Source organism: Paraburkholderia kirstenboschensis, from assembly GCF_904848585.1.
Lineage (GTDB): Bacteria > Pseudomonadota > Gammaproteobacteria > Burkholderiales > Burkholderiaceae > Paraburkholderia > Paraburkholderia kirstenboschensis.
Genome location: NZ_CAJHCR010000003.1, coordinates 1 through 56657 on the forward strand (window position 1 = coordinate 1; position 56657 = coordinate 56657).

Below are 56657 nucleotides of genomic sequence, written 5' to 3' on the forward strand. Positions count from 1 at the left end.
CCCCTTTCCTCCGTAGAGCGTATGCGGTATTAATCCGGCTTTCGCCGGGCTATCCCCCACTACAGGACACGTTCCGATGTATTACTCACCCGTTCGCCACTCGCCACCAGGATTGCTCCCGTGCTGCCGTTCGACTTGCATGTGTAAGGCATGCCGCCAGCGTTCAATCTGAGCCAGGATCAAACTCTTCAGTTCAAACCTGTTACTGTTTTCGGGCTCTTTCGAACCCGGTCGCTCACTCAACGTACTGACGAAGTGTTCAACCATCTTTCAACGGCCAAACCTTCCTTTCATTACTGTGTGAGACTTGATACTTTCGCTTTGCGTGAATCCGGAGATCCACTCGCGTCGCGCATCAAGCGCCCACACTTATCGGCTGTTAGTTTTTAAAGATCGGTCCGCTTCACCCTGCGCTGCCCTTACCACCACTACCCGGCACCGCTTCGTTCTGCGTCGCTGCATCAGCAGCAGAGAAACGAGATTATGAAGAACTCCGGCCGCGCCGTCAACAGGTTTTTGCTACTGCCTGAACCTGCTGCGACCGCTGGAAGCCTTGCCACTGCTGGCTCTCCCGCTTCCCGTGCCCCGGCGTCCGGAGCACGAAAGAGCGAGATTCTAGCGAGCCGGGCAGCGCCTTGCAAGCGTTATTTTGACACACGGAAATTGCGCAGGAAGTAGCGCGAAGGCAACGACGAGGACCGACTAAAACTACACCATCCTGGTCAGACAATCACGCTCTTACTCATCACGCGCTCTACCACATCGAGGTAGTGATCCAGACCGGGCGTTACGCGGTGTTCTTCTTTCGCGCGGTCGTCCCACTTGCGCAGCCGCAGCGCGTCCTGCGCGTACGGCTTCTGCAGAAACCTCTCCGCTTCCTCGCTGCTGAAGATGCCGCCTTGCAGATCCAGGCTCCGCACCGAATCGGCGGAAAGCTGATCGAAATACCCGTCGTCGATTGCGCAGAGGCAGCGCTTTGCATCGACGTGCAAACGGATCGGCTCCAACACCGCATCCGGCAAAACTGCCCGCAAGAACGGCAACGCAAAGTACTGGTGCAGATCGTCGATGCCCCGCTCCGTCGGCGTCGCGCCCTGGAGATTGAGCAGATGCCCGAGATCGTGCAAAAACGCCGCCGCGACGAGTTCGTCACCTGCGCCCGCTTCTTCGGCCAGCGCACCGCTCTGCAATGCGTGCTGGAGCTGCGTCACCGGTTCGCCGCTATAGGCGATGTCACCGTACTGCTCGAACAGCGAACAGATGTCCGTCACACTCAATGCCACGCTATTACTCCCACGGTAACGAAAAAGTCTTGAGGTTGGTGAAGCTCTTCATCGCTTCCTGAACGCCTTCCTTGTAGCCGAGCCCCGAGTCCTTGATGCCGCCAAACGGCGTCAGCTCTGTCCGATAACCCGGCACCTCCCACACGTTGACCGTCCCCACTCGCAGTTCGTTGATGAAGCGCGTGATCGCGTCCTGGCGGTTCGTGCATACACCCGAAGACAATCCGAAGCATGTGCCGTTGCTGATACGTATCGCGTCGTCGAGCGTGTCGAAGCTGATGATCGGCGACACAGGCCCAAAGGTTTCTTCGCGCACAAGGGTCATGCCCGGCTCCACGCCGTCGAGCACCGTAGGGGAATACAGCGCGCCATTGCGTCGATTGCCAATACGTAACCGCGCGCCGCCGGCAATCGCCTCATTCACCCGCGCCTCGAATAGCTGCGCCGCGGCGACGTCGATGACCGTGCCCATCTGGTTGGCCGCATCGAATGGATCGCCGAAAGTCCAGGCCCGCGTCTTCTCGACGACCAGATCGGTGAAGTCCGCCGCCACACGCTTTTGCACGAGCATCCGCTTGACCGCCGTGCAGCGCTGTCCGGAGTTCTTGTACGAGCCGTGCACCGCGAGCGTCGCTGCGCGCTCGAGATCGGCGTCCTCGAGCACGATCAGCGGATCGTTGCCGCCTAGCTCGAGCACAACGCGACGGTACGCCGCCTTTGCCGCGATGTACTTGCCGATCGCCACGCCGCCCGTGAACGTGACGAGTTCAGCCAACGGATGCGTGATCAGTTCATCGGCGATTTCGCGCGGGTCGCCTGTCAGCACTTGCAGCATCGGCGCGGGCAAGCCGGCTTCGTACAGAATGTCGGCGAGATAAAGCGCAGACAACGGCACTTTCTCGGACGGCTTCAGCACCACGCGATTATTCGTCGCGATTGCCGGCGCGACCTTATGCGCGACCTGGTTCATCGGATGGTTGAACGGGGTGATCGCGACGATCACGCCCGCAAGCGGCTCGCGCTGCGAAAACACGCGCCGCCGCTTGCCATGCGGCGTCAGATCGCACGAGAAACTCTGCCCGTCGTCGCGCAATGCTTCGATTGCCGCAAACTTGAACACATCAGCCACGCGGCCGATTTCATAGCGCGAGTCCTGCTTGGACAACCCCGATTCGAGCGAGATCATGTCCGACGCCTCTTCGGTCCTGTCACGCAACAACGTGGCCGCGCGTTCGAGAATCTGCGAGCGCTCATAACGCGTGAGCTTCGCCTGATAAGCGCCGGCGTATTCGAATGCGGCGCGCACATCGTCCACGCTCGCCAGCGCGACCGTGCCCACGCGCGTGCCCGTATACGGGTCGACTACATCGAGCGTGCGTGGCCGCGCAGCGCGTTCGCCTTTGAGCCGCAGCGCTTCCGTCCGGAACGCCGGATGGTCCCGCAGCGTCGCGTTCATGATGCCGACACGCGGTTCAACACGACGTCGAAGATATCGAAATTGCGCAGCCTCTTTCCGCTCTCCACGCCCGGCAATCCGTCGATACGCCGGTTGAAAAGGAGCGGCACTTCCTGCTCGGACAAGCCGCCATGCGAGCGCAACGGCACCGTGAGCCCCGACAGGTCATGTTCGTCGCGGCGAGTACCGAGCACCACATGCTTCGTACCGATCACGACGATATCGCCGACGCGGTCATTCGGCAGCTCGAAGCGCTCACACGCCGTGTGGTTATCGAGCGCGACTTCGACGCCCTGCAGCCCGCGAATCCGCTCGATCACCTGCGCGGCACCGACCTCGCGTGGCAAATAGACTGTCGCGAACGAACCGAGCGCGCCGTGATGCACCACATACGGATCCGTGATCGGCAAGATCACGCGCGCCCTGCGCGCGCCGAGCCATTCGTCGAGCACGTCTTGCAGATAGATCACGTTCGGCTCGCCGCTTTGCGGATCGTGCTTCGCGTTCATGCCGTGATCGGCGGTGAGCCCGATCACCCAGCCGAGCGCGTCGAGCTTCGCCAGATAGCCGTCCATCATCGCGTAGAACGCGTTCGCGCCTTCGGTGCCCGGCGCCCATTTGTGCTGTATGTAATCGGTCGTGGACAGATACATCAGGTCGAGCTTGCGCGTCTGCGCGAGCCGCACGCCGGCGGCGAACACGAACTCCGAAAGCCCCGCGCTGTACACGTCGGGCAGCGGCAAGCCGACCAGATCGAGTACTTCGTCGATGCCGTTTTCCTCGCGCGTCACGGTGTCCGCTTTTTCCGCGGAAAAGCAGATGCCGTTCAACTGCCAGCCCAACAGCCGGCGCAACTTGTCTTTAGCGGTGACGACCGCGACGCGCGCGCCCGCCTCTGCTGCCGCTGCCAGCAAAGTGCCGGCCCGCAGATAGGCTGGATCGTTCATCATCACTTCCGCGCCCGCGCCGCCGTTCGCGTCCGGGTCCCAGAAGTAATTCCCGCAGATGCCGTGCACCGACGGCGGCACGCCGCAGACGATCGACAGATTGTTCGGGTTGGTGAACGAAGGAATCACGCAATCGCCCTTGAAGGCCGCACCGCCCTTGAGCATCTTGCCGATGAACGGCGCAACGCCGGCCGCGACCGCGGCTTCCAGATAATCGAACTCGCAGCCGTCGACGCAGATCACAACCGTCGGCTCCAGAGGCAGCCGGTAGCCGCGGCCGTTGACTTCGATCGTGCGTTGTTTCGCGTTTTCGTTTGCGCTTGCCATCGTTCCCGTCCCTGCGTGCCACGCACGCGTGCTCAAGCCAATGCGTTACGACGACGCGATCGCTTCAGTCGTCCGAAGCCGGCGCACTGCGCGCCGTTCCCAACGGCCCAGCCGCCACGCCGCCTCCCTCGCACGCCGCATGCGCGCGCTGCAAGCCGCCGTTCACGTGCGCGTGCATCAGCGCCGCGGCATGCGCGGCGTCGCGCGAAGCCAGCGCGGTCAGAATCGCGCGATGTTCCGCAAGCGAGCGCTCCATCGCATCCGCGTGCACCACCAGCGCCGCACGCCGGAAAAGACTCAACTCGCTCACCAGCCTTCGATACGTCTCGTACAACTTCAGATTGCCCGCCGCCGCCACGATCGCGTCATGAAACGCGACGTTGGCCCGCGCGTACGCATCGTGATCTTGCGCATCCAGCGCCGCGCGCATGGCGTCGAGCCAATCGCGGAGCACCGCCAACTGACTCGCGTCGATGTTCGCGGCCAGCATCCGGCACGCCGCCTCTTCGAGCACCGCGCGCACCGCGTAAATCTCATCGGCTTCGGCGAGCGACACCGTACGCACGAACACGCCGCGATTCTTCTCGGTGCGCACGAGCCCGGCCTGCTCGAGCGCGCGGAACGCCTCGCGAACCGGCCCGCGCGACACCTGCAGGCGCGCCGCCCAGTCCGCTTCGTTGAGTTTGGCGCCCGGCGCCAGTTCGCCCTGGACGATGTGCCTTTCGATTTCGTCGCGAACCAGTGTCGTGAGCGAATGCCTGCGCACAACCTCAATCGGATCGACAGAAGCAGTTTGCATATATTCGGTCATTTTGACAAATTTCGCCACATCCAAAGTTTGCGGAATGTCTACGCGCCGCACGACGCGCAACCAGGGAAACGAGGAAACGCCGGTTCAGTCGATCCGACGACGCGGCACGCGGGCCGCAATCAGCAGCAGCGCGGCGAGCGAAACGAGCAGCAGAATCAGCGACAGCGCGGACGCCGGCAGGTAGTAACCGCGCTCGACCTGGCCGACCACGACGATCGGCACCGTCGCAAAACCGGGCGGATACACGGTGAGCGTCGCGCCCAGCTCGCCGAGCGACAACGCGAAGCCGAGCGCAAGACTCGCGCGGATCGCCGGCACGAGTTGCGGCAGCACGACGCGGCGCAGCACCATCGACGGAGGCGCGCCGAGGCTCGCGGCGGCTTCGCGCAGAATCGTCAGTTCAGGGCGCAACGCCGCCGCCGCGCACCGGTAGCAGAACGGCAGCACGAGCGCGAGCTGGACGAACACGACGATCGCCGCGGAACTCGACAGGTCCACCGGCCGCTTGTGATAGGCGATCAGTACCGCGAGCCCGAGCACCACGCTCGGCACGCCGTTGGGCATCATCGCAATGGTGTCGACGAACGCGCCGAGCCCGCGCCGGTCGCGTCCTTCGAGCGCGAGCGCAAGCCATAGCCCGAGAATCGTGCCGAGGACGGCGACGCCCATGCCGATCTCGAGGCTCGTCGTGAGCGCGTCGAAGTCGCTCGACCCGAGCCGCTCGAACCAACGGGTGCTGAAGCCGGCCGGCAGGATCGTGCCGGACCAGTGCGCAGCCACGCTCGACAAGCCGACCACGATCACCGGCAACACGAAAAGCCAGAAGCACAACAGCGCGGCAAAACCGAGAAACAGCCCGCCGAGCATCCGCACGACGAAACTCCGGCGCACCGGGCGCGCCTTCTTGTGCATGACCGGCAGCACGGTCGGGTCGAGTTCAACGGCCATGGCCCGCTCCTTTTACCTTGCGACGATTGACCTGGCGGTACAACGCGTACAGCGACAAGGACATGATCAGCATGACGACCGCGCCGGCTGCCGCCGTCGGCAGATCGAGGTCGACGGTGGCCGAACTGTAAATGGCGACGGGCAAGGTGATCAGATGCGCGCTGCCGAGCACGAGCAGAATGCCGAATTCGTTGAGCGTCAGCAGAAAGCACAGGATCGTGCCCGCAGCGATACCCGGCCACGCAAGCGGCACGATTACCTTGAACGCGACCATCCAGCCGCTTGCGCCAAGACTTCTGGCGGCTTCGATCAGACGCATGTCGAGCGTGGCGAACGAAGCCAGAGTGGGTCGCACGACGAACGGCGCGTAGAACACGACCTCGGCGAGAATCACGCCGCCCACGCCGAACAGAAAATCGAGCGGCGGAGCCTCTAAGTGAAAGAGCCTCTGCAAGCCGATGCTGACCGAGCCCTGCGAGCCGTACAGAAAAATCAGCGTGAAGGCGACCAGAAACGACGGGAACGCGACGAACAGTTCGAGAAAACGCGTGACCATCCGCGCGCCCGGAAATGGCTTGAAAAACAGTAACGACGCCAGTGCGACACCGAGCAGCGACGCGAGTCCGGCGCTGGCGAACAGAATCCACAGCGTCGTGCCGATCACGCCGCGCGTCTCCGGATTGCCGAAGAACGCCGCATACGCCTGTAGACCGATGCCATGGGGCCCGCTCAGGCTCAGCAGCACGAGGCGCACGAGCGGGTAGATGACAAGCGGTCCGAGCACGACCACCGCGATGAACAGCAGATGCCATTGCGCTGCGCGCTCGCGGCGCTTTACCGCGGCCCGATGCAAAGCGGCGCTCGCGCTGCGGCGGGCGTCGGCTGCCTCCGAGGCGGAAAGCGGATTGGACGCCTCAGGGGTGGATAAGGACGACATCGTCAGCCTCGTAACGCAAGGAAACGCGCGCGCCTTTCTCCGGCATCATGCCGTGGCCGCGCTGCATGGTGACGAGCAGCGGTTCGTTCGGCATCGCGTCGAGCGCGACCGACACCGACAACACTGAGCCGTACCATTCGACCGACGTTATCGCGCCATGCAACTGCCCTTCTCCGAGCGGCACGATGCGCAGCGCTTCCGGCCGCAGACAGGCGACACGCTCGCGTTCGTTGTAGCGCGCGTCGTCCATGCCGAAAGCGACCTGCGGCGGCAGCAGATTCGCCGTGCCGAGATAACGCGCGACAAACCCGTCGTTTGGCGCGTCGTACAACTGTTGCGGCGTGCCAAGCTGCGCGATGCGGCCGTCGCGCATCAGCAGCGTCCGGTCCGACAGCACCAGCGCGTCATCCTGGTCGTGCGTCACGCAGACAATCGTCAGATTCGGCAGGCGTTCATGCAGCGCCTTCAGTTCGGAGCGCACCGACGCGCGCAGATTGGCATCGAGCGCGGAAAGCGGCTCGTCGAGCAACAGCACGTCCGGCTCGATCACGAGCGCGCGCGCCAATGCCACGCGCTGCTGCATGCCGCCGGAAAGCTGCGCGGGCATCACGTGCCCTGCGTCGCCGAGTTGCACGAGCTTCAGCACCTCGGCCACGCGTCGCGCGATGTCCTTCGCCGATATGCGCCGCGCGCGCAAGCCGAACGCGACGTTTTCAAAGACCGACAGATGCGGAAACAGCGCGTAGCTCTGGAACAGCAGACCGAGGTTGCGCTTATGCGGCGGCACGTGCGTGAGATCGTGGCCCGCGACGGTGAGCGTGCCGGACAGCCCGTCTGCCTCGATGAACCCGGCGATGAACCGCAGCAGCGTAGTCTTGCCGCAGCCACTGCGGCCGAGCACGGTGAGCAGTTCGCCGCGCTGTATCGTCAGCGACAGATCGTCGAGCACGGTGCGCGAGCCGAAGCGCACCGTCAGATGGTCGATCTGCACGCCGCCAGGCGCGTCCGAACGCGCGGCGCCGAGCGCGTCCAGTGAGGCGTCGAGCGCGCCTCGCCGAGCAAGACTGGCCGTATTCACCGGATTCATCCTCCAACAAGATTGATGCTCAGGCAGCGCGCCGGCGATCCACACCGATCGCGAGAGCGCTGCGTGCTTCGACTGAGAAGCGAGACTGAAAAGCGGGACCGAAAAGCGGCTTACTTCGGCTTGACCACTTCGATCTGCTTGCCCGACGAGCCGATCACGTCGCTCTTCCAGCGGGCGGTCCAGTCGGCTTTCTTCGTCATTACGTGGTTCCAGTCCACCGGAATCAGCTTCACGCCCGCAATCGCCTGCTTGACCGTCTCGCCGTTCTTGCCGGCGAGCGGCACGTCGGTACGGCCCGGAATGCCGAAGATGTCCGGCACCTTGGCCTGCACTTCCGTCGACATCAGATAGTCAATCAGCTTCTTGCCTTGCGCCTGGTTCGGACCGTTCTTGATGAGGCCAATTGCATACGGCAACTGGAACGTGGTCGGTTGCTCGCCCGGTGCAGCCGCGAGGAACACAGGCTTGAGCGACAGGCCGCCGTTGGCCGCGTCGTCCAGATCCATCTGCAGATCGCCGTTCGCGAACGCGATTTCGTTGCGCGAGAGCAGAACGTCGAGGTAACCCGTGCCCTTGGTGTGGAACTTGGCGCTTTGTTCCAGCTTCTTCAGATAGTCGAATGCCTTGTCCTCACCCATCAGCGACGACGTCAGAATGATCACGGCCATGCCGTCGCCCGCCGTCGCCGGGTTCGAGTAGGCGATCTTGCCGCTGTAGTCCGGATGCAGCAAATCGGCAAAAGTTTTCGGCTGGTTTTTCGTGACTTCCGGGTTGATCGCGAACGAGAAATAGTTGTTCACGAAGGTCGCCCACGAGCCGTTCGGCGCTTTGGCGATCGCCGGCACGTTCTTGTAGTTCGCGCTCTGGTATGCCTGAAGCAGACCGCTCTGATCCGCCTGCTGAATGAACGGCGGCAGCGTGACGATCACGTCCGCCTTCGGCTGGTCTTTCTCGATGGTCGCGCGGTTCACGACTTCCCCACTGCCCGCCGTGACGACGTTGACTTTCACGCCCTCTTTCTTTTCGAAGGCCGGCAGCACGTCTTTATAAAGATTTTCCAGGCCGTCGGCGGTGTACAGCACCACCGCATCGGCAGCATGGGCCTGCACGGCCACGCCGCCGAACATCGCGGCGGCGACCAGCGCCGGCAGAAGTTTGCGTGCGAGGCCCGTGGCCTGAGGGGAGTTTGTCTTTGTCATGTCGCTTTCTCCGAAAGGCAAAAAACCGGACGGTAGGGAAAACCCGATACCTGTTGTGATTGAACGGCGCGTGGTGCGCGCCGTTTGCGCTTTATTGCTGCTTGCGTGCGTGTTGCTTACGTGATGCTTGCGTGACTTATTGCATGTTGCCGCAGCCGACCCCGGTGCGGCCAACCGATTGCAGATTGCCGACAACTGCGCGGCGTCTTCCCAAGCGAGACTTACAGCCTGTCCACCACGTTCGCGCTGCCTGCCATGCCTGTATGGGCACGGCAAGGATCACAGGTTTCGATGACAACGCAATGACTATTCTGTCGAATTCCAAAAATTGACACAATTCGCCAATAATAGCCAAGCCGAACGCGGTAGCGGAAGAGGTTGCATGAAGAGGTTGAGCGCAGCCGCCGATGCATGGCTGCTGACCGTGAATCGAATCACGCCGAACTGCGCTGTGCTGTGCTGGCAGCACGTGTGGCGCGACGCGTGTCGCTCCCCGTCGCCGTGCCGCACGCACTGGTCTTGCACGCCGACTCAAGCAATCACGATTTCCGGGCCATGGGCCGTAATCGCCTTGCCGATCGCGCGCTCGGGTGCCAGTTCGGTCACGAGATAACGCGCCGACTCGATGCCGTTGATCCGCACCGGCGTGACACGGCCGAACTTCGAATGGTCGGCGACGACCACTACCGTGTCGGCGGCGGCGATCATGCGGCTGCGCACCTCGGCGGCCATGCGGCTGTAGTCGGTGAGATAGCCGTCAGGCGAGATGCCGCCCGCGCCGATGAACGCGAAGTCCGCGTGATATTGCGTGAGCTGGTGGACCGTGTCGAGCCCGAACGTGGCGTCTTCGATATCGGACAGCTCGCCGCCCAATAGCGTGACGCGATTGTCGTTGCGCCGTCCGAGCAGCAACGCGATGCGCCAGTCGTTCGTATAGACCGACAGCCGGTGCCGGTCGAGCAAGGCTCGCGCGACCGCCTGAGTCGTGCTGCCGGAGTCGACGATCAGCGACGCGCCGTCGGGCACGAACTCGGCCGCACGCTCGCCGATCGCGCGCTTCGCGCCGGCATTTGCCGCTTCGCGCGTATCCAGGTCGGGCTCGCGCCGGTCGCTGGAGAGCGCGCCGCCGTGTGTGGTGACGAGCAGGCCGCGCCCGGCGAGCGCGTTGAGGTCACGGCGAATGGTCTCGCGCGACACGTTCAGTTCGCGTACCAGCTCGGCGACTGAGAGCGCGCCGGTTTTGGCGACTTGCGCCAGGATGTATTGGTGACGTTGTTCTGCGAGCATTGAGGGTTTTTCCTTCGTCATCCGCGATGAGGCTGTCACGCGGGCATTTCTTCGTCAAAGCCCTTTCCCATACGGCTTTATGTATTCACAAGCGGCATCTGCGGCAGTCTCCAGGTTGCCGTGCTCGGACACCGGCATGGATGTTCGCCTGCGCGTTGGTCTGCCAGCGACTGCATCAGCGTGCAATTCGAACGCGTTGCTTGGTCACCTGTCGACGGTCTCATGCCCCGACGCCAGTCGACAGAGCGAACAGGAATCTGCCACTGCCCCGCTAGCCGAGTGCCTTCAATGCGAGCGCGACGCGACGGTGGCGAAGACCCAGCTCTCACCCGCAGTGCATAGAACCGGCCCGCAATAGCTTTCGACGCCGGAATCATACACGGAGAGAAAATTGTGTGACGATTTCCTCACAGGCCGAATGGAACGCCTTTGATTCGCTGCGAGCGCCGCATCTGGCACGAGCAATGCGCGCAGTCAGACTGGTGTGCTTCGATGCAAACCAGCGCGTCCATGGACGAAGCTCGCGCTTTCATCGCAAAGCCAATGATGGTTCTCTTCTTTTCGGAGGTTGAAATGGCAACAGAAACTTACGCAGGCCGCACTCAGGACGATCGCGCCGCAGCGCGCAAGGGCGAACGCGTCCCCGCCCAGGAACAGCCGGGCGGCAAAATGGCTGTAGAAGGTACAAAGCCGGACGCGTCGCACAGCAGCGGAGAGTTGTCCGAGGAAGGTAAGCGCGCCTGGCAACAAGGCAACACCATCGGCGGAAAGCCTGAGGTTTGACTTGAGGCTTAACTGCGGCTGAGTTGGTCGTGACTCGCGTCCCGCACAGGCGGGACGTCGCGTTGCGTGCGGTCCGCAAGCACCGTTCCCTCGTCATGGGAATATTGGTCCATTGGCCCCGCGTCTATCTGAAATCTCGCTCACCTCTCCTCGCATACGGCTCATTGCCGATGCGATGAATGTGCAGTGCAGAGTAAAAACCGCCCGCGAACCGTTAAGGCTCTCGGGCAAGTGTGCTGCCCGGAGCACTGCGGTGGTATGGCTGTTCTATTAGCCGCTGAACAAACGGCCGCTCCATGTTTGCCGACGCGCAACGCCAGCGCGGCAGCACGCTAGACGGCGCGTTTGGCCATGTCCATCGAATAGCGGTTCAGCAACGTTCTGAATGCCCGGCGAGCAACTGCCGGTGGCGCGCTTCGGTTTCGTCATCGGCAGGGAACATGCATTCCAGGCGTATCTCCTGTGCGCTAACGTTCTGCGGTGCACCAACGGTCGTGACCATCGAGAAATATCGAAGGACCACGTCCCCACTGACGAAACCTATCGGAATGACGGGCATCGTGGGCACGGCGGACGGCGCATGATGCGTCTTCCAGTCGCGCGGCACATCGGGATAGGCGAGCAGTTCGTCGAGCAGACGCCTCGTGCCGGCATCGACGACGTGACCGATCGACTCCCGATACACCCGTTGCAGCAGGCTTCGCGAGACCGTGTCCCAATCGGCCACGAATGGACGCATGCCCTGCGGGTCGAAGATCAGATGCAGCATGTTGCGTGGAGTTTTTCGCGAGGCCATGTCGATGAAACAATCGAAGAAGCGCGGAGCCGCGTCGTTGGTCATGAGAATGTTCCAGTGGCGATCCATCACCATCGCCGGGAAGGGCTCATGCTGGCGAACCACGCGCTCCAGCGCGGCAATCACACCGTGCATCTCCTGTGCGTTCCAGGGCGCTTCCGAATACACCGGTGCATAGCCGGCCGCGAGCAATAGCGCATTGCGCTCGCGCAGCGGCACGTCGAGCGTCTGTGCAAGCGTCAGCAACGTGTCGCGGCCCGGGACACTGCGCCCGCTTTCGATAAAGCTGATCTGGCGCTGCGAGACGCCGGCCTCGAGCGACAGATCCAGTTGACTCACGCCACGCATGTCGCGCCAATAGCGCAGCAAGTCGCCAAGCTCACTCTGCGGCACTTTCGGATCGCGACTGCTCGCGTTCATCGGATTTCCCTAATCAAGGTGAAGAATAGAAAAAGACTCAGCGTGTAGGCGCATGCCAGACGAATTCCTCGAACTGCGCTTCGAGTTGAGGCTGCGTTACGCTGCCCGTGTAGTTCGTGATCGTCGATGCCGCAACCACCGCAATGACCTCGAGTATCTGCTCAGCGCTGAACCCCGCTTCCACGAAGCGTGTCTGGTCCGATTCTGTCAGGTGCCCGCGCTTCTCTATCAGCGTGCGCGCCAATGCGGACAGCGCGGCCACTTCGCGGTCATCAGGCAAGACGCCGTGGCGGATCGCGTCGACATCGGCGGCATGCACGCCTTCTTTCAACGCTAGCGCCGTGTGAAATGCAACGGCCCAAACGCTTGCATTCGTCACCGCGTTGGTCAGCAACAGCGTTTGAATCTGCGGCTCGGTCAAACTGCTCGCATGCACGCGCTCGAACAGGCCGATGAAACCGTTGATCAGCACCGGCGATTGAGCCATTCTGGCCGCGATGTTCGGAATCAGGCCGAACGCCTGTTGCAATTGCTGGAGCACGAGCTTTGATTCTGCTGGAGCGGATTCGATCGTGTACGTGGGATAGCGGGACATGGTATCTCCTTGGCGGTGAGTGCAACCGGAATGGAAGCGCGACAGACAAAGAGTAGAAGCGGTCGCTCATGGCGCCAATTACATCGCATGTAATCGCCGCGCGGCGAAGCCGGGACAGCGCGTGAATTTCGCAATCCGCTTTTATCTATCCAGTTCAGCCATAGAAAGCACCCAAATAAGTTTCCACCACTGGAATAAACCTGTTCGCCTTCTCGTTCATTCAGCGTTGTGACCTTTGGACGGAACAAGGAGTGCGGCCATGAAGTCTCTACTCGCAGCGTTCACCGTCGTAGCCTGCGGCGCGGCTATCGCGACACTCGTTTCATGCGGCGGCAGTTCCAACTCGAACAGTTCTGCGCCGCCTGCGCAGTCGTCGTTCACCGCAACGGCGCTCGTCTCGGATGGCGCCGTGTCAGCAGCGCACACCGACGTCAATCTGAAGAATGCCTGGGGCGTGGCCTTCAATCCAAAAGGCTTCGTCTGGGTCGCCGACAACGGAACCAACGTCGCGACACTCTATGACGGCAACGGCGTACCGCAATCGCTGGTCGTCACGATCCCGGATGGCAAGAATGGAACAGCGGCGCCAACAGGCATCGTATTCAACGGCACGCAAAGCTTCAACGTGACGCGAAACGGCAAGACTGGCCTCGCCGCATTTATCTTCGTGGGAGAAGGCGGCACCGTCACCGCATGGGCGCCCGCCGTCGGGCCGACCAATGCGTTTGTCATGTACGACGACGGCACCGGCGGCGCCGTGTACAAGGGCCTCGCGCTAGCGACGAATAACGGCAGCAACTTTCTCTACGCCACCGATTTCCATAACAGCAAGATCGACGTCTTCGACACCAACTTTGCCAAAGTCGCCATGCCCGGCGGCTTTACGGATCCCTCCATTCCTGCCGGCTTTGCGCCGTTCGGCATCCAGTTGATCGGATCGAACCTGTTCGTCACCTACGCGCAACAGGATTCCGACAAACATGACGACGTCGCCGGCGCAGGACTCGGTATGGTCGACGTATTCGATACGGCAGGCAATCTCAAGCAGCACTTTGCAACGGGCGGCGCGCTGAATGCGCCATGGGGTATCGCGCAAGCGCCGAGCAATTTCGGCTCATTGAGCGGCGCGGTGCTGATCGGCAATTTCGGCGACGGCAAGATCAACGCATTCAACGCATCGAGCGGTCAGTCGATGGGTGCCATCAAGAGTTCGAATGGCAGTGCGATAGTCGAGCCGGGCTTGTGGGGTATCGCGTTCGGCAACGGGCTCAACAATCAGCCGGCCACTACGCTCTTCTTCGCCGCGGGGCCCAATGACGAAGCGGACGGCGTCTATGGAAGAATCGACCTGAATCCGGCATCGACCTCGAGTTCCTCCACGGGATCGAGCACAGGCACGAGTTCGAGCGGCGGCTCGAGCATCGGCATGTAGGCCGGGGATGAGTACGGCCGCTCGGCCACAACGAGCGGCCGCATTCATTTGAACACCGCGAGCGACGGAGCCGTCGACACAACTTGCGAGACCATCACCGTTGCGTTCGACGCTGAGCCGACTCGTAGCAGGCGGAACCGATACTTGTGTAAGACGACGTCCTATGAACAGCCCAAGCACTGCAGGCAGCTAGCTGATCGGTTGCATCATAACCGCGGTCATCGAGGAAGCATTCGGTAAAGCCGATGTTCCGGTAGCGTCGCAACGAGTTGCCAACCAGTTAGTGGTTCAGACAGGCGCCGTTGAGGATCGAACACTGCGAGATAGACTTCAGTAAACCGGGTTTGCAAGTCCGGAAATCTGTCTTGCAAGTCCGCTGCCCAGGCGCGCAACATACCGTCGTTCGCCCGGAATGCTTTATCGCCGTTCTCGATATCGTCCTGGAACTTCCTCAATGGGGCGTTTTCTGCGCGGTAAAGCACCGGCTGCTGGCCGGCCTTCAGATAGAGATCCGGTACGAGGACCCGATCGAGCGTTGCAAGCGCAACGACCTTATCCAGATACGGGTTCCAGCGGTGCGGGGCGGTCCTTGGGGACGGGTACGTCGTATCCTGTTTGTATTGAAACAGGACAGAGCCCGATTTCAAGGACGCGAACGTAGAGCGGTACTCCTGAATGGCAGGCTTCGCCGCACGCCAATCGGCAGTTACCGTCGCAATGCGAAACAGGAAAACAATCGCAAGCGCGAGAGCGCCGGCACGTTGCAGACGCGGTGCCGACGCGCGCACATCCACCAATGCAGTCAGCAGGAATGCGAAGCTGAGCGCGCATCGCTCGACAACGCCATAAGAAGCAAATGCGGAGAACGGCGCGAATAGCGCTACCAGCGGAAGCGCAATTATCGTTATCCGGCACTCAGGCTTACACGTCCACCATCTCATTAGAAAGCCGACGGCTAATGTCAGGCCCAGGCTCGCCAGTACTGCGACGTCGGCCGGCGGATTGCCGATTGCGAAGACATCGAGCCAACGGCTGACTTTGGCGAATATATGAACGACGCCGAAGTCGACGGACCCACGAAGTCCCCCGGTACTGCTGTGCGCCAGCAATACCACGGGAAGTACCAACGGAACGAGACTTGCGCTTGCGTGCCTGAAGAGCGAGCGGCTTCGCAACCTCCCTTCCTGCACGAGACAGCCAAGCTCCCACGTTCCTATGACCAGTGCAAAAACGGCCAACGGAAAAAGGTGACAAAAGTAAATCACAAGCGCGCTGCACGACGACGCTATGATCCGCGCGACCGTGAACTGGCGAAGCGCCACATGCAAGGCTATGGCCCACAAACAAAGGCCGACCCCGAACAGAAAGTTGTCGTAACCGCGTATCAGGATCCAGTTGTAGAGAAGCAGGAAACTGACCAGCGGGAACCACGACCAGCGGCCATTTACGGCACGGCTGAGAATCAGGCAACCCGAGCTCAGCAACGAGAGCTCGACAACGATAAAGAGCCATGCAGCCCACTCCACCGGCATCACTTGCGCGATCCAGGGGACAGTGAGGTCCATCGCAAGATCGGGCAAGGGGTCCCACCGAACTATGAAGTTGCCGGCGTAGGAACCCGGATGCGCCAGAATGTCTACTCTGACGATGTTATAGAAGTGCTGTCCTAATGGCGGAATCGACGACACGAAGAGCGGCATTGAAGCCACAACAGTGGCAATCAGCCAGACACCCCACAAATACAACGGCCTGCCGCTATGCACCGTTCCGTTTCGAGCAGTCATCAAAGCCCCTTTCAGACTGTATAGACGTTTTGCCGCTTCGATATCCTTTGGAGAAAGGACGGCGCTCATCCCGCCTCTTCATTCGCGCAGCGAATTGCCCCCGTCCCTGCATGTTCCGGGAGAGATGAGAGACAAAAGGGTCAGCGTTCGCGTAACCGGTCCCGTTTTGAGCGTTCGGTCCACCGTATGAAAAACAAACGAATCAGACGACTTTGAGGACGGAAGTGGCGAAGGCTCTAAGTTCATCGAACTGGGTAACGAGCTCCAGGCACAGCACGAATCCCAGCATGGCCGATGGTCCGGGGTAGCGCTCGATCCAACGCAACATGTGCGTCGCGTAATGCGCTCTCACGGAATCGCGAGTCATGATGTAAGTAATGACAATGCCAATCGCGGCTCCTCCCAACAGGTCGGTCGGGTAATGGAAGCCGAGGTAGGCGCGCGGAGTGCAAATGAAAATTGCGACATAAAGAAGCGCAAGAATGCCAACGCGGCGAGAGACGATGAAGATGCCTACCGCAACCGACATCCACAACATTGCGTGATCGCTCGGAAACGAACTCCACGCTGACAACAGGCTTTCGCTTTGCGGGACGACTGGGAAATGAAGATGCAACTCGGGCGAAAACGCCGGGCGCGGGCGGAACGGTAAAAAATGCGCCAGAAGTCTTCCAACGAGAAGAGCCAATAGCCCGCTCACGGTAGTCGCAATGACGACTTCACGCCTCCATTGCCGACGCTCGGACGACTGAAACCATATCCACCACAAAACGGGGACCAGAACCAGACCTTTGAACGTGTACATGTCCGCGATGGCTTGCACCGCATGATTACACAGAACACATGAATTGAATCCGCTGAAAAAAGTCTCGATGCTCTTATCGAAGCTGTTCATTTTTCGCGTAGACAATAAGGTACGTAGTGGGACAGGACGGTAACCATCCGTCTTGCGGAGTAGGCCGGCCCAACGAGTCGCTTTGCTGCCTGCGGTACACCCAGATTATGTCATTTGCCACCGTGGGATGCCCCGAACCAGCTCTCGAATGTGCGCTTGCGCACGTTATATTCCAAGAATATTTCCGTTCTGGCCGCAAATGCCGAATGCTTTAAAGTTGTCTTCAACCTCTCTACTCGACGTGAGCCCGACGATCGCCGTCATGGGGCATCGTCTCCGAGCGCAACACATTGCGCGAAGTACTTGAGCGCAACACATTGCGCGAAGTACTTGTATGAGCGGGAAGGTCACGTCGAGAAGATGCGCGCTGCAGCGCTCGCACTTTGCAGGAAGGCACGGGCTTTCAACTTGCTCACGGGCCCTGCTCCAGCCCACAGGTATGGCAAGAGCACGCTGATGAGAAGAAGGAAGAACAATTGCATCTATTGAATGCTCAACGGTCAACTTGCCGCTACCACCGTCGCCACGCATAGGAACACTACGAGCAGACTTAGGCGGTTCTTGAAGGTGAACACGATTGGGTCATCGTGCATCTCGCCGCGAAAGGCCAACATCCATACACGGCTGATCCAGAAGAGCAGCAGTCCGAATAGCAACCAGAGTGCGTGGGGGTGTCGATAGAGCACCCGCACATCGGATGAATTCATATACAGCACGAGAACCAGTACTGCGACATAGCCAGACGCTGCGCCGAATGAACGCAGAATGCCCAGATCCTGCGTGACGTAGCCGCGCCCCGCTGCGCAGACTTTCGCTTCGCGCAACAGCGCGTCGAGTTCGGCATAGCGCTTGACCATGGCGAGGCTCAGAAAGATCAGAATCGAAAACATGATCAACCAGTCCGAAAGCAGGATGTCCCCCGCGGCGCCGCCGGCCACTACGCGCGCGGTGTAAAGAGCCGCGAGGACAAAGACATCGACAAGCATGAACCGTTTGAGCCTGAGTGAATAAGCAAGTGTGGCCACGAAGTAGCCGGCCAGTACCAACTGAAAGGTGGGAGGCAGCAGCAGAGCAAGACCCGCAGAGGCGATAAGAAGCGCACATCCGAGAAACATGCCGAAAGCTAGAGATAACTGTCCCGAGGCAAACGGCCGGTTGCGCTTGTGTACATGGCGGCGGTCCGCGTCGAGGTCCATCATGTCATTGAGCAGATAGACAGACGAAGCGCAGAAGCAGAAGGAAAAAAATGCAATGCCTTCGGCTTGCAGAGTGTCCCCTTCGGTAAAACGATGCGATGCGAGCAGCGGCACGAAAATCAGGAGATTCTTGACCCACTGATAAACGCGCATTTCTCTAACAGTAAGGCCGATTAGCGACCGCCGCTCCTCGAAGAAGAGCACCTTCTGATTGACCCTCTCGGCCGCTTCGGCGATCTGGCGTGTTCCCACGACGATCGCCCGTCTACACTGTTTCCAGACCGGCACGTCGCACAGCGCGTTGCCGCAATAGTCGAAACCGTGCGGACCAAATTCTTCGGACAACGCAGACGCCTTGTGAACACCCGACAGATTGAGTGCGTCATTGCTCGCCAGAATCCCCTTGAAGAAGCCGAAATACGAGGCTATCTCCTCGGCGAACTTGCGGTTTGCAGCGGTGCATAAATACAGGTCTCTGCCGGTTGAGCGTTCTTCCCGCAGAAACTCCACGAGGCGCGCGTTATAAGGGAGCAACGTCACATCGATGGCGGCGCGCTGCGCAATCTGCGCCTTCAGATGCGCTTTACCGCGCAACAGCCAGCCGATGCAAAAGAGCGCATACAGTGGATTTCGCTTTACCAGCACGAGGAACGATTCCACCAGAAGGTCGGTGCTCGTCAGCGTGCCATCCAGGTCGACACAAAGGGGTACGCTCGCTTCGGTCATCATTACCTCGTATGAGTGTGCCTGGCTGCTCGATACGTTCACGCAACGCGCGCTGCATACACTTCTCTCTTCGAGGATAGTGGTCTAGTTGTTCCATACTGTGCGTCAGGACACATTTGTCACTGCGCCGTTAAATAAACTGTCACAAAGGCTACAACGTACTTTTCCTAAGGTTTCCTTAAGTTCTTTGCCTTATCATCGCGGCGGATGTGCGTGCTCGCCCGCCGCCGCGCGAACTTGTTTCGCGAATTCTTCGTATGAAGACAACGTCCATGCGCAGCGCACGCGTGCCGTTCATGTGGGCCATGAGCGTGGCTAGTTCTTCCTTCGCATGCTCGATACCGAATCAATTAGCGCAAATGCCAGCATCGTATTGGACGATGGTCAGATGCTATGCGCTATATAGCGCATAGCACGACTGACACGTGCAGCACGTTGACTCGCTGGCAGAACCGGGCTGCCGGTTCGCAGATGCGCCGTGGGCGCGCATTCCTGATAATCTGATTGTCCTGGCCACGTGGCGCCCAGGTTTTGCGCGCCGCATTGCCGCCAATCGAACCGCCGATGCCCCCACTGTTTCGCCGCTTACTCCTGCTCTACCACGCACTGCGTTACGGCGCGCGTCTGATCTGGCTTGCCGCGCCGTCCAATCGCAAGCTGCACTGGATGATCGAGCTCGTCGGCCGCGTGCATTCGTCGACGCACAGCGCGCGCAGCGTTCACAGCCTGCTGCCCGCGCTCGGCCCCCTTGCCGGCCAGTTCGCGAAGACGCTGGTCGAGCGTCCCGAACTTGCAGCCTCGACATTGCACGACGCGATCGACGCGATCGATCATATGGAAACGCCGCTGCCGCCGCGTGAATCCGAGGAAGCCTTGACGCGAGCGTTCGGCCGGCCGCTCGCTACCCTCTTCAGCGCCGTCGACCTGATACCGGTGCGTAGCGGTTTCGCCGAACAGACGCATTTCGCGCGGTTGCTCACGCCGGTCAACGGTCATCGCGAAGTGGCGATCAAATTGCTGCGGGCCGGCCAGTTGCAACAGATCGGCGACGAGCTTGCGCTGTTGCGCTGGGTCGCGCGCTGGCTGGAGAAACTGTCGGGCACCGCGCGCCGCCTGCGGCTGCGGGCGCTGGCCCAAACCTTCGCGGACGAGATCGTGCGCCGCTTCGATCTGCGCGCCGAAGCCGCCAACCTGAGCCAGACCGGCCATCATTTCGACGGCGACACGCGCCTCGTCGTACCCAACGTGATCTGGGACCTGTGCACCAGTCACACGCTGACTATGCAGCGCATCGACACGCTGCCGGCAACCGACCTGACCGGTCTGCACGCGCATCGGATCAAGCTCGCGCCGCTCGCCGCGCATATTGTGGAAGTGGTGACCGAGCAGGCATTCGAACACGGCTTTTTTCACGCGACGCTCGACGCGCGACGGGTTCGCGTAAGCATCGAGCCCGATTCTTTGGGACGACTCGTGCTGGCCGAGTTTTCGATCATGTCGAGCCTGTCGACGGACGAGCGCGAGTTCTTCGTTCATGGCGCGACCGCGCTGTTCGAGCAGGACTACGGGCGGCTCGCCGAACTGCACCGCGATGCCGGACACGTGCCGCACGACACCCGCCCCGAAATGCTCGAAGCCGAATTGCGCACCCGAGCCGAAGCGCATTTTGCGGCGGCTGTGGATGACCGCTCGGCCGGGTCGCTCTTCCACCAACTGCTGCACGCGGTGGTTCCGTTCGATGGTGCTGTTTCCGGCCAGCTCGCCACCGCGCAACGCTCGTTCCATCAGGCGGAGATGCTGGCGCGCGCGCTGCATCCGGGCGCCGATACATGGAACATCGCGCGGCGCGTGCTCGCGGACATCGCGCGGCGCGACGTCGATCATCGCGGCTGGTTCCAGCGCATTTCACGCGAGCTGCCGCATCTCGCACACATGCTGCCACGCGTGCCGCAACTGGCCGTACGTTATCTGCAGCAGGAACACGACCGCGCCCGCTCGCCGCGGCACAACGCTCAGCTGCTGGCCGACATCGGCCGCGAATATCGGCGTACGCGTGCGCTGTTGTGGGCGTGCGCTTTGTGCGGCGGCATTCTTGGCGCAGGCACGATGTTGCTGATGCGTTGATGGCTGGGCCGTTGGCAGCGCTGACGCACTGGTGGTTTGGCGTTGGCGTTGGCGTTGGCGTTGGCGTTGGCGTTGGCTTGGCTTGGCTTGGCTTGGCTTGGCTTGGCGTTGGCTCGGCGTTGGCTCGGCGTTAGCTCAGCGTTGGCTGCGCTGATGCGCCGCGCAAGGCCGCGCATCAATCCGCCGTGTCTGCCGCCGCCGGCACCCTGGCGCGCGTTCTTGCGTCGGGCGCCGGCGCCCACGCGGGACGGTACTTGCGCGCGGAATCCACCACGACGATATAACGCCCCGCCCACGGCATGACCTGCCGATCGCTCTTCAACACCCACAGCGATTTGCCCGAGTCGACGAGCGCCGCATATTCCGCGTCGAGAATCCCGTAATGATCGAGAAAAGTATTCAGTGATGCAGGGATCCGCACACACCCCTTCGAGTGGCGCACCCCTAGCAGCGGCTCCAGCCGGTCGGGGTCGGTGGCGTGCATCTGGAATCGCATCTGCGAAATACCGCCCTTGCCCCAGCCGCGCTCCGCCTGCGCCCAGCCCAGATCGAAAATGCGCATGTCACGCTTGCCGTAGCCGCGAATATGGTTCTCGTTCTCCGTGCCTTCAGAGCGGAAATCCATGTTGGACGGCGTGTGTTCGAACACTCCGAGCGGCGTGACGAAGTGGTCGAACTCGCCCGGCCGCCCGGTGGAGACGGGCGACGCGCCGATCATCTGCCAGGCGTCGGCGGGCGCTGCGCGAAAATAGATCAGGAGCGCCTGCACGTTCGCATTGCGGTCGACCACCACGACGTATTCTCCCGACAGTTCGCCCAGCGTGTGCTCGCGCAGCGCCGCTTGCAGACGGGAGGCGTAGGCGCGCTGCTCGGAGGCCGGTACATTGAGCCGGCGTGTGACGTGGCGAGCGAACACATCACGCAACGCAAACGCCCGGCGTGGGTCCACCACGCCGGCCGCATCGGGCGCCGCGAGGGACGCTGCATCGACGGAAAACGCCGGTTCGCTCGTTGCCGCGGGCGGCTTTGCAGCGAAGGCCGCACAAGCCGATGCGGCGAGCACGACGCCGCATGCGAGCCTGATAAGCCGGGTAAGCCGGGTAAGCCTGGCAAAGGTGCGGAGCACCCGACCGGGCGCACGCATCACGCAATACAACTCACGCGTGGCGCGCGACAAAGAAAATGCATACGGCATACAGCCGGCTTTGCGCCGCCCGGCGACTCGTGCAAAAGTCGGGCGGTCGAATACAGGCGGGCGAGGCCGCTTGAGATGGTTCATCGCGGGTTCGCACTGATCTGATTATTATTGGTTGCTCGCAGGTTGCTGCGGCGCTCGGAACGAGGATGTTACTCAGCGCATGGCGATCTGTCGATGGAGGTTCGCCGGGTCCGCTGCGTGCTCGCCACTGTCGCGCTGAAGTTGTTTCTTTGACATTGCGCCCATGCGCGAGGAGCAGAAGATCATGAAGCAGACCGATCCGGCCGCTGTTCAAGCGGACATCGCAGCCGAAATGCACGTTACCGCCGAGTTCGACGCCAACGCGGAGATCGAGCGCCGCGTCTCCTTTCTCGCGAACTATCTGCGTAGCAACGGACTGAAAGCCTACGTTCTGGGCATCAGCGGCGGCATTGATTCGACTACAGCCGGCCGCCTTGCGCAACTGGCTGTCGAGCGGCTGCGTGCCGCGAACTACGACGCGAGTTTCGTCGCAATACGCTTGCCGCACGGCGAGCAGAAAGATGAAGCCGACGCGCAGCAGGCGCTGGCTTTCATTCGCGCGGACGAGACCCTGACCGTCGACATAAAGCCCGCCGCCGACGCAATGCTCGCGTCGCTGCATCAAAGCGGCCTGCCGTTCGCGGACGAGGCGCAGGAAGATTTCGTCCACGGCAATATCAAGGCGCGGCAAAGGATGATCGCGCAGTACGCGGTAGCCAGCACGCGCACGGGCGTCGTGATCGGCACCGACCACGCGGCCGAGTCGGTAATGGGATTTTTTACGAAGTTCGGCGACGGCGGCGCCGATGTGTTGCCGCTCGCCGGACTCAACAAGCGGCGGGTGCGTGCGGTCGCGAAAGCGCTGGGCGCCTCCGACGCGCTCGCTTACAAGGTGCCGACCGCAGACCTCGAAGCGTTGCGCCCGCAACGACCCGATGAAGACGCCTACGGAGTCCCATACGAGACCATCGACGACTTCCTGGAAGGGAAACCTATGAGCGATGAGGCGCGCAAGATCATCTTGCGTTTTTACGAGGTGACGCGGCACAAGCGCGCGTTGCCCTACACGCCGTTCGATTGGCCGGAGGCTGAAAGCGGTGAGTGAGACAGCAGCAGGCGCACAGCAACCACAGCGAACATCGGGTTGGTCGCGCCGCCGGTTTGAGTCTTTAAACGCCTCTTTCTGCGTCTTGCCCGCAACCTACCCGCACCTTACTTTCGGGTGAGCCCGGAAGAAGGCGCAGCAGTCACTGCGCCGGTGGCGGCGAATCGTCGGTGAAAAGATCGGCGCTCGCCTCGAGCGCCATGCCGCCCAACTGCTTGCCATGAATCTGTCGCGCGATAACCTCGCCAACATACGGCACCTGCGCGTCGAGTTCGACCGTGGCATACGCGCCGGGCGTCCCAGCGTCGACGACCTCGACGTTGCGGGCGTAGTGCCCCAGCTCGCGCGTGAGGAATTCGCGCACTTCCTGCTCGCTGCACGACGGCGCGATGTTGCGCACGATCAGGTTCATGCGGCCTACCCTCGGCGGGTACTGCGGTCGGCGGAATGTACGTGCACGCGGCGCAATGCGGCACGCTGTCTGGCCTGCGCGGCGGCGAGTTCACGGATGAGTGCGGCGCCCGCTGCGCCAAGCGCGGCCAATGACAGGTAGAAGGCAATCATTCGAATCTCCGGTAATTGGGCTGGCCCCGTTTCAGATAGCTACTTTGCGGCCATCAATGCGATACGTCACGGCGTCGTAGCGGGAAACCGCGTTAAAGGCGCCGTCAGTGCACTCTACCTGAACAGCGGGACATTCGCTGAGTAGCCAGGGCGCATGCTCGACTGCGTGGGTGCGCGCCGGACTACGCGACGAGCCTGTGGGATGCGGACGCGGATCGCAAGAAGCGCACTGCGGCGTCCATCACCAGAGTCATCCCGCCGAGGTGCGAAACGAAAACATCGCTTACTGCGAGAGGATCAGTCCGCCTGTTGAACGTTAGCCGCGCTCACCCACCAAGCGTTCTTGCCTTGCGGCAGTTCCACCAGGACGGCGGACGGATCGTCGACGCCGTCGTCCGCGACTTCGCACACCGTAAGTCCATCGGGTAAATGCTTCACTTCGCCAGCAGACTGAAAGAGCGCGACGCGTTGCGCATTCAGCGGACGCAGTTGGCGATACACGTCGAAGCTGATGGCTGCAGGCACATCGCCGCGAATTTGCAGCGCGTCGGCTTTGCCGCAATGAACCGGCTCGGCGGCGAATACGGACGCGCTGCCAGCGGCGCACGCGAAGGTCAGTGCGGCGAGCGTCGCTGCGGCAAAACGTGAATGGATCATGATGATTCTCCAGGAATGAGTTCAGGTGGCGAGTTCAACGGTATGCGACTCACGCTGGACGAGGCACACCAGACAAGGCAAACCGACAAGGAACTCCAAGCGGCGCACGCTGAAAGAAGACCCTCTTCAATCTGCACACGAGCGCGGCCGAGTCCATGCGAACGAATCTAGACAGCGACAGGCAGGTTCCAGGGAACGCGGCCTCAAGGCTGCGAGCCATGTCCGGCTGCCCGGCCGCTTTCGGCGCTGGTGGCGACGTCCAACCGGCTGACATCGCACGAGGTCTGGCTGAAGCCCGAATAGACGACCGACCAGTCGCCGACGATCGCCGCTTGCGCTTCCGCGAGACTGATCTTGCCCTCGCAGACGCAGCGCTTGAGCATGACCGCCGCGCGCGCCTTGCGGCGCTCGCCCTGGCGGCCCGCCCACGGCAGCAGACCGAGGTTCGAAGGCGCGTCCGGCGAACCGCCGAGCACCACGGGTACGCGCCTGTCCAGCGCGAAATCGGCGCTGTCGTCGGCGTCGATGCCGCGCTCGGCGAGCATCCGGTCCTTGTGCGCCATCAGTTCATCGAACGGCGGCGCAACCACGCTCGCATAGCCCGGGCGGCATATCGTTTGGCCGATCGATTGCTGCGTAACGCGTTTGTCGAGCATGCCCGCCTCCTGCGCATACACGCCGCCGACGCGCAACGCGAGCAGCGCAGTGGCGCCCAGCACTATGGCCAACCGCAACGAGCGCGGACGTCGAGACGCGAGCGCGAGCGGATGTGCTCTGAAGATCCTACCTGTGTGGTCGCTGAAATAGCCGCTGCGACGCCTGTCTGCAATCTCTGCGTTCATTCGTCGGCGCGCCCGCGGAGGCACGCAATAGTCAATTCGCAAGGTAATTAAAACACATTCGATACGCATGCGAAAAAAATGCTTGTCCGGCCGATGCGCGAACATGCGTCGCAACAAACTTCCACGGCGACGCAAAGCCGCCGTGGACGCACCGCCCGGCCTATTGCGCCACGCGTGCCTGCAGCGCCCGAATACGGCTGAGCGCCTCGGTGTTCGCCACCGCCGAATCGTACATTGCCGCGAGATCCGCCTTCAACGCGGTGCGCGAGCCGCCGCCGAGATAAATCATGTGACCCGACGGATAAAAGCGCGCCGAAAGGTTCTGACGAACCTGCTGACTAAGCAGCGGCATCTGCTGCAGGTCGAGCACCGTCTGATAGAACGGCGTGACGAAATCGTAGAAGCCGTTCGCCGACAGCACCTTCAGGTCCGGATTCAGCGCCATGACGGCCGCCAGATCGCCCGCCGTGTAAAGAATCACGTTGCCCTTGTCGTCCACGCCCTTCTGCGCACCGGTCGGGTCGATGTGGCCGAAGTCCCAGAACTGGAAGGCCTGATCGTTGAGGTCCGTGAACGCCGAGTTCGACGTGTATTTCAACTGCTCGTTCAGATAGACGTTCCACATCGTCGTATAGACGCCCGAAACCGCCGTCATGGTCGGATCGTTGCCGCCCGAGTTCGGGTCGACCTTGCCGGCTATGCCGGTTCCGATCGCGGTGACCCGGCCGTCGTATGCGCCAAGCACGAGACCTTGCGGCTTGAGCAGCGTGGTCAGAAACAGCGAATTGCCGCGACTGTCGTACGACGCGACATCGAGACTCCACGCAAGCAAGGTCGTCTTGTCGATGCCGGTGTATTCGGCGAGCTTCTCGACCGTCGCCGAATCGGTGGTTGGGAATTTGCGCAGCGCCGCCAGGTAGTCGGTGCGAGCGAACTGCGCGACTTCCTCGGCGAACGCGCCGAGATCGGTCGGCCGCGGCGCGATGCCGAGCTTCTTGTGATACCAAGCGTCCGCGGCGGCCGTGGGCAGCGCGCCGACGGGATTGCCCGCCTGCGTGTAATCGAGAATCGACGATTGCAGCGTAATGCCGTTCAGATCGACACCGCCTTCGTGCAGCCGGTATGCGACGACGCAACTGCGCGCCGTGCCGTACGACTCGCCGAACAGGTACTTTGGCGAATTCCAGCGGTTGTTCTTCGTCAGGAAGCGCTTGATGAATTGCGCGATCGAATCCGCGTCCTGATCGACGCCCCAAAAATCGCGGTTCTTCTTCGGCGCGATAGCCGCCGAATATCCGGTGCCGACCGGATTGATGAAGATCAGGTCGCTTCTGTCGAGCAGGCTGTCGGGGTTGTCTTCAATCGTGTAGGGCGCGGGCGGCGTGAAGTCCGGCATCGACGTCTTGATGCGGCGCGGTCCGAACGAGCCGAGCAGCACGAACACCGCGGACGAGCCCGGTCCGCCGTTATAGAAGAAGGTGAGCGGCCGGGTTTCCTCTTTCTGGTTGTCCTGCGTGAACGCGACGTAGAACATCCGCGCGGCGGGTTCCGAACTGCTCGGGTCCACGATCACGAGATGGCCTACCGTCGCCGTGTAATTGATCTTCTTGCCGTCGATCGTGACCGAGTGATGCGTGATCGCCGCACTCTCGTCAGTGGCCGTGACCGAGTCGTCAGGCCCGTTGCCATATGCGACCGGATCAAAGAAGGGCTGATCGCCCGCCTTGTGCTTGCCACCGGCCGCGGGCGGCGTGCCCGAGGTTTGCGAATTGTGCGGCGATTGCGGACTAACGGACGTTGACTCTGTGCTTGTCATGACGACTCCCTGGGTACGTTCACGTCTTGTGCCGGTGCTGCGGGTTCCTGCTGACTATAGTGCGCCGGCCACTTTCTGACCATTGGGGCTGCCGAGCCCCGTGCAGGCGTCCCAGCCCGCCGACGCCGCGAAGCTGCCGTTGTTGCCCTGCGTGATGTCGTTGCATACGCCCGCCGCCTTATAAAGCTTCGGGTTCACGAAGCCCGCCGGCTTGCCTTTCGCCGCGTTGATGCGGGCAATCAGCGCGGCCCACAGCGGCGCGACCGCGCTCGTGCCGCCGACCACCGTTTGTGTGCCCGCGACGAGCACGGTGTAGCCGGTAAGCGGCGAGGCGTCGCCCGCGACATCGGGCACTCCGCGCTTCGCGAGCGGCTTCTTGCTGCCTTTCGACAGCGCAACCGACAAGCCCTCTTGCCAGGCCGGCAACGAAAAGGCGCCACTCACGCCGCCGCCGCCCGCGCCGCCTTGCGGGCCGTCATTCCAGACCACCTCATGCGTGATGGACGTACCCGATGCGCTCAGACTCGTGCCGCCGCACGCGAGTACATACGGACTCGCCGCCGGGAAGTCGACATGATCTCCCGCGCCTGCGCCGTCGCTCGATCCGCTATCGCCCGACGCGGCGCAGACGGTCACGCCGAGTGCGGCCGCGGTTTGCAGCACGCTGTTGAACGCCTTCAGCGACTGGCTGGTCCAGATCGACTCGGGGCCGCCCCAGCTGATCGAAATCACCGACGGCTTGTTGACGGTATCGTGCACCGCACGGCTTACGGCGTCGATGAAACCGGCGTCGCTGTTCGGCGCGAAGTACACCGCAATGGTCGCGCCGGGCACGATTGCGCCGACGATCTCGATGTCGAGGGTGACTTCGCCGTCGGGACCGTTAGGGTCGCCCGTCGGCTCATTGCGCGCCTGGTCGACGCTGACCGACTTCACTGTGGGCGACGGCACGCCGAGGCTTGCAAAGTACGACGAGAGGTCCGCGGGGTCATACCCGCCGCCCAGCTCGATGATGCCGACGCACTGGCCGCCGCCGTCGCCTTCGGGAAACTTGTAGAGAGACGCCAGTTCCAGCGGCGTGAACGAAGCCTGATGCGTCCGGGCCGACCGGAACGGCGGGCGGATGCGAAAGTGCGGCCGCGCCTGCGGGCGGTTGTCGAGCCCGAGCACCGCCTCGACGACGTCGTGCAGGTCGTCGGGCACGTTGACCGCGCCGGTACGGCCGCGAAATTCCCCGGCCGAATGGTGCTGATACTTTTCGAGCTTCACTTCGAACGCGTTCTGGAATTGCTCGACAGTCCCGGAAAGCAGCACGGATCGCGCGGCCGGATCGGCGCGCACCACGGTCAGGCCGTGCGCGGCCGCGAATGCCTTGACTTTGGCGATGTCGTCCGGGGACGCGCCATAGTCTTTTGCCAACGTGTCACGCGACAGCGGTTCCACGTTCGGGTCGCCTGCTTCTATGCGGCTCATGAGCGCGTCGAACTGCGCCTGCCGCTGACGGCGCAGCATCACGAAAACCTCGATCTTTTCCGACGGATCGCAATCTCCGATGAGTTTCGAACCTTGTTCTACCGTTCGCTCGCTTCCGGGCAGCGGGTGCTTGGTGGCCATGTCTCGACTCTCCTGTTGGCGTGACGGCGCCGGATGCAAAAGGGACACGCGCGGGGACGCCGTGTGCGCTCTTTGCCCGACGACAGGCGGCACGTTGCTGTTTCAAGGTGCTGCTTGCAGGACTTCGCAAACCTTCGGACCAATGCACTCGAACACAGTTCCGGCGCATGCGGCAGTCGGCCGAATGGCTAACGCAGCGCCGCGTCATGCGCGGTTCCCGTCGCTCCGCTATGATGCTGCAGCGGCGATCCCGCCGTTACATTGCCTCACGCGCCGTCCGCGCGGGCAATCGAAGAATCAGAGGAACCCCATGTCAATTTCGATGTATCAAGCATCACTGCCCGTGCTGATTCGCGGCCTCACCAATCTGCAAGCCATTCTCGGCAAGGCTCAGGCACACGCCACCGAAAAGCAGATCGAACCGTCGGTGTTCACCAACGCTCGCCTCGCGCCTGACATGTTGCCGCTCGTGCGCCAGGTGTATATCGCAAGCGACACCGCGAAGGGCTGTGCCGCGCGCCTCGCCAATGTCGAAGCGCCCAAATACGACGACGTCGAACAGACTTTCGACGAACTGCATGCTCGCCTTCAAAAAACGATCGACTATCTGAAGGAATTTAGCCCGCAGCAGATCGACGGATCGGAAGAGCGCGCAATCACCCTGAAAATGCGCAGCGGACCGGTCGAGTTCACTGGCCAGTCGTATCTGCTGGGTTTCGTGCTGCCGAACTTCTTTTTTCACGTGACGACGGCGTACGACATCCTGCGCCACAACGGCGTGGAACTCGGCAAGCTCGACTATCTGGGCGGGTTGAAGTAAGCGGTCGGAATAAGCGGATCCGCTGGCCGCGCGGGACATTGTGGTCGCATCCGAACCGCGCCGGAGTGCATCGGCACCCAGGCGCGCCCGGTCCACGCGCTTCACACGCGCGGCTGGAATGCGATGATCGCCATGCCGGCGAGCGTCACCGCGACGCCGGCTGCGTCCCACAACGTCGGCCGCACCTTGTCGACGCACCATAACCACGCGATCGCCACCGCCACATACACGCCGCCGTACGCCGCATACACGCGGCCCGCGGCGGTGCCGTGCAGCGTGAGCAGCCAGGCGAAAAGCGCGAGGCTGAGCGCCCCCGGCACGAGCAGCCAGACCGAGCCGCCCTCTTTCAGCCATCGCCACGGCAGATAGCAGCCGAGAATCTCGGCGACGGCGGTAATCGTATAGAGCAGCAAGGTTTTCATCGAAGGCGAGGCATGGCGCTGGTGTTCGTTGGTGTTAGTTTTACCGCCGGCCGCGCACGGCCGTTGATGGGCGCTGTACGGGCCTGGAATGAGCCCTGTATCGGCGCTCTATCGGCTTTATTAACACAATCACTTGGCGCACAGGCATGCGGCGTGCGAAAGTCGCCTCACCTCCTCTGCCCTTCACGACCTGTTTACCGGCCATGAGCACAGCATCGCCCTGCATCGACATCTGCAAATTCGACAGTGAAACCGGCTTTTGCATTGGCTGCTTACGCACCCGCGACGAATGCAAGACCTGGAAGAAGATGAAAGACAAGCACCGCAGAAAAATTATCGACGACCGTTCGCGCCGCGAACGCAAGCTGAACCGGTAGCGCCCGGCGAATCGGCGTCAATCGAGAGAAAGCCTCAGCGCGAATCCGATCAGCGCCGCGGAGAAAGTCCAGCGCTGCAACGTTTGAGCAAGCGGGTGCGCGCGCATCCATCCCGCGATCCGCGCGGCGCCGACCGCATAAGTGAGGTCGAAGCAAAGGCCGACCGCGAGCAGCACTGAACCCAGCTCGACCATCTGCAACGCAACCGGCCCCGCCTCGGGACGCACGAATTGCGGCAACAACACCGAACAGAACAGCAGCGCTTTCGGATTCAGCAGGTTGGTCAGCAAACCCTTGACGAACGCGGCCCTCAACTGGCGCATGCCCGCTGTCGCCGTTGCGTCCGGCGAGCCGTTAGCCTTGTCATGCGGCGCACCGCCTTCCGGCAACGCGAACATGGGCGAGCGGAAAATCTGAATGCCGATCCACGCGAGATAAACCGCGCCGCCATAACGCACGACGTCGTACAGCCACGGCGCGTTGCGCAACAGCGCGGCGGCGCCGCAAGCGGAGAGCGTCACGTGGGTCGCACGCGCCAAACCGAGCCCGCAGGCCGCCGCGAAGCCGCTCTTCACACCGCGCCCAATACTGGTTTGCAGGATCAGCGCCATGTCGGGCCCGGGTACGGCATAGACGACCAGCAGCGCGGCAATATAGACAGCAAGCAAGTGTGCGGAAATCATTGGAGCCTCTTCGATTCGAGGCTCTATCTTGCTATTGCCGACGGAGGTTTTGCTGGCGAATTTCCGGGGTTCGGGCTGAAAGTTTGGAGGAATACGCTAACATCACGTTGTTTTCGCCAGCTTCCCACCAAAACCAGAAAAGCGTCCGCAAACCCATGTCAACCGACCTCGATAAGACCGATCGCGCGATCCTCGCCGCGCTGCAGAAAGACGGCCGCATGTCGAACGCGAAGCTGGCCGAACTGGTCGGCCTGAGTGAAACACCGTGCGCGCGGCGCCTCAAGCGCCTGGAGAACGACGGCTACATCGGCCAGTACCGCGCAGTGCTCGCGCGTTCGGCGCTCGGCTTCGGCGTGGTCGCATTCATTCTCGTGCGCTTCGCCGTGCACGACAAGGATCTGGCCAACCGCTTCGAGCGCGAGGTGCAGGCAATACCGCGGGTGATAGCGTGTCACAACGTGTCGGGCAGCGCGGACTATATCCTGCAAGTGGTGGCGCGCGATCTGGACGACTACGGCAGCTTCATGCGCGACCAGATGCGCAGTCTGCCGGGCGTGACGTCGGTCGAATCGGCATTGTCGTTGCGCGAAGTAAAGGCCGACGGCGGCTTGCCGCTATCGTGAGCCCGAACGTGGCATAGTCACGCCATTTCACGCGGCGCGCGCCGCACCCACGAACACGGAGTACCGAATGGACAACCCCGGCAACCTCGATCACGACAAAGCCCGCGCCGAAGAAAGCGCTGCAATGGAGCGCGTATTAACCGCGACGCAACGCGTGAAGACAGCGTTTGCATCGTTGCAATCGCAATTTCCGCCAGCCGGCACCGGAAATCCCTCGCAATTCGCGCTGCAAACTTTCGACGCCGCGTTGCAGGAACTGGAAGACGCGCAGGCCGCGTTTGACGAACTACTGGGCGATCTCCTCGACGGCAATCGCTGATGCGCTGGGAATGCCCGTGCAATAGCCGGGGAATAGCCGGGTAATAGCTCGCGAATGGCCTGTGCATAGCTGCGCAATAGCCTGTGCATAGCTGGTGAAAGGCCGGAATGGAGCCGGGCGATAGCTGTTCAGTAGCCGGGAAATGGCCGCTGAATAGCCGGAAAACCTCCGCTACCTGCCGGTTGCTTGCAACCAGCGGTGCTCGGCGACGGACCGCTCAGCCCGTGTTCGTCTCGATCACGGGCTCGCATAAAATCGGAAAGTTCACCGAGTTCGCGATGTAGCACTTCTCGTGGGCGACGTGATGCAGGCGCCGCGCGAGTTCCACGTCGCCGCCCGGCTGAATGACGACGCGCGGGCGCAAAACGATCTGCGAGAAGCGCCCTTGCTGCGGACTGTCGAGCATGGTTCCTTCCGCGTGATCGCGGTACTCCACCACGGCAATGCCCGCGTCCGCGCAGAGGTGCAAATACCACAGCTTGTGACACGCCGAAGCCGATGCGACCAGCAAGTCCTCCGGATTCCAGCGCTTTGCGTCGCCGAGAAACGCGGCGTCGGACGAGCCTGGAATGTCGGGCTTGCTTCCCGCGGCGATCACATGATCGCGGCTGTAGTCGCGATATCCGGAGGTGCCGGTGCCGAGGTTGCCCGTCCACTGCACGGAGACTTCGTATTTGTGCTCACCGTATGCCATGCGCGCTTCCTGTAATCGAATGAACCGGTTGGAGGGACGTCCATTCTAAGCCGCCCGCGCCAGTTGATCCGCCCCTCGCGGCTCGATCTATCGCGGCGCCGTGGGCCGGCCGCTCAGGTTCGGTACTCTGGGATCAGGGTTCTGGTTCAGGCTCGTGCCGTTCGCCCGCATATTGTTTGGCACGCGGCCAGCGCCGGAACCCATCACGCCGGCTCCGCCGGTTCCAGCAGCACCGCCCGGCGTCGCAAGACCAGGCGTCGGGGCAAGAGTCGAGCCCACTGTTCCGGCACCCGCTGTTCCACCGCCATTGACGTTTCCGGTGGGCGGCGTAGCGCTCAAGCCGCCATCGCCCGCGCGCGTGCTGCCCGACTGCGCGCAAGCCATTCCACTAAAGCCGGCGAAGCATGCCGCGATCAGCACCGTCCGCCCCACACCGCCAGTTGCGATTTTCATTGCTGCACTCCGTTAGGTAACGCGCCCATCAACCAGTATGACGAGCCGTTGCCCGCTTCGTTCACGGTCGTCACAGGTTCTAGCGGGAGTGGTTACCAAGGTGCTCGCGCGACCGGCGCCCGGGAAAAGGACAGGTTGGGGAATAGAAACGCTCCGTGCGCGTTATGATCGATCGTTACGCCATAACGGCTGATTGCGCACAATGGAGCAAGCCTACCTCCACCTCTTGCATCTGCTTGCCGGCCATCCGGAATGGATGCTCACGGTTGTATTTTTCGCGGCCTTTCTCGAGTCGGTCGCGGTCATCGGTACATTCGTTCCCGGCAGCACCGCGATGTTTCTAGCGGGCGCACTGACCGGTACCGGCTCGCTGAGCCTTAGCTGGGTCCTCGCCTGGGCAATCGCCGGTGCAATCGCCGGCGACGGCCTCAGCTTCTGGCTCGGCAGCCGCTACAAGAACCGGATCGTCAAACTCTGGCCGTTCTCCCGACATCCCGAAGTACTCGAAGCGGGTTACCGCTTCTTCGGCAAGCACGGCGCGAAGAGCGTGGTGCTCGCGCGCTTCGTCGGACCGTTGCGCGCGATCGTGCCGGTCGTCGCCGGAATGCTCGGCATGTCGCCCGTGCGCTTCTACGCGATGAACGTGCTCTCGGCGCTGCTGTGGGCACCGGCGCACATCCTGCCGGGCGTCGTGTTCGGCGCTTCGGTGCTGCTCGCCGGGGCCGTCTCGTTCCGGCTCGTGGTGATCCTCGCGCTGCTCGTGGGCAGCGTCTGGCTCAGCTATCGCGCCGCGGCTTTCCTGCTCTCGCACGCCAACGCATGGTCGAACGCAGCCGGCCGGCATCTTGGCAGCTGGGCTTGCCGTCACCCCGGACCGCTTGGCCGCGTCGCGCGAAAAATGCTCGACCCGCAAGCGCCGGATGCCACCAGCGTCCTGCTCGCGTCGCTGGTCGTGCTGGTGTGCGCCGCACTGTTCTTCGGGGTGCTTCACGAGGTGATCGCCGGCGATCCGCTCACGCATGTCGACGAGTCCGTGTATCGCTTCATGCAATCGGTGCGCACGCCGTGGGGCGACGCGGTGCTCGCCGGTCTCGCGACGCTCGGCACCAGCGCGACGCTCGCCGCGCTGATCGTCGCCGTCACGCTGTGGATGCTGTTGGAGCGTCGCTGGCGCACCGTCGGCTACTGGCTTGCGGCCGTCGTCTTTTCGCAGATGCTGATCTTCGCCTTGCAGTTCGCGATGCAGCGCGCCGCACCCAACGGTCTCATGACGAATACCTACGCGTTTCCGAGCAACCACGTAGCGGCCACGGTCATTGTCTATGGGTTTCTGGCGTTCCTGCTCGCGCGACGGGTCGGTATGCTCGAAGGATTGCTGGTGGTCACCGCGAGCACGCTTGTCGTGATCGTGGTCGCCCTTGCGGGCGTGTACTTCGGCCGCTACTGGATGTCGGATGCGATTGGCGGCGCCGCGCTCTCCTACGTGTGGGTGGCGATTGTCTCGCTCACTGCGATGTTGCGTCATCCGCAGCCGCCGCCGACGCGCCGCTGGATGCCGGCAGTCGTCCTCGTGGTGCTGCTCGCGAGCATTGGCCTGCAGTCGGGTCTCGGCATGATGGCGCCGCCCGGCACGCCAGCGCCCCTGCCGCTCGCGCGCGTGACGCAGCAACAGTGGACGCTTTCCGTGTGGAAGCACCTGCCGTGCTATCGCTCGGATATGGGCGGCGACCGCAAGGAGCCGCTCACGCTGCAATGGGTATCGGACAGCGATGCGATCCGCCGGCAACTGCGCGGCGAGGGATGGCTCGAAGGCACCTACGTGTCCGTCCATAGCCTGCTCTCGCTGGCCTCGCCGGATGTGCCCGCCACCGCTCTGCCCGTACTGCCGAAGCTGAACAACGGAGTGCCGTCGTCGCTCGTTTTCATGCGTCCGGGCGACACTCGCGATGAGCGCGACGTGCTGCGCTTCTGGCCGAGCGGTTATGCGGTCGGCGACGGCGCGGCTGCGGTGCCGCTGTGGGTCGGCGCCATTGCACATGAACGGCTGTCGCATTCATCGTGGCCGCTCAACATTCTGCGCGTCGACAAACAGGTGTCGCCGCTCGACACTGGCGTGAAGTTCGTCGAGGGCCTCGGCGCCGGGGTTGTCGCGACGGTGAGCTGTCATGGCGTGCCGGTATCGCTGCTTGCCTCCATGGCAGAGTGACCCACGCCATTCGAACGACGCGTTGACCAAGCGCTGTACCGCATCGCCTCATCCATTTATCAGCCTCGGCGCATGCCGGCGGCGGCTGCTTCATGCATGGAAGATAGAAAAGCTCATCACGAAACGCAAGGAGACAATTAGACATGCCAGGATTTTCACGACCATCGGTTTCATGTCTTTAAAGCGATAGAAAAAGCATTCTCTTAGGTCATCATTTCGCCAACTTCAACCTGAATTTATTTGCCTCGATCATTGCACTTCCATATAAAAGCGGGTTAATAATCTCTCCATCGGCGCACTGCGGGATTCCCAGCACGCATGCATGAAATGCCGTCGCGCGTATATCGCCTGCAAAAGCGCGGTCGTTCGGAGTCCGATATGCGCTGTGCCGTGAACAAGTCGTTCAGGACATCTGCGAGCACACGGTCCGCAGCCCTGCTCGCACTTTCGCCGTAACGAGTTGATGCAGCTTCGAAATACGGAGAGTCCATCGTGAAATGCTCAAGCGCAAACCGGAGAGCAACGCTGATCGCGCTCGCCATGCTGGCCGGCTCGCCGGTCATGCTCCAGGTCGCGGTTCCCGCGGCTCATGCGCAAACCGCGGCGAAGGTGTCGAACCAGCAACTCGATTCGCTGACCGCGCCGATCGCGCTCTATCCCGACGCACTGCTCGCCCAGGTGCTGATGGCCTCCACTTTTCCGCAAGACGTTTCGGGCGCCGCGGCCTGGTCGAAAGCAAACCCGAACACCAAGGGCGACGACGCGGTCAAAGCGGTCGCCGCAGAGCCGTGGGATCCGAGCGTGCAATCACTCGTGGCATTCCCTCAGGTGCTTGCCACGATGGCCTCGAAACCCGACTGGGTCGCGCAACTCGGCAATGCGTTTCTCGCGCAACCGGACGACGTGATGGACTCCGTGCAACGGCTGCGCAAGCAGGCGCAACAGGCGGGCAATCTGAAGACCTCGGAACAGCAGAAGGTTATCGTCGAGCAGAGCACTATCCAGATCGTGCCAGCCAATCCGCAAGTCGTGTACGTGCCGACGTATAACCCGACTGTGGTCTACGGTGCGTGGCCCTATCCCGCGTATCCGCCCGTGTATGTACCACCTCCTCCGGGCTACGCGGTCGCGAGCGGACTTGCCGCGGGCCTTGCGTTCGGCGCGGGCATTGCGATCACGAGCGCGCTGTGGAGCGACGTCAACTGGAACAATCACAGCGTCAATATCAACGTCAACCGATACAACAATGTGAATGTGAACCGGCGCCTCGACGTGAACAGCAACACGACCCGATGGAATCGCGATACCACGTTCAACCGGAACGCGTCCGCGAATATGAGTGGCGCGCAGCGCGACGCTTACCGCGGGCGCGACATGTCGGCATCTCGCGCGCAGGCGCAACAGACCTTGCAGAACCGCACTGGCCAGAACATGGGCGGGAGCGCGAGTGAGCGTTTGCAGGGCATCCAGCACGGCGGCGCCAACGCCGGCAATATCCGGGCGAGCGCACAGAATGTGAATCGCGACAATGCGCTGCGCGGCGCCGGCAACGGCGCGGCTGCACAGCAGGACATTCGCCGCGGGCAAGAGAGCCGGCAAGCGCAAGCCGGCACTCGCAACGGCCTCGGTGCTGGCGGCGGGCAGCAGCGCGGCGGTAGCTTGGGCGTTGGCGGCGGTGGGCAACCTCACGACGGCGGTTTCGGTGCGGGGGGCGGCGGACAGCCCCACGGCGGCTTCGGTGCCGGTGGCGGCGGACAACCGCGCACGGGCGGCTTCGGTGCGGGCGGCGGCGGGCAGCGCCACCTCGGCCGGCAACGTTGAACGATACCCAGGAGCCGCTCATGAACCGCATTCACTCGATCCGCGTTGTTCTCGCGAACGTCGCCGCACGGCGCTCGTCGCGTCGTCTTGCCTGCGCTGCGATCGCAATGTCAACACTATTGTTCTGCGCCGCACCGGCGCAAGCCCAGGCCGTCTATCCGACACCGGAAGCCGCGGCCGACGCGCTCGTCGACGCGATCGCCACCAACGATCACGCGGCCATGCAGCACGTGCTTGGCAAGAACTACAACCGTTTCATTCCGACGAAGGACGTCGGCGAGGAGGACATCTACGAATTTCTCGGCGCGTGGGCTGCGGGCCATCGGATCGTCGACGACGCAGCGCCGCTTCACGGCCGCCCGAGCAAGCACCTGTCTGTGGGCACGAGCGGCTGGACATTGCCGATTCCGCTCGTGCAGGCGGCCAACGGCTGGCGCTTCGATCCGCCGGCCGGCAGCGACGAAATTCTTACGCGCAGAATCGGCCGCAACGAACGCGCAGCGATCATGACCTCTCTCGCCTATCTCGACGCGCAGCGCGACTATCGCGCGTCGACCGGCTACTATGCGCAGCGGTTGCTCAGCACGCCGGGGCAGCATGACGGTCTCTATTGGCCCACCACTGCGGGCGAAGCCGAGAGTCCGCTCGGTCCGTTGGCTGCCGCCATGCCGAAGACCGGCTCGCTCAGCAAGGACGGCTACCACGGTTACCACTTCCGCATTCTGACCGCGCAAGGACCGCACGCGAAAAGCGGCCCGCTCGACTACGTCGAGAACGGCGCGATGACGAAGGGCTGCGGTCTCATTGCGTGGCCGAGCGAGTATGGCAAAACTGGCGTGATGAGCTTCATCGTTAATCAGGACGGCCAGGTTTATCAGAAGAACCTGGGACCGGATTCGGCGCGAAAAGCGGCGGCGCTGAAAGCGTTTGATCCCGATCCGACATGGGAACCGGTTCAGCCTTGAATGCCCCGACAATCATGCAACGACGATGCCGGCTGCGGCGCATCGTCGCAGCAGATCCCGGCACATTTGCCGACCGCGTTTGGGGCCTCCATGCCCCCGCGCCCGCCCGCCGCGTCAGATCCGGTGCAATAGACGCAGACGACTATGTCCGCGACATGACATCTTCGATTACAAACACCCTTCAGTATTCCGGCAGGCAGACGTAAACCAGACATACGCCCCTTCGGAATGCGGAATTGGAAATGAAAAACATCAAGGTATCGACGCGCTTGCAAGCCGGTTTTGGGCTCTTGACGGCATTAATGCTAGTGCTCGCCGGCATCGCTCTATATGGTCTCTCGGAACTGGACACGAGTCTGGACGGCATCGCTCGCGTGAATAACGAGGAAACCCGTCTTGCGAACGAGTTGCGCTCGTCGATTCAGGATCGCGCCATCGCGCTTCGAAACCTCGCGTTGATCAGCGACCCGCACGATGTTGCGCAAGAGGCGGAGCGCATGAAAAAGCAGGACCAGCTTTACGCGGACGCATTCCAGCAACTCACACGCATGTTCGCCGAAGAGCCCAGCACGGCTCCAAAGGAGCGTTCGCTGCTTGATCAGATCAAGCAGGACGAAGCCGCAGCGATCGTGCCGCAGCGCAAGGCGATAGACCTCGCACTGGCGCACGACACTGCCGGCGCGACGCAGGAGCTGTTGCAAAACGCACGTCCGCCGCAGCGAGTGTGGCTCGCGCACGCAGTCGAGCTGGCGGCTCTAGAAGACCAACAGAATAAGGAAGCTCAACAGCGCGCTGTCGCCACTTACGCGAAAGTCCGCACGATGGTCGCCGTCATTGCGGGTATCGCCGTCCTGCTGGGCATCGCCACCGCCGCGCTGATTTCGCGCAGCATTCTGCGCCAGTTGGGTGGCGAGCCGAGCGCCGCGCAGGAAATGGCGGCGCAGATTGCCGAAGGCAACCTCACGGTCAGCGTGCGAGTGGCGCCCGGCGATCAGACGAGCCTGATGGCTTCTCTGGAGGCGATGCGCGAGAAGCTCACGTCGATTGTGTCCGGCATCAAAACGTCGGCGGAGTCTATTTCCGTGGCTGCCGGCGAGATCGCGCAAGGCAATCAGGATCTCTCGCAACGCACCGAGGAACAGGCCGCATCGCTCCAGCAAACCGCGGCCAGCATGGAAGAGTTGACCTCGACCGTGCGCAACAATACCGATAACGCGCGCCAGGGCAGCACGCTCGCGTCGGCGGCTTCGGCGACGGCGGCCTCGGGTGGCGAAGTGGTTCAGCAGGTCGTGGCGACCATGCATGACATTTCGTCGAGTTCGACGAAGGTGACCGAAATCATTTCGGTGATCGAAGGAATCGCGTTCCAGACAAATATTCTTGCCCTCAATGCGGCAGTCGAAGCCGCTCGCGCAGGCGAAGACGGCCGCGGCTTTGCGGTGGTTGCCGGCGAAGTCCGCACGCTCGCGCAGCGCAGCGCGACAGCGGCAAAGGAGATCAAAGACCTGATAGAAGCGTCGGTGTCTCATGTGGCAAACGGCTCGCTGCTCGTCGAAAACGCCGGTCAAACGATGGGCGAAGTGGTGCGCTCGGTGAGACAGGTGACCGACATCATGGGCGAGATCGCGTCGGCATCGTCCGAGCAGACCAAGGGTATCGAGCAGGTCAACGTGGCCGTCACGCAGATGGACGAGGTCACTCAGCAAAACGCTGCGCTCGTCGAGCAAGCCACCGCCGCCGCGCAGGCCATGTCGGACCAGGCGGAAAGCCTTCGTGCGGCGGTGTCGATCTTCCGCGTCGACGCGGCACGTCAGGCGGTGCAAAGCACGGCGCGCGCAGTTGGAACGAAGCCGGTGCGTGCCATCTCGACCTCGAAGAAACCCGCGCCGTCGAAGTCGAAACCGGTCGCGGCGTTTGCGAAAGCGGCCGTGCCGTCACCTTCGGCGCCAACGCAATCCAAAGAACCCGAATTGCAGGCCGCAGGCGCGGACAGCTGGGAAACGTTCTAAGTTCTTCGCCTTGATAAAAACCGGCCTGCGGGCCGGTTTTTTATTGCTCCAGGCAAGCGCCCACGCCGCGTCCCGCGCAGGTTTACGCGTTGAGAAAAAAATCTCACCGGCGACGATGGTGCACTGCAGTGTGCTCTGCCGATTCGCGCATGCTACAAACGTACCGTACGTTTCAGGCTTCGGAGGCACGCGCCGGGTAGCGGCGCAGAATGTCTCCGCACCCAGTTCGCGCTGAGTCGCCCGGAGGCTCGTCATGCCCTACGTTCCGTCAACGAGACATATCGACCGCATATGCAACGTCATAGAAGGACGGACGACGCGTGCGGGCGTCGACGGGAAGCGGCTTGCGTCGTCGTATAAGCGCTCGCTCGAGCAATATCACCTGGATCCGGGCGCGACCGCCGGTCCGCGCATTCTGACCGTGCCGGAATTACGCGACGTGCAGCACCGCGAGGAATCGTTTCTGCGCGCGTCCGGGCAGTGCCTGTCGCGGCTGCACGAGATGGTGCGCGAAGCCGACTACTGCGTGATGCTGACTGACGCACAAGGCGTGACGATCGACTACCGCGTCGATAAAGACCGCCGGCACGACTTCAAACGCGCCGGGCTTTATCTCGGCTCATGCTGGTCCGAAAGCGAGGAAGGAACCTGCGGCGTCGCGACGGTGCTGCTCGACGCCGAGCCCATTACCGTACATCGAACCGATCATTTTCGTGCGGCCTTCACCACCCTCACATGCAGCGCATCGCCGATTTTCGGTTTGCATGGCGAATTGCTCGGCGTACTCGATGCGTCGGCCGTGCGCTCCCCCGACGACCGCGAAAGCCAGCGGCTCGTCAATCACATCGTGCGGCAAAGCGCGCTCCTGATCGAGGACGCCTGCTTCCTCAACGCGGCAGCGGATTGCTGGGTGCTGCTCGCGCATCGCAACCGGCATTACGTCGAAGCGCAGCCCGAGATCCTCATTGCCATCGACGCCCGCGGCCACGTCATCGCCGCAAACCGCCGCGCACGCGAATGCATGCCGGCGCTCAACCAGTTGCCGCGTCACGTGTCGGAGATTTTCGACGTTCCCGCCGAGCGTCTGTTCGACGCCAAGGCAGGCCGCGGTCTCGTCTCGCTCAGACTGAACGACACCGGCTCGCCGCTCTATGCACGGGTACGCCAGCCCTCCTCCACGCTCATCGCGCGACGCAAGACGGCCGCCCCGCGTGAGAGCAGCAGTAGCAGTAGCGCTGACAGTGCCGCGCCGCACGCTACACCGGTCCTGGCCGAGAGCGACGCGCTCGAACGCCGCCGCATCGTCGATGCAATGAACGACGCAAAGTGGCGCACCGAACTGGCCGCGCAAGCGCTCGGCATGTCCCGCGCGACTTTGTACCGGCGCATTGCGAAGCTGCGCATCCTGCCGCCGCATAAGTGCTAGCGGCGCTGCACCGATTCCCCTAGCGGGCGTAGAACCCGCGTTGCCACTGAAGTCCGACTATCCGGTTCAAATGGAGGAGCAACCATGTCTGAAAACCCAGCAAGTCAAGCGATATCCCAGGTGCTCGAAAGCCTCGAAGCCGCGCTGAAACGTGGCGACACGCAGGCCGCCGTCGACCTGTTTCAGCCCGATTGTTATTGGCGCGATCTGGTCGCGTTCACATGGAACATCAAGACGCTCGAAGGCCGCGAGCAGATCGCCGCGATGCTCAATGCGCAGGTGGACGCGATCAAGCCGTCGAAGCTACGGCTTGCTGAGAACGAAGCGGCGACGCAAGCCGACGGCATCGCGCAAGCCTGGATCACTTTCGAAACCGGTGTTGCGCACGGCAGCGGTTTCATTCGGCTGAAGGACGGCCGCATCTGGACGCTGCTTACGACCATGGCGGAACTGAAAGGCCATGAAGAGCCCAAAGGCCCCAGACGGCCCATGGGCGCCGAGCATGGCGCACGCCGCGACCGCACGAGCTGGAAGGAGCGGCGCGAGGCCGAGCTCGACGCGCTTGGCAGGTCGGAGGAACCGTATTGCCTGATCGTCGGCGGCGGGCAAGGCGGTATCGGACTCGGAGCGCGGCTGCGGCAGCTTGGCGTGCCGACCATCATCGTCGATAAGAACGAGAGGCCCGGCGACGCATGGCGCAAGCGCTACAAGACGCTCTGTCTGCACGATCCGGTCTGGTACGACCATATGCCTTATCTGCCCTTCCCCGACAACTGGCCGGTTTTCACGCCGAAGGACAAAATCGGCGACTGGCTCGAGATGTACACAAAGGTCATGGAGCTGAACTACTGGGGCTCGACCGTGTGCAAATCCGCGCGCTACGACGAAGCAAAAGGCGAATGGATCGTCGAAGTCGAGCGGGACGGCCGCGATATCACATTGCGGCCGAAACAACTCGTGCTCGCCACCGGCATGTCGGGCAAGCCGAATTTCCCGAGCTTCAAGGGCATGGATGTGTTCAAGGGCGAGCAGCATCATTCGTCGCAGCATCCCGGTCCGGACGCGTATCACGGCAAGAAGGTCGTCGTGATCGGCGCGAACAATTCGGCTCACGACATTTGCGCGGCACTGTGGGAGGCCGGCGTCGACGTGACCATGGTGCAGCGCTCGTCTACGCACATAGTCAAATCGGATTCGCTCATGGAGTTCGCGCTCGGCGATCTTTATTCGGAGCGCGCGGTGGCGGCGGGCATGACGACCGCCAAGGCGGACCTGACCTTTGCCTCCATTCCGTATGCGATTCTTCACCAGTTCCAGATTCCAGTCTTCAACGCAATTCGCGAACGCGATGCAGCGTTCTATGCGCGGCTCGAAGAGAGCGGCTTCATGCTCGATTTCGGCGACGACGATTCGGGTCTGTTCATGAAGTATCTGCGTCGCGGCTCGGGTTATTACATCGACGTCGGCGCGTCCGAACTCGTGGCCGACGGCAAGATCAAGCTGAAAAGCGGCGTGGACGTGGTGGAACTGAAAGAGCATTCGGTGCTGCTGAGCGACGGCAGCGAACTCGAAGCGGACCTCGTCGTGTATGCGACAGGCTATGGTTCGATGAACGGCTGGGCCGCCGATCTCATCTCGCGCGAAGTGGCCGACAAGGTCGGCAAGGTGTGGGGACTCGGCTCGAATACGACGAAAGATCCAGGTCCGTGGGAAGGCGAACAGCGCAACATGTGGAAGCCCACGCAGCAGCAGGCGCTGTGGTTTCATGGCGGAAACCTGCACCAGTCGCGGCATTACTCGCAGTATCTATCTCTGCAACTGAAGGCTCGCATGGAAGGTATTCCAACGCCTGTGTTCGGGTTGCAGGAAGTGCATCACCTGTCGTAGGCGTCGACGTAGTCGGGCCGGTTCTTCGGTTCTTTGTTTGGCCGGCCCTTCTATACATCCATCTCCGCGAGCAGGAAGTCGATCAACGCGCGCTGATGCACGTTGAGCACGCCGCCGGAACTGACAAGGGCAAGCTCGGTCGGCGGCAAAGGCGGAAAGCCGTTGCATACGCGGTGCTCGGGAAGTACCGCCGTGGTCGGCAGAACGGAAATGCCCAGCCCCGACGAAACCGCTGCCTGAATACCCGTGAGGCTATGGCTTCCGAATGCGATTCGCCAGCGACGATGCGCCTTGTCGAGACCCCGGATCGCGCGCTGCCGGTAGACGCAACCTTGCGGAAATAGCGCGAGAGGAATGGGTTCGTCTGAAGACTCCTCCGGCGCGGGAGCATGCGCGCCTCGCACCCACACGAGCGACTCCGGCCACGAAGCCAGACACTCCCCGCTTGCCGGCTCGCGTTTGACCAGCGCGATCTCAATCTCACCGCCCGAGAGCCTGCGTTGCAGATCGGCGCTCATGCCGGCCACCGTTTCCAGCCGCACCCCGGGCTTGGTCTTGACGAAGCCAGACAGCATCGCCGACATGCGTCGCGCGTCGAAATCTTCCGGTACGCCGATCCGAAGCGGCGTAACCGCGACGTCGCTCGTCAACGCATCTTGTGCTTCCTGCGCCAGCGCGAGCAGCCGCCGCGCGTATTGCGCGAGCAGTTCGCCGTGCTCGGTTGCCGTCACCTGATTGCCGGTACGGTCACGCATCAGCAAGGTGCGCCCGACGAGTTCTTCGAGCCGCCGAACCTGCTGGCTCACCGTGGATTGCGTGCGATGCACGCGTTCGCCCGCGCGCGTGAAACTGCCTTCGTCCACGACGCAGATGAGCGTATTCAGAAGGTCGAGATCAAGCATGATGTGCTCGCTTCGTTATTGAAGATGCAACTGACGTCGAGAGATTAATTTAATTTTCAAATATCTGTCAATGCGCCTAATCTTGACGCCATTCACAGATCCACTCACGTCGGAGTCCATCCATGTCACTGCACAACACCGCCCGCCCGCGCTGGCTTACGTTCGACTGCTACGGCACGCTGATCCAGTGGGACGAAGGTTTAAAGGCGGCAGTGCGCGAAATTCTCGAAACCAAGCACGGTCACGACGTCGATCCGGCAAGACTCATCGCAGTGTACGACCGGCACGAGCATGCGCTCGAACAGACTCCGCCGCATCGCTCGTTTCGCGAGGTGGCAGGCGCTGGACTTCATCTCGCACTTACGGAACTCGGACTGCCCGGCGACGAACGCGATGTCCGCACATTGACCGACCGCATCTCCGCCATGCCGCCGTTTGCGGAAGTAGTCGATACGTTGCGCACGCTGAAGCAAGATGGCTATCGCCTGTGCATCGTGTCGAATACCGACGACGACGTCATAGCCGGCAATGTCGCACAACTCGGCGGCCATATCGACCGCGTCATCACCGCTCAGCAGGCGGGCGCCTACAAACCCGCGCGACGGCTGTTCGATTATGCGCATGAGCAACTCGGCGTGACGCGCGACGAAGTCGTGCATATCTGCGCGAGTCCGCATCTCGATCACGCGGCCGCGCGCGACGTGGGTTTTCGCTGCGTGTGGATAGATCGTGCAACAGGCCGCACGCTGCTGCCCGACTACACGCCCGATGCAACGCTCTCCACACTCGATCAGGTGCCGGCGCTTTTCGCTTCGCTCGGCTGGTGACTTTCAGGAACTACGACCATGGCGCACACGCTTTCATCCATTGGCGCGGCGAATCCGTCGCCGACGTTGCGGCTCGAATCCGAAGCCATCAACGAAGCACGAATCGAACTCGCGGCATGCTTCCAGCTGGCGGCGCAGTACGGTTTTGAAGAGGGAATCTGCAATCACTTCTCGGCCGTGGTGCCCGGGCACGACAACCTCTTCTTCGTGAACCCGTATGGTTATGCGTTCTCCGAAATAACCGCCTCACGGCTGCTAGTTTGCGATTTCGACGGGCATGTCGTAGCCGGCCAAGGTAAGCCCGAAGCAACCGCGTTTTATATCCACGCGCGTTTGCATCGGTTAAAGCCGCGCGTGAAGGCCGCGTTTCATACACATATGCCCAATGCCACGGCGTTGTGCATGCTTGAAGGGCCGCCGCTGTTGTGGCTCGGGCAGACTGCACTGAAGTTCTATGGCCGCACCGCAGTCGACGAGAACTACAACGGGCTCGCGCTCGACGATTCGGAAGGCGACCGCATTGCGGAGACGATCGGCGATGCCGATATCCTGTTCCTCAAGAATCACGGCGTAATGGTAGCGGGAGAAAGCATTGCAGAAGCGTGGGACGACCTCTACTACCTGGAGCGCGCGGCGCAAGTTCAGCTAAAGGCAATGAGCAGCAATCGCCCACTCAAAGCCGTGCCGCACGACGTAGCGCAGCGCACTTATGAACAGATGCGCGCCGGTGACAAGGAGAGCGCACGCGCTCATCTGGACAGCGCAATGCGCGAACTGCGCAGGCGCGCAATCGCGTTCGACCAATAGAGCTATTTGCGCGCACGGTGCGCGGCGGCGACTGCATCCAGTCCCGCCATGACGAAGTGGACAAAGTCTTCCACGAGTGCATTCTTATCTTTTGCAACGGCGGGCAGCAACGCTGCCTGCGCCTGCCGGGGCGCAATCATCAACGCAATGCAAGGCAGCACGGTGAACATCACCGCTCGCTGCACAGTCGGCTCCTGCGGATTCAACTGCAATACTTCCCCCATCAAACCGAGCAGAACAGCGGCTTTTGGCCGCACCGCCTTTTCGATGAGCGCCGGGATTGCGGGCGATGGAGACAGCACCTCGCGCAACATCAGCATGAATCCCCAAGGCGCGCTCGTGCTGGTGGACAGGCCGACGAATCGCGAGATCACCGCCCGCAACTTGTCCCGAGGCTCGCCCGGCCCTTCTGTCAGCGCGGTCAATTCATCGAGGCTTACCACCTGACGATGCGCCTCCACGAGTGCCGCCTCGTATAGCGCCTCGCGACTACCGAAGTGATAGTTGACGGACGCCATCGGCGTGCCCGCACGCTCGCATATTTCCTTGCTGGTGGCATCGGCGAAACCGCGCGCTGCGAAGACCTGCCCCGCAATATCGAGCAGATGCTGGCGCGTCGCCGCTCCGTCAGGCCGGCTCGCGCGCTTCACTGCTTTGGACCGTTGCGGTGTGTCCGGTTCTTTTAATCGCTTCGCGCGAGGCCTGGCGTCGGGCTGTACTGCCTGGCCCGCTTGTTTCGTCGCTCTGGCCTGAGGTGCTCCCTGCGCTTTTCTAGCCTTTTGTTTCGGATCGGTGTGCCTGGCGGTCGTCACTGGTTTTGTCGGCATGGGGAAAGTCCTGCTGAAAAATACTTTGAATTTGAATTCAAATTCACATAGCATTCATTCTACTGCATCCCGGCGGATTGGACATTCAGGAAAAGCATCACGAATGGCACTTCCCGGCGATCGACTTCCCGGCGATGGAAATGGAATGCCTGTTGAACACGCGCCGCGACCGCGACACGTAGAGTGGAACGAGATCAATGAAGAACTTCATCACATCAATCAGGCAACCCGCATGGGCGTTGCTCATCGGCGTCCTGCTCGTGGGCTGCTCGCATCGCGACGAGAACGCATACCAGGGCTATGTGGAGGGTGAATACGTCTACCTGGGTTCGTCGCAGGCGGGCAAGCTCACAGAATTGCAGGTAACGCGCGGACAAACCATCAAAGCAGACGCGCCGCTTTTCGCTCTGGACGTCGTCGACGAAACGGCCGCACTTCAGCAGGCGCAGAAGCAACTCGCGGCTGCGCGCTCTCAGCTCGCTGACATCCAGACCGGCAAGCGCGTGCCGGAAGTCGACGTCAATCGCGCACAACTCGCCCAGGCTGCTGCCAACGCGCGCAAAGCGGCGCTGCAACTCACGCGCGACGAAGCGCAGTACAGCGCAGGCGGTATTCCGAAAGGTCAACTCGACGATTCGCGTGCGAATGCGGACGCCACATCGGCGCAAGTGCGTGAACTCACGAGTCAAGTGGAAGTGGCGCGTTTGCCCGGCCGCTCGCAACAGATCAGCGCGCAGCAGGCGCAGGTCGCAGCGGCCGAAGCCGTGGTCGCGCAGGCGCAGTGGAAGCTGGATCAGAAGCGCGTGAATGCGCCCGCCGACGGACTGATCTACGACACGCTCTATCGCAACGGCGAATGGGTGCCGGCGGGCAGCCCAGTCGTACAAATGCTGCCGCCGCAGAACATCAAGGTACGCTTTTTCGTGCCCGAGACATTGGTCGGCGCACTCACGCCAGGCCGCGAGGTAATGATGCATTGCGACGGCTGCGCAGTGGATGTACCGGCGAAAATCACCTACGTTTCGAACAATGCGGAGTACACGCCGCCAGTCATCTATAGCAACGAAAGCCGCGCAAAGCTTGTTTTCATGATCGAGGCGCACCCGTCCGTTGCGGATGCAGCAAAACTTCATCCCGGCCAGCCGGTGACGGTGGTGCTCAAATGAGCACTGATTCCCGTGAATACGCCATCGACGTGCACGAACTGAACAAACATTTCGGCGACAAGCACGTCGTCAACAATGTTTCATTGCAGGTGGCGCGTGGGGAGATCTTCGGTTTCCTCGGACCGAACGGCAGCGGCAAGACCACGTGCATCCGCTTGATGTGCGGACTACTCACGCCGGACTCGGGCACCGGCACATGCCTCGGCTACGACATCCGTCGTGACAGTGCGCAGATCAAGCGCAATGTCGGTTATATGACGCAACGGTTCTCATACTGGGAAGATCTGACCATTCGGGAGAACCTCGACTTCGTTGCACGCATTTACCAGATGCGCAACCGGCGCGAAACGGTCGACAAATCGCTTGAAGCACTCGGACTGCAAAGCCGCGCGAACCAGATGACGGGGTCCCTTTCGGGAGGTTGGAAGCAACGTCTTGCGCTCGCGGCATGCATGCTGCACGAACCCAGATTGCTGCTGCTCGACGAACCGACCGCGGGCGTCGACCCCACTGCGCGCCGCGACTTCTGGGAAGAACTGCACCGCCTCGCGGCGCGCGGCATATCGGTACTCGTCAGTACGCATTACATGGATGAAGCCGAGCGCTGCCACAAGCTCGCCTATATCGCCTACGGAAAGCTGCTCGCGCAGGGTACGTCGAGAGAGGTAATCGAGTCGCAGGATCTCGCGACGTGGTCGATTCAAGGCGAGCACCTGAGCGAACTGTCGGAGAAGCTGCGTGCAACGCCCGGCGTCGATCAGACAGTCGTATTCGGCGCCGCACTGCATGCGAGCGGGCGCGATCACGCGGCGCTCGAGCGCGCCATCAGGCAGGCTACCGCGGGCACGACACTGCGCATGGAGCCGATAGAAACAGGGCTTGAAGACGTGTTCATCTATCTGATGAGTCATTCGAAAGACAACTTCGGAGCGCAAACGTGAGCACAGGTACTGTTTTTTCGTTGGCGCGCTGGTGGAGTGTGGTGCTGAAAGAGTTTCTGCAATTGCGGCGCGATCGCGTCACATTCGCGATGATCGTGGGTGTGCCCATCGTTCAGCTCTCGCTATTCGGTTTCGCAATCAACACCGACCCGAAGCATTTGCCCACTGCCGTCATCGTGCACGATCAAAGCGAGTTCTCGCGCAGCTTCATTGCGGCAATGACCAACTCGGCTTATTTCGACATCGTCGAAACGCTGCCAGATGAAGAAGCCGGGCGCCGCGCGCTCGCGAGGGGCCGCGTGCAATTCGTGCTGAACATACCCGTCGACTTCTCCAGAAAGCTGCTGCGGGGCGAGCACCCTTCGCTGCTGATCGAAGCCGACGCGACCGACCCTACTGCAACGCAAACCGCCGTTGCCGCGCTGCCGAAACTCGTGCAACCGGTCGCCGACAAGGACATCACAGGACCGCTCGCGCATCTGAATGGCCGGCAAAGCGCATTCGGCGTGCAGGTTCACAACCTGTACAACCCGGAAGGTATTACTCAGTACAACGTCGTTCCCGGACTCATGGGCGTTATCCTGACGATGACACTCGTGATGATGACAGGGCTCGCCGTTACCCGCGAACGTGAGCGCGGCACCATGGAAAACCTGTTGGCCACGCCGGTTCTGCCGATCGAGGTCATGACCGGCAAGATCGTGCCGTACGTCGCCATCGGGCTGATCCAGGCGTCGATCATTCTGTTTGCGACGCGCTTCGTATTTCATGTGCCTTTTGTCGGCAACCCGGTGGCAATTTACCTTGCCGCGCTGCTCTTCATTGCCGCGAACCTGACGGTAGGAATCACACTGTCGTCGCTCGCACAGAATCAGTTGCAGGCCATGCAGCTTACTGTGTTCTATTTTCTGCCGAATATTCTGCTGTCCGGTTTCATGTTCCCGTTTGCGGGTATGCCGCACTGGGCTCAATTCATCGGCAACCTGTTGCCGTTGACGTATTTCAACCGGCTCATTCGCGGCATTTTGCTAAAGGGCGACGGATGGGCGGACCTCTGGCCGTCGGTGTGGCCCATGGCTCTTTTTACCGCAATCGTCATGGCAATTGCGGTGCGCTTCTACCGGCGCACGCTCGACTAGGAGAACGTCCATGAAAACACTTCTTGTTGCCTGTGCAGTGGCTTTGAGCGGCTGCACCGTGGGACCGGACTTTCAGGCACCGGCGGCACCGGGCACGCAAAGCTATACACGCGAAGCATTGCCCGAGCGTACTGTCGCATCCGGCGGAACGGCGGGCGCCGCGCAGACGTTCAGCCTGACGCCGGGGCCGGCGCCCATGTGGTGGCGTCAATTCCAGTCCGACGCACTGAACCATCTCGTGGACGAAGCGTTGCGCGAAAGTCCGACGCTCGCGCAAGCGCGCGCCAAGCTGATCGAAGCGCGTGAAAATTACACGGCACTCGCCGGTGCCACGCAATTCCCGGGCATCGACGCGACTCTGTCCGGTGCAAGGCAAAAGGTCGACCCCGCTGCGTTCGGTATTCCGCATGTCGAGAACCCCGGACCGTTTTCTTTATTTAGCGCGTCGGTCAGCGTTTCTTATGTCTTCGATATCTTCGGCGGCAATCGGCGCGCGCTTGAAGCAAGCATGGCGCAAGTCGACTACGAATCGTATGAGCTCGACGCGGCACGGCTCGCCATTGCGGGAAACGTAGTGTCTACCGCCGTGCGCCGCGCTTCGCTGCAACAACAAATGGCGCTCACGCAGCGCCTTGCCGACGCACAGGCACATCAACTGTCTATCATGGAAGCGCGTTTGGCTGCCGGCGGTGTGTCGCAACTCGACGTGCGCAGCCAGCGCACGTTGCTTGCACAAACTCGCGCTTCGTTGCCGCCGCTGGCAACACAGTTAGCCGCGGCCGACCATCAGTTGGCGATCCTGCTCGGGAGAGCACCATCTGAAGCGGATTTCGACAACCTTACTTTCGACACGCTGCACTTGCCTGTCGATATTCCAGTTGCCTTGCCGTCCACGCTTGCTCGTGCGCGGCCGGACATCAAGGCGTCGGAAGCTTTGCTGCATCAGGCCAGCGCAAATGTCGGCGTCGCCACGGCGAACCTGTACCCGCAATTCGTGTTGTCGGCGGGAATCGGCTCGGAACGCACGCGCATTGGCGACATTGTGAATGGGCTGAACGTCTGGAATATAGGCCTGAATCTGACCCAGCCCATTTTTCACGGCGGCGAACTGCACGCGAAGAAACGCGCGGCGCAGGCTGTATACGACGCCGCGTTTGCGAACTATCGGCAAACCGTGCTGGAAGCATTGCAACAGGTCGCCGACTCGCTGACGGCAATGCAAAACGACGCACAAGAACTTCAGGCGCGCACCGAGGCCGCACAGGAGGCCCAGGCGAGCCTTGGGGTTGCAGCTCAGCAATATGCGGCAGGCGGAATCAGTCAGTTTGCTCTTCTCGACGCTCAACGTCAGATGTTGCAAACCACACTCGATCAAACGCGGGCTCAAGCAAACCGCTTCACCGACACTGCTGCGCTGTTTCAGGCTCTTGGCACGCAGCCTGGCACCACGCCTGGCACCACGCCTGGCAGCGAAACGACGCCGACTTCGCTGGGCAGCAATCCGTAACGATTGCTGGCTTTGCGTGGACTACAACTGGGCTTCGATAGCCGCCTTATCGATCACGGACCACACCTGCCCAATTCTTTCCCCGCGAAATTCGTAGAAAACATTTTCGGTGAAAGTCACTGTTCCGCCGTTGACGTCGAGACCGAGAAATTTTCCTTTCGGTGTGCAATTGAAGCGCAGCCGTGCTGCTACATACGCAGGGTCAGTAACCATCAGTTCAATATCGAAATGAAGATCTGGAATCTCGGCAAAATCCCTCTCCAGCATCGTGCGATAGCCTGACAATCCGATCCGCTGATCGTTGTAGTAAACGTCGTCATGCACGAATTGCGTCAACCTGGTCCAATCCTGGCTGTTAAGGCAGGCAATGTAGCTTCGGTACACGTTGGAGAGATCGGGCTCAGTCATGGCAAGGTTCCAGTTCTCGTCTAGGTGAGTGGGTTCCAGCATAACCGCTACAAACGTGGAATTGCTCGTCGCGCCACTCGAAACGACGCGTACTGCGCGCAAGGCATACACATTGCTGCCTCATCGCGGTGCGGCGCGTTCCCTGTGTCGCTTCAACAGACGTTATTTCACGACCATGAAAATTTCGGCTTTGTGGGTCACCGCGTGTGCAGTCGCGCTGACCGTCGCGTTGGCCGGTTGCAACCGCTCCGGTACTTCGTCGACAGATCAGGCGAGCGGCGCGACCGCATTGAGTGGAGCCGCGCAGAGCGGGCCCGCCGTGTCCGCGCCCGCCACCGCGGCGAGCGACGCGCCTGCCGGTGCCAGCCAATAGATTTTTTAGTCGCTGGTAGCCGCGCCACTGGCGCATTGCCGAGATGCGTTCAATCCGCTTGCATCGCGAGGAATAGCCGTTGCTTGACACTGCGCGTTGTCGCGCATTCCCTCCCACCCGCACTGATACGGAGCACCCTTATGAACGCTGTTGTATTGAACCAGTCCGAAGTTCGCCAAGAAGGCAATGCAATTGCTGCCTACGAGATCGTAACGAAAGCAGTTGCTGGCATTGAGAAAGTCGTCGAACTGAACGTGCAGACCGTCAAGACGTCCTTGTCCGAGCAACAGGCGCTTGTGAATGCCGCGCTTTCTTCGGTGTCGCTGGATCAGGTAATCGACCTGCAGTTCCAGCAAGTTCCCGCCGCAATGAAGAAGACCTGCGCGTATTGGGGGCATGTCGAAGACATCGCCGTGGATACGCACAACGAGCTTGCGGGTGTGCTCCAGGACAGCGTACGAGACTACCTGTCCACTCTGTTTTCGTTTTTCGGCAGCGCTGCTTCGGTCGGCATTGCATCGGCTGGCCGCACGACCGTAACAAGCCCGCTCGCGATCGACGAGCCCCCGGCCACGCGAAACGAGCCTGTCGCAATCCTGGATAGCTCCGGCAATGTCGTTTCATCCGGCGGGCGAACCGACTTGCACTAAAGCAGCCCACGGCGGCGCGGCCATGGCGCGTCGCCCTGCCGCGCCTCTCCTGTCCGGCAACCGGGCGAAGTCGCGCCGTCAGCCACTGCACTCAACGTTTCGCGACATTTGTCCTGCAATTAGGGTCTTTCCTGATATCTAAGTTTTGCGCATTGTTATCATCGGACTAAGCATTCCAGGCAAAGGCGCGTTCGCCGTCAGCCCCAAGTGGCCTGAGCGCTTTCGGCCTCGCCTGATTCCCACCGCAAAGAAGATTTCCCAATGGATAGACTATGAGTAGCGCACGTTTCGCGTCGTTTTGGCATGGCCCACAGCTTTCGGCCTATGAGGTGGCCTGTCTGAGTTCGTTCACCGCCTATGGCAATGCTGTAGCGCTTTATACCTACGACAACGTAGAAAATCTACCCAAAGGCGTGATTGCGAAGGACGCAAGCGCAATTGTGTCGCGCGACGCGTTAACAGCTTTTTCCATTAACGGTACTCCGTCAATGGCGCATTTCACCGACTATTTTCGCTTCGTCATGTTCACCAAAACGGACGAAGTGTGGGTCGACACCGACATGCTGCTTTTGCGCGCATTCGATCGCAGCCTGGAAGGCAACATAATCGGGCGAGAGTCAGCCGCCAGCATATGCACTGCTCTGCTGCGGCTCGACCCGACTGACCCGCGCCTGTTGGAGCTTTTACAACGCATAGAAGCGATGAAAGGCACCTCCATAAAATGGGGCGACACAGGTCCACGTCTGCTTACGTCGGTATATGGCGTAGAAGCGGGCGCGCCGGAGAGCGACTTCTATCCGGTACATTTCGACGATTACTACAAGGTGTTCCTTCCGCAGCATTTCAACGAGTGCGCAGCGTTATGCGCCGACTCGTACGCGCTGCACCTCTGGAACAATCGCGTTGTGAAGATGGGTTTGTTCAAGCGGATCGGACCGCCGCGCGGCTCGTTCCTGCATCACGTCTTCGAGAGAATCGGCGCAAACAGTCTTTTCCGGGAGTTTTATCCGGCGAACGTAATGCAGGCGATGATAGATAACGTAGAGCAAAAGGTCGGGCGCGACGAAGGCTTCCGCAAGCTCTTGCAAATTGGCATGCCGGTCGTAAAGACGGCAATTGTGAAGCGTCTGGGGGTTTGAATACTCGAGCGGCCGCGCGGCCGTTCAGTCATGCGCCACGCGCAACTTCGATGAGTTCCTTCACGCGTCGCGCGATATTCGTCAATATGTTCTGCGACGAACCGCCCTGCTGCTTACGGTGGGGCATGCGCTGCAAATCTTCCCAGTCGCTTTCGAGCGCGCGGGCATGGCCCTCCGGCGCGAACGGCCACTCCATTGCGACCGCGCGTGCACGCGCGGCGCTCTGGGCTTGCCCAGAGCGCTCCACATACGCATTGATAGCCGATGCTTCGCGCTGCGCCGCTTCTTGCGAAGCCATAGCAATGAAGTCGTCGGGTCCTTCAATATGGACGCACCACAATTGTTCGCTCACGCGCGTTCCTCGCTGAATACTGTCATAAGGCGCTGCCCTTCAACAGTTCCCACTTCAGGTCCTGAAAGCAGGGGCCCTGCGTCGCTTCACTGAACTTCACATCGTTGTGTTCGCCGTTCCATTCCATCACCTGCACCTTTCCGTCACTGTCGACTGTCACGTCCCACCCAATGCAGCGCGCAAACGGCACCTTGCGATGAAGTTGCAGAACGGTGTCAGTGCAATCGCTGAACGCGGGCATCTTCAAGCCGGCGAACCTGACTTTGGAATCGGGGTGTTCTTCCGTCGCGCCCCAGTCGCTCATTAAGCCTTTGCGAGCGAATTCGCCAGTGACGAGGTCCACGGGCACACAAACTTCGTCATCCACCGTGATGTGCGTATGACTCGCCCTGCCCACGCGCAAAAACGCGGCGCGAAGGGAGGCGTGGCCAAGGTCATCTACCGCCGTGGTAAGGCGCAATGTCGCGACCGAGTTCGGGGCGAACGCGCTCAGCAATGGGTGTTGAACGATGAACTTCTGCAGGACTCCGTTGCCGAGCGACTTGATGAGATCGGAGTCGAACGATTTTCGGTCGAAGAAATGAATGCCTTTTCCTTGCCCCGAACCGTCCAGTTTGAAGACGACCTTATCGCAATCGCGGAACACCGCGTGCTCGAGTTCGTGCTCAGGAACCACCACGTTGCGGTCCGTAAAGAACAGGCCGTTGGCGAAGTAGGCAATGTCGGGAAACGCGTCACCGCCGAAGATAACCCGCGACATGGGTTTCAAGTTCGAGATCCTGCCGTAGCCGCCTTTCATATTGGGCACGACTACACCGCCGTAGTAATTATCGGGTATCCAGCCTTCCTTGAAGGTACCGCTGAACGCAGCGTACACGCGAAGCCAGGGCGCGTAGATCGCATCGCCGAATACGTCGAGTGCGTAGGTATCGGCCAGCTTGAGATTCGCCGGGTCCGCTGGCCCGTACTTCTTCTCCAGTTGCCGTAAGACGTGTTTCGCCTGCACGCCATGCACCCGGTGGAATGCGTATCGCCCCACCCTCTTGATTGAACGTCTGGCCACTCTCTCAACGTCGAATAGTTTCATAGTCCCCTCCCCTTCCTGATTATGCTTGAGCGCGGCACGTCCTGTACTGCATTACTGGGGCCTCGATCCAACGAACGGATTAGTAAGCGTTGGGATGATGCAGCCCCTTGAATACAGTCGCGAAAATTATTTTGACGTCGAGTGCGAACGACCAGTTTCGAAGGTAGTACAAATCGTGCGCTACGCGGCCCTCCATCTTCTCGATGCGGTCCGTCTCCCCACGAAAGCCGTTGATTTGTGCCCACCCGGTAATACCGGGCTTGATCCGATAGCGGTGAATATAGCCCGATACGATGTGCTGATAAAGGTCGTCGTGCTCGAGCGCGTGCGGCCTCGGCCCCACGACGGACATGTCGCCGCGCAGCACGTTAAAGAACTGCGGCAACTCGTCGAGGCTCGTACGCCGCAAGAACCGTCCGACTCTCGTGATACGCGGGTCGCCACGCGTAGCCTGCTCGAGAACCCCTTCCTTCTTTGCGTGCAGGCGCATGCTCCGGAACTTGTAGATCATGAACACGCGGCCGTCCGCGCCCTTTCGGCACTGCTTGAAGAACACTGGACCGGGCGAGCTGAGCTTCACCGCTATCGCACACGCGAGAAGAATCGGCGAGACAGCAATCAATGCAATCAGTGCGAAGATTCGATCGAACAGTTCTTTCTTCACCAGTGCATTTGGCGGCAACGGCGAGGCGGCCAGGTTGATGGTTGGAAAGCCCAGCAACTCGGTCACGCTTCCATCGAAAAGGGCAAGCGCCCGCACATCCGGCATGAAGCGCACATTGATCAGATCGTTGCGGAATTCATCGACCAGTTCCAGAATCGCGCGCTCTTCCGACAAAGGCAGCGCGAGCCACACTTCGTCCACCTGCTGTTCGCGCACGTATTTCGCGAATGCGGCGCGCTGCTCGAACACGGGCACGGACATCGTGGTTTCCTTGTCCGGACGCAGGTTGTAGACAGCGTTAGCACGAAAGCCC

Annotated in this window: 54 protein-coding genes and 1 rRNA gene (1 of these 55 running past the window's edge); 23 read left to right on the top strand and 32 right to left on the bottom strand. The window is 61.6% G+C overall.

Annotated elements, in window-relative coordinates; translation table 11 throughout:
• From JMY24_RS09830 to JMY24_RS09875, 10 genes are all read right to left on the bottom strand, one after another.
• Positions 1-195 (bottom strand): 16S ribosomal RNA (locus JMY24_RS09830); the annotation flags it as partial.
• 527 nt (positions 196-722) lie between these two features.
• Positions 723-1283 (bottom strand): phosphonate degradation HD-domain oxygenase, encoded by a 561-nt coding sequence (locus tag JMY24_RS09835; RefSeq protein WP_128596617.1) that lies wholly within the window; start codon positions 1281-1283, stop codon positions 723-725.
• A 4-nt stretch (positions 1284-1287) separates the two neighbouring features.
• Entirely contained in the window at positions 1288-2739 is a 1452-nt protein-coding gene (gene phnY / locus JMY24_RS09840) for a phosphonoacetaldehyde dehydrogenase (RefSeq protein WP_128596616.1), read from the bottom strand.
• The gene (gene phnA, locus JMY24_RS09845; protein ID WP_128596615.1) at positions 2736-4013 is read right to left on the bottom strand and encodes a phosphonoacetate hydrolase; all 1278 of its coding nucleotides are present in this window, start codon (positions 4011-4013) and stop codon (positions 2736-2738) included. Before phnA ends, phnY begins: the two co-directional genes overlap by 4 nt.
• A 64-nt stretch (positions 4014-4077) precedes the next feature.
• Positions 4078-4824 (bottom strand): phosphonate utilization associated transcriptional regulator, encoded by a 747-nt coding sequence (locus tag JMY24_RS09850; RefSeq protein ID WP_201701958.1) that lies wholly within the window; start codon positions 4822-4824, stop codon positions 4078-4080.
• An 84-nt stretch (positions 4825-4908) separates the two neighbouring features.
• Positions 4909-5772: a 2-aminoethylphosphonate ABC transport system, membrane component PhnV gene (gene phnV / locus JMY24_RS09855; protein ID WP_201701960.1), complete on the bottom strand. Its 864-nt coding sequence runs from the start codon at positions 5770-5772 to the stop codon at positions 4909-4911.
• Positions 5762-6709, bottom strand: a complete 948-nt coding sequence (gene phnU / locus JMY24_RS09860; protein WP_128586313.1) for a 2-aminoethylphosphonate ABC transporter permease subunit — start codon at positions 6707-6709, stop codon at positions 5762-5764. The genes phnV and phnU overlap by 11 nt, the downstream gene beginning before the upstream one ends.
• Positions 6687-7787 carry a 2-aminoethylphosphonate ABC transport system ATP-binding subunit PhnT gene (gene phnT, locus JMY24_RS09865; RefSeq protein WP_128596613.1) on the bottom strand — a complete coding sequence of 367 codons (1101 nt, stop codon included), beginning with the start codon at positions 7785-7787 and terminating at the stop codon, positions 6687-6689. Before phnT ends, phnU begins: the two co-directional genes overlap by 23 nt.
• Positions 7788-7906: 119 nt before the next feature.
• A complete protein-coding gene (gene phnS / locus JMY24_RS09870; RefSeq protein ID WP_128586311.1) occupies positions 7907-8995 on the bottom strand; it encodes a 2-aminoethylphosphonate ABC transporter substrate-binding protein in 1089 nt (362 codons plus the stop codon).
• Between the two features lie 531 nt (positions 8996-9526).
• Positions 9527-10282 carry a DeoR/GlpR family DNA-binding transcription regulator gene (locus JMY24_RS09875; protein ID WP_027779716.1) on the bottom strand — a complete coding sequence of 252 codons (756 nt, stop codon included), beginning with the start codon at positions 10280-10282 and terminating at the stop codon, positions 9527-9529.
• A 510-nt stretch (positions 10283-10792) separates the two neighbouring features.
• On the opposite strand from JMY24_RS09875, the gene JMY24_RS09880 reads away from it, so the two are divergent.
• Positions 10793-11065: a hypothetical protein gene (locus JMY24_RS09880; RefSeq protein ID WP_413231240.1), complete on the top strand. Its 273-nt coding sequence runs from the start codon at positions 10793-10795 to the stop codon at positions 11063-11065.
• Positions 11066-11435: 370 nt separating this feature from the next.
• Here the strand turns inward: JMY24_RS09880 and JMY24_RS09885 are convergent, their stop codons facing one another.
• Positions 11436-12281, bottom strand: a complete 846-nt coding sequence (locus JMY24_RS09885; RefSeq protein WP_128596611.1) for a helix-turn-helix domain-containing protein — start codon at positions 12279-12281, stop codon at positions 11436-11438.
• 37 nt (positions 12282-12318) lie between these two features.
• Complete coding sequence (locus tag JMY24_RS09890; RefSeq protein ID WP_128596610.1) at positions 12319-12876, bottom strand: carboxymuconolactone decarboxylase family protein; 558 nt, start codon at positions 12874-12876, stop codon at positions 12319-12321.
• 259 nt (positions 12877-13135) lie between these two features.
• On the opposite strand from JMY24_RS09890, the gene JMY24_RS09895 reads away from it, so the two are divergent.
• Positions 13136-14308, top strand: a complete 1173-nt coding sequence (locus tag JMY24_RS09895; protein WP_128596609.1) for a TIGR03118 family protein — start codon at positions 13136-13138, stop codon at positions 14306-14308.
• A gap of 218 nt (positions 14309-14526) precedes the next feature.
• On the opposite strand, the gene JMY24_RS09900 is transcribed toward JMY24_RS09895, so the two are convergent.
• From JMY24_RS09900 to JMY24_RS09910, 3 genes are all read right to left on the bottom strand, one after another.
• The gene (locus JMY24_RS09900; RefSeq protein ID WP_236597368.1) at positions 14527-16161 is read right to left on the bottom strand and encodes a hypothetical protein; all 1635 of its coding nucleotides are present in this window, start codon (positions 16159-16161) and stop codon (positions 14527-14529) included.
• Between the two features lie 133 nt (positions 16162-16294).
• The gene (locus tag JMY24_RS09905; protein ID WP_201701963.1) at positions 16295-16987 is read right to left on the bottom strand and encodes a phosphatase PAP2 family protein; all 693 of its coding nucleotides are present in this window, start codon (positions 16985-16987) and stop codon (positions 16295-16297) included.
• Between the two features lie 500 nt (positions 16988-17487).
• Positions 17488-18909 (bottom strand): UbiA family prenyltransferase, encoded by a 1422-nt coding sequence (locus JMY24_RS09910; RefSeq protein ID WP_128596607.1) that lies wholly within the window; start codon positions 18907-18909, stop codon positions 17488-17490.
• A 564-nt stretch (positions 18910-19473) separates the two neighbouring features.
• On the opposite strand from JMY24_RS09910, the gene JMY24_RS09915 reads away from it, so the two are divergent.
• Complete coding sequence (locus JMY24_RS09915; protein ID WP_128596606.1) at positions 19474-21033, top strand: ABC1 kinase family protein; 1560 nt, start codon at positions 19474-19476, stop codon at positions 21031-21033.
• Between the two features lie 175 nt (positions 21034-21208).
• On the opposite strand, the gene JMY24_RS09920 is transcribed toward JMY24_RS09915, so the two are convergent.
• Positions 21209-22228: a L,D-transpeptidase gene (locus JMY24_RS09920; protein ID WP_201702163.1), complete on the bottom strand. Its 1020-nt coding sequence runs from the start codon at positions 22226-22228 to the stop codon at positions 21209-21211.
• Positions 22229-22496: 268 nt separating this feature from the next.
• Between JMY24_RS09920 and nadE the strand changes: the two genes are divergently transcribed.
• The gene (gene nadE, locus JMY24_RS09925) at positions 22497-23357 is read left to right on the top strand and encodes an ammonia-dependent NAD(+) synthetase (protein ID WP_128596604.1); all 861 of its coding nucleotides are present in this window, start codon (positions 22497-22499) and stop codon (positions 23355-23357) included.
• Between the two features lie 142 nt (positions 23358-23499).
• Here nadE and JMY24_RS09930 read toward each other — a convergent pair whose 3' ends face one another.
• From JMY24_RS09930 to JMY24_RS09955, 6 genes are all read right to left on the bottom strand, one after another.
• Positions 23500-23769: an RNA-binding protein gene (locus JMY24_RS09930; RefSeq protein WP_128587537.1), complete on the bottom strand. Its 270-nt coding sequence runs from the start codon at positions 23767-23769 to the stop codon at positions 23500-23502.
• A gap of 5 nt (positions 23770-23774) precedes the next feature.
• A complete protein-coding gene (locus JMY24_RS09935; protein ID WP_164853685.1) occupies positions 23775-23921 on the bottom strand; it encodes a hypothetical protein in 147 nt (48 codons plus the stop codon).
• A 297-nt stretch (positions 23922-24218) separates the two neighbouring features.
• Entirely contained in the window at positions 24219-24578 is a 360-nt protein-coding gene (locus JMY24_RS09940; protein ID WP_128596603.1) for a hypothetical protein, read from the bottom strand.
• Positions 24579-24781: 203 nt separating this feature from the next.
• Positions 24782-25420 carry a hypothetical protein gene (locus JMY24_RS09945; RefSeq protein WP_201701965.1) on the bottom strand — a complete coding sequence of 213 codons (639 nt, stop codon included), beginning with the start codon at positions 25418-25420 and terminating at the stop codon, positions 24782-24784.
• A 160-nt stretch (positions 25421-25580) separates the two neighbouring features.
• Entirely contained in the window at positions 25581-27236 is a 1656-nt protein-coding gene (locus tag JMY24_RS09950; RefSeq protein ID WP_128596602.1) for a S10 family peptidase, read from the bottom strand.
• Positions 27237-27290: 54 nt separating this feature from the next.
• Positions 27291-28850 (bottom strand): S53 family peptidase, encoded by a 1560-nt coding sequence (locus tag JMY24_RS09955; RefSeq protein ID WP_201701967.1) that lies wholly within the window; start codon positions 28848-28850, stop codon positions 27291-27293.
• A 310-nt stretch (positions 28851-29160) separates the two neighbouring features.
• Between JMY24_RS09955 and JMY24_RS09960 the strand changes: the two genes are divergently transcribed.
• A complete protein-coding gene (locus JMY24_RS09960; RefSeq protein WP_201701969.1) occupies positions 29161-29670 on the top strand; it encodes a DUF1993 domain-containing protein in 510 nt (169 codons plus the stop codon).
• A gap of 101 nt (positions 29671-29771) precedes the next feature.
• Here the strand turns inward: JMY24_RS09960 and JMY24_RS09965 are convergent, their stop codons facing one another.
• Positions 29772-30092 carry a YnfA family protein gene (locus JMY24_RS09965; RefSeq protein ID WP_128596600.1) on the bottom strand — a complete coding sequence of 107 codons (321 nt, stop codon included), beginning with the start codon at positions 30090-30092 and terminating at the stop codon, positions 29772-29774.
• Between the two features lie 203 nt (positions 30093-30295).
• Between JMY24_RS09965 and JMY24_RS09970 the strand changes: the two genes are divergently transcribed.
• Entirely contained in the window at positions 30296-30469 is a 174-nt protein-coding gene (locus tag JMY24_RS09970) for a DUF1289 domain-containing protein (protein WP_020068518.1), read from the top strand.
• 17 nt (positions 30470-30486) lie between these two features.
• Here JMY24_RS09970 and JMY24_RS09975 read toward each other — a convergent pair whose 3' ends face one another.
• A complete protein-coding gene (locus tag JMY24_RS09975) occupies positions 30487-31152 on the bottom strand; it encodes a LysE family translocator (RefSeq protein ID WP_128587531.1) in 666 nt (221 codons plus the stop codon).
• Between the two features lie 155 nt (positions 31153-31307).
• Between JMY24_RS09975 and JMY24_RS09980 the strand changes: the two genes are divergently transcribed.
• A complete protein-coding gene (locus JMY24_RS09980) occupies positions 31308-31775 on the top strand; it encodes an Lrp/AsnC family transcriptional regulator (protein ID WP_020068516.1) in 468 nt (155 codons plus the stop codon).
• Between the two features lie 67 nt (positions 31776-31842).
• Entirely contained in the window at positions 31843-32094 is a 252-nt protein-coding gene (locus JMY24_RS09985; protein ID WP_128596599.1) for a hypothetical protein, read from the top strand.
• Positions 32095-32311: 217 nt separating this feature from the next.
• Here JMY24_RS09985 and JMY24_RS09990 read toward each other — a convergent pair whose 3' ends face one another.
• Positions 32312-32788, bottom strand: a complete 477-nt coding sequence (locus JMY24_RS09990) for an OsmC family protein (protein ID WP_128596598.1) — start codon at positions 32786-32788, stop codon at positions 32312-32314.
• A gap of 87 nt (positions 32789-32875) precedes the next feature.
• A complete protein-coding gene (locus tag JMY24_RS09995) occupies positions 32876-33241 on the bottom strand; it encodes a hypothetical protein (protein WP_128596597.1) in 366 nt (121 codons plus the stop codon).
• Between the two features lie 202 nt (positions 33242-33443).
• Here JMY24_RS09995 and JMY24_RS10000 point away from each other — a divergent pair, with 202 nt between their 5' ends.
• From JMY24_RS10000 to JMY24_RS10025, 6 genes are all read left to right on the top strand, one after another.
• Positions 33444-35447, top strand: a complete 2004-nt coding sequence (locus JMY24_RS10000) for a bifunctional DedA family/phosphatase PAP2 family protein (RefSeq protein WP_201701971.1) — start codon at positions 33444-33446, stop codon at positions 35445-35447.
• A 492-nt stretch (positions 35448-35939) separates the two neighbouring features.
• Positions 35940-37268, top strand: a complete 1329-nt coding sequence (locus tag JMY24_RS10005; protein WP_201701973.1) for a DUF3300 domain-containing protein — start codon at positions 35940-35942, stop codon at positions 37266-37268.
• Between the two features lie 20 nt (positions 37269-37288).
• Positions 37289-38233 carry a DUF2950 domain-containing protein gene (locus JMY24_RS10010; protein ID WP_128586786.1) on the top strand — a complete coding sequence of 315 codons (945 nt, stop codon included), beginning with the start codon at positions 37289-37291 and terminating at the stop codon, positions 38231-38233.
• Positions 38234-38475: 242 nt separating this feature from the next.
• Positions 38476-40242, top strand: coding sequence for a methyl-accepting chemotaxis protein (locus JMY24_RS10015; protein WP_128597525.1), 1767 nt, complete (start codon positions 38476-38478; stop codon positions 40240-40242).
• 253 nt (positions 40243-40495) lie between these two features.
• On the top strand, positions 40496-41668 hold the full coding sequence (locus JMY24_RS10020) for a sigma-54-dependent Fis family transcriptional regulator (RefSeq protein ID WP_128597526.1): 1173 nt from the start codon (positions 40496-40498) through the stop codon (positions 41666-41668).
• An 84-nt stretch (positions 41669-41752) separates the two neighbouring features.
• Positions 41753-43555, top strand: coding sequence for an NAD(P)/FAD-dependent oxidoreductase (locus JMY24_RS10025; RefSeq protein ID WP_128597527.1), 1803 nt, complete (start codon positions 41753-41755; stop codon positions 43553-43555).
• 50 nt (positions 43556-43605) lie between these two features.
• Here JMY24_RS10025 and JMY24_RS10030 read toward each other — a convergent pair whose 3' ends face one another.
• Positions 43606-44457: a LysR substrate-binding domain-containing protein gene (locus JMY24_RS10030; RefSeq protein WP_128597528.1), complete on the bottom strand. Its 852-nt coding sequence runs from the start codon at positions 44455-44457 to the stop codon at positions 43606-43608.
• A gap of 122 nt (positions 44458-44579) precedes the next feature.
• Here JMY24_RS10030 and JMY24_RS10035 point away from each other — a divergent pair, with 122 nt between their 5' ends.
• Together JMY24_RS10035 and JMY24_RS10040 are read left to right on the top strand one after the other, a co-directional pair.
• Entirely contained in the window at positions 44580-45284 is a 705-nt protein-coding gene (locus tag JMY24_RS10035) for a haloacid dehalogenase type II (protein WP_128597529.1), read from the top strand.
• Positions 45285-45302: 18 nt separating this feature from the next.
• Entirely contained in the window at positions 45303-46091 is a 789-nt protein-coding gene (locus JMY24_RS10040) for an aldolase (protein WP_201701975.1), read from the top strand.
• A gap of 2 nt (positions 46092-46093) precedes the next feature.
• Here the strand turns inward: JMY24_RS10040 and JMY24_RS10045 are convergent, their stop codons facing one another.
• Complete coding sequence (locus JMY24_RS10045; RefSeq protein WP_128597530.1) at positions 46094-46918, bottom strand: TetR/AcrR family transcriptional regulator; 825 nt, start codon at positions 46916-46918, stop codon at positions 46094-46096.
• 197 nt (positions 46919-47115) lie between these two features.
• Here JMY24_RS10045 and JMY24_RS10050 point away from each other — a divergent pair, with 197 nt between their 5' ends.
• Genes JMY24_RS10050 through JMY24_RS10065 form a run of 4 tightly spaced genes read left to right on the top strand, consistent with a single transcriptional unit; the run spans position 47116 to position 51671 of the window.
• Entirely contained in the window at positions 47116-48084 is a 969-nt protein-coding gene (locus JMY24_RS10050) for an HlyD family secretion protein (protein ID WP_193425340.1), read from the top strand.
• On the top strand, positions 48081-49025 hold the full coding sequence (locus JMY24_RS10055; protein WP_128597531.1) for an ABC transporter ATP-binding protein: 945 nt from the start codon (positions 48081-48083) through the stop codon (positions 49023-49025). The genes JMY24_RS10050 and JMY24_RS10055 overlap by 4 nt, the downstream gene beginning before the upstream one ends.
• Entirely contained in the window at positions 49022-50164 is a 1143-nt protein-coding gene (locus JMY24_RS10060) for an ABC transporter permease (RefSeq protein ID WP_128597532.1), read from the top strand. Before JMY24_RS10055 ends, JMY24_RS10060 begins: the two co-directional genes overlap by 4 nt.
• Before the next feature lie 10 nt (positions 50165-50174).
• Positions 50175-51671, top strand: a complete 1497-nt coding sequence (locus JMY24_RS10065) for an efflux transporter outer membrane subunit (RefSeq protein ID WP_236597371.1) — start codon at positions 50175-50177, stop codon at positions 51669-51671.
• A gap of 21 nt (positions 51672-51692) precedes the next feature.
• Here JMY24_RS10065 and JMY24_RS10070 read toward each other — a convergent pair whose 3' ends face one another.
• A complete protein-coding gene (locus JMY24_RS10070; RefSeq protein WP_128597533.1) occupies positions 51693-52079 on the bottom strand; it encodes an ester cyclase in 387 nt (128 codons plus the stop codon).
• Between the two features lie 175 nt (positions 52080-52254).
• On the opposite strand from JMY24_RS10070, the gene JMY24_RS10075 reads away from it, so the two are divergent.
• The 3 genes from JMY24_RS10075 to JMY24_RS10085 all read left to right on the top strand — a co-directional run bounded on the left by JMY24_RS10075 (position 52255) and on the right by JMY24_RS10085 (position 54241).
• Entirely contained in the window at positions 52255-52452 is a 198-nt protein-coding gene (locus JMY24_RS10075) for a hypothetical protein (RefSeq protein WP_201701976.1), read from the top strand.
• A gap of 140 nt (positions 52453-52592) precedes the next feature.
• Positions 52593-53102 carry a phasin family protein gene (locus JMY24_RS10080; protein WP_128596748.1) on the top strand — a complete coding sequence of 170 codons (510 nt, stop codon included), beginning with the start codon at positions 52593-52595 and terminating at the stop codon, positions 53100-53102.
• Positions 53103-53374: 272 nt separating this feature from the next.
• The gene (locus JMY24_RS10085) at positions 53375-54241 is read left to right on the top strand and encodes a hypothetical protein (RefSeq protein WP_128596747.1); all 867 of its coding nucleotides are present in this window, start codon (positions 53375-53377) and stop codon (positions 54239-54241) included.
• Positions 54242-54269: 28 nt separating this feature from the next.
• Here JMY24_RS10085 and JMY24_RS10090 read toward each other — a convergent pair whose 3' ends face one another.
• From JMY24_RS10090 to JMY24_RS10100, 3 genes are all read right to left on the bottom strand, one after another.
• The gene (locus tag JMY24_RS10090; RefSeq protein ID WP_128596746.1) at positions 54270-54593 is read right to left on the bottom strand and encodes a hypothetical protein; all 324 of its coding nucleotides are present in this window, start codon (positions 54591-54593) and stop codon (positions 54270-54272) included.
• A gap of 22 nt (positions 54594-54615) precedes the next feature.
• Positions 54616-55680 carry a sugar-transfer associated ATP-grasp domain-containing protein gene (locus tag JMY24_RS10095; RefSeq protein WP_236597372.1) on the bottom strand — a complete coding sequence of 355 codons (1065 nt, stop codon included), beginning with the start codon at positions 55678-55680 and terminating at the stop codon, positions 54616-54618.
• Between the two features lie 79 nt (positions 55681-55759).
• A protein-coding gene (locus JMY24_RS10100) for an undecaprenyl-phosphate glucose phosphotransferase (protein WP_128585001.1) crosses the window boundary here: on the bottom strand, positions 55760-56657 show its 3' portion. Its footprint extends 479 nt past the window's final position; the window shows 898 of its 1377 coding nt (coding positions 480-1377); its start codon lies beyond the right edge, outside the window; its stop codon occupies positions 55760-55762.

Coding starts and splice junctions, on each gene's coding strand:
- phnY (WP_128596616.1), bottom strand. CDS start 2,739: ATGAACGCGACGCTGCGGGACCATCCGGCGTTCCGGACGGAAGCGCTG.
- phnA (WP_128596615.1), bottom strand. CDS start 4,013: ATGGCAAGCGCAAACGAAAACGCGAAACAACGCACGATCGAAGTCAAC.
- JMY24_RS09850 (WP_201701958.1), bottom strand. CDS start 4,824: ATGACCGAATATATGCAAACTGCTTCTGTCGATCCGATTGAGGTTGTG.
- phnV (WP_201701960.1), bottom strand. CDS start 5,772: ATGGCCGTTGAACTCGACCCGACCGTGCTGCCGGTCATGCACAAGAAG.
- phnU (WP_128586313.1), bottom strand. CDS start 6,709: ATGTCGTCCTTATCCACCCCTGAGGCGTCCAATCCGCTTTCCGCCTCG.
- phnS (WP_128586311.1), bottom strand. CDS start 8,995: ATGACAAAGACAAACTCCCCTCAGGCCACGGGCCTCGCACGCAAACTT.
- JMY24_RS09875 (WP_027779716.1), bottom strand. CDS start 10,282: ATGCTCGCAGAACAACGTCACCAATACATCCTGGCGCAAGTCGCCAAA.
- JMY24_RS09880 (WP_413231240.1), top strand. CDS start 10,793: ATGGACGAAGCTCGCGCTTTCATCGCAAAGCCAATGATGGTTCTCTTC.
- JMY24_RS09885 (WP_128596611.1), bottom strand. CDS start 12,281: ATGAACGCGAGCAGTCGCGATCCGAAAGTGCCGCAGAGTGAGCTTGGC.
- JMY24_RS09890 (WP_128596610.1), bottom strand. CDS start 12,876: ATGTCCCGCTATCCCACGTACACGATCGAATCCGCTCCAGCAGAATCA.
- JMY24_RS09895 (WP_128596609.1), top strand. CDS start 13,136: ATGAAGTCTCTACTCGCAGCGTTCACCGTCGTAGCCTGCGGCGCGGCT.
- JMY24_RS09900 (WP_236597368.1), bottom strand. CDS start 16,161: ATGAGCGCCGTCCTTTCTCCAAAGGATATCGAAGCGGCAAAACGTCTA.
- JMY24_RS09905 (WP_201701963.1), bottom strand. CDS start 16,987: ATGAACAGCTTCGATAAGAGCATCGAGACTTTTTTCAGCGGATTCAAT.
- JMY24_RS09910 (WP_128596607.1), bottom strand. CDS start 18,909: ATGACCGAAGCGAGCGTACCCCTTTGTGTCGACCTGGATGGCACGCTG.
- JMY24_RS09915 (WP_128596606.1), top strand. CDS start 19,474: ATGCCCCCACTGTTTCGCCGCTTACTCCTGCTCTACCACGCACTGCGT.
- JMY24_RS09920 (WP_201702163.1), bottom strand. CDS start 22,228: ATGCCGTATGCATTTTCTTTGTCGCGCGCCACGCGTGAGTTGTATTGC.
- nadE (WP_128596604.1), top strand. CDS start 22,497: ATGAAGCAGACCGATCCGGCCGCTGTTCAAGCGGACATCGCAGCCGAA.
- JMY24_RS09930 (WP_128587537.1), bottom strand. CDS start 23,769: ATGAACCTGATCGTGCGCAACATCGCGCCGTCGTGCAGCGAGCAGGAA.
- JMY24_RS09935 (WP_164853685.1), bottom strand. CDS start 23,921: ATGATTGCCTTCTACCTGTCATTGGCCGCGCTTGGCGCAGCGGGCGCC.
- JMY24_RS09940 (WP_128596603.1), bottom strand. CDS start 24,578: ATGATCCATTCACGTTTTGCCGCAGCGACGCTCGCCGCACTGACCTTC.
- JMY24_RS09945 (WP_201701965.1), bottom strand. CDS start 25,420: ATGAACGCAGAGATTGCAGACAGGCGTCGCAGCGGCTATTTCAGCGAC.
- JMY24_RS09950 (WP_128596602.1), bottom strand. CDS start 27,236: ATGACAAGCACAGAGTCAACGTCCGTTAGTCCGCAATCGCCGCACAAT.
- JMY24_RS09955 (WP_201701967.1), bottom strand. CDS start 28,850: ATGGCCACCAAGCACCCGCTGCCCGGAAGCGAGCGAACGGTAGAACAA.
- JMY24_RS09960 (WP_201701969.1), top strand. CDS start 29,161: ATGTCAATTTCGATGTATCAAGCATCACTGCCCGTGCTGATTCGCGGC.
- JMY24_RS09965 (WP_128596600.1), bottom strand. CDS start 30,092: ATGAAAACCTTGCTGCTCTATACGATTACCGCCGTCGCCGAGATTCTC.
- JMY24_RS09970 (WP_020068518.1), top strand. CDS start 30,296: ATGAGCACAGCATCGCCCTGCATCGACATCTGCAAATTCGACAGTGAA.
- JMY24_RS09975 (WP_128587531.1), bottom strand. CDS start 31,152: ATGATTTCCGCACACTTGCTTGCTGTCTATATTGCCGCGCTGCTGGTC.
- JMY24_RS09980 (WP_020068516.1), top strand. CDS start 31,308: ATGTCAACCGACCTCGATAAGACCGATCGCGCGATCCTCGCCGCGCTG.
- JMY24_RS09985 (WP_128596599.1), top strand. CDS start 31,843: ATGGACAACCCCGGCAACCTCGATCACGACAAAGCCCGCGCCGAAGAA.
- JMY24_RS09990 (WP_128596598.1), bottom strand. CDS start 32,788: ATGGCATACGGTGAGCACAAATACGAAGTCTCCGTGCAGTGGACGGGC.
- JMY24_RS09995 (WP_128596597.1), bottom strand. CDS start 33,241: ATGAAAATCGCAACTGGCGGTGTGGGGCGGACGGTGCTGATCGCGGCA.
- JMY24_RS10000 (WP_201701971.1), top strand. CDS start 33,444: ATGGAGCAAGCCTACCTCCACCTCTTGCATCTGCTTGCCGGCCATCCG.
- JMY24_RS10010 (WP_128586786.1), top strand. CDS start 37,289: ATGAACCGCATTCACTCGATCCGCGTTGTTCTCGCGAACGTCGCCGCA.
- JMY24_RS10015 (WP_128597525.1), top strand. CDS start 38,476: ATGAAAAACATCAAGGTATCGACGCGCTTGCAAGCCGGTTTTGGGCTC.
- JMY24_RS10020 (WP_128597526.1), top strand. CDS start 40,496: ATGCCCTACGTTCCGTCAACGAGACATATCGACCGCATATGCAACGTC.
- JMY24_RS10025 (WP_128597527.1), top strand. CDS start 41,753: ATGTCTGAAAACCCAGCAAGTCAAGCGATATCCCAGGTGCTCGAAAGC.
- JMY24_RS10030 (WP_128597528.1), bottom strand. CDS start 44,457: ATGCTTGATCTCGACCTTCTGAATACGCTCATCTGCGTCGTGGACGAA.
- JMY24_RS10035 (WP_128597529.1), top strand. CDS start 44,580: ATGTCACTGCACAACACCGCCCGCCCGCGCTGGCTTACGTTCGACTGC.
- JMY24_RS10040 (WP_201701975.1), top strand. CDS start 45,303: ATGGCGCACACGCTTTCATCCATTGGCGCGGCGAATCCGTCGCCGACG.
- JMY24_RS10045 (WP_128597530.1), bottom strand. CDS start 46,918: ATGCCGACAAAACCAGTGACGACCGCCAGGCACACCGATCCGAAACAA.
- JMY24_RS10050 (WP_193425340.1), top strand. CDS start 47,116: ATGAAGAACTTCATCACATCAATCAGGCAACCCGCATGGGCGTTGCTC.
- JMY24_RS10055 (WP_128597531.1), top strand. CDS start 48,081: ATGAGCACTGATTCCCGTGAATACGCCATCGACGTGCACGAACTGAAC.
- JMY24_RS10065 (WP_236597371.1), top strand. CDS start 50,175: ATGAAAACACTTCTTGTTGCCTGTGCAGTGGCTTTGAGCGGCTGCACC.
- JMY24_RS10070 (WP_128597533.1), bottom strand. CDS start 52,079: ATGACTGAGCCCGATCTCTCCAACGTGTACCGAAGCTACATTGCCTGC.
- JMY24_RS10075 (WP_201701976.1), top strand. CDS start 52,255: ATGAAAATTTCGGCTTTGTGGGTCACCGCGTGTGCAGTCGCGCTGACC.
- JMY24_RS10080 (WP_128596748.1), top strand. CDS start 52,593: ATGAACGCTGTTGTATTGAACCAGTCCGAAGTTCGCCAAGAAGGCAAT.
- JMY24_RS10085 (WP_128596747.1), top strand. CDS start 53,375: ATGAGTAGCGCACGTTTCGCGTCGTTTTGGCATGGCCCACAGCTTTCG.
- JMY24_RS10095 (WP_236597372.1), bottom strand. CDS start 55,680: ATGAAACTATTCGACGTTGAGAGAGTGGCCAGACGTTCAATCAAGAGG.